The 57,671-nt window shown below is 70.4% G+C and carries 38 protein-coding genes and 1 pseudogene (2 of these 39 only partly in view); 15 read left to right on the top strand and 24 right to left on the bottom strand.

The genetic code is table 11. The annotated features are described in order from the left end of the window. The 5 genes from sbnA to OG978_RS05965 all read right to left on the bottom strand — a co-directional run. Positions 1–959, bottom strand: the 5' portion of a protein-coding gene (gene sbnA / locus OG978_RS05985) for a 2,3-diaminopropionate biosynthesis protein SbnA (protein ID WP_326769947.1). It extends 49 nt beyond the left edge of the window; only the first 959 of its 1,008 coding nucleotides appear in the window; it begins with the start codon at positions 957–959; the stop codon falls past the left edge of the window. A gap of 212 nt (positions 960–1,171) precedes the next feature. Beyond that, entirely contained in the window at positions 1,172–2,242 is a 1,071-nt protein-coding gene (gene sbnB, locus OG978_RS05980; protein ID WP_326764181.1) for a 2,3-diaminopropionate biosynthesis protein SbnB, read from the bottom strand. Further along, the gene (locus OG978_RS05975; RefSeq protein WP_326764180.1) at positions 2,239–3,243 is read right to left on the bottom strand and encodes a TauD/TfdA family dioxygenase; all 1,005 of its coding nucleotides are present in this window, start codon (positions 3,241–3,243) and stop codon (positions 2,239–2,241) included. The genes sbnB and OG978_RS05975 overlap by 4 nt, the downstream gene beginning before the upstream one ends. Before the next feature lie 23 nt (positions 3,244–3,266). Continuing rightward, positions 3,267–6,521 carry a non-ribosomal peptide synthetase gene (locus tag OG978_RS05970; RefSeq protein ID WP_326764179.1) on the bottom strand — a complete coding sequence of 1,085 codons (3,255 nt, stop codon included), beginning with the start codon at positions 6,519–6,521 and terminating at the stop codon, positions 3,267–3,269. A gap of 63 nt (positions 6,522–6,584) precedes the next feature. Then, the gene (locus OG978_RS05965) at positions 6,585–9,113 is read right to left on the bottom strand and encodes a Pls/PosA family non-ribosomal peptide synthetase (protein ID WP_326764178.1); all 2,529 of its coding nucleotides are present in this window, start codon (positions 9,111–9,113) and stop codon (positions 6,585–6,587) included. A 255-nt stretch (positions 9,114–9,368) separates the two neighbouring features. On the opposite strand from OG978_RS05965, the gene OG978_RS05960 reads away from it, so the two are divergent. Beyond that, positions 9,369–9,536, top strand: coding sequence for a hypothetical protein (locus tag OG978_RS05960; RefSeq protein ID WP_326764177.1), 168 nt, complete (start codon positions 9,369–9,371; stop codon positions 9,534–9,536). A 424-nt stretch (positions 9,537–9,960) separates the two neighbouring features. Here the strand turns inward: OG978_RS05960 and OG978_RS05955 are convergent. The 8 genes and pseudogenes from OG978_RS05955 to OG978_RS05920 form a co-directional block, all read right to left on the bottom strand. After that, a pseudogene (locus OG978_RS05955) lies at positions 9,961–10,176 on the bottom strand (IS701 family transposase); the annotation flags it as partial. A gap of 171 nt (positions 10,177–10,347) precedes the next feature. Further along, entirely contained in the window at positions 10,348–11,214 is an 867-nt protein-coding gene (locus OG978_RS05950) for an NAD-dependent epimerase/dehydratase family protein (RefSeq protein ID WP_326764176.1), read from the bottom strand. Positions 11,215–11,240: 26 nt separating this feature from the next. Beyond that, positions 11,241–13,463: an FAD-dependent oxidoreductase gene (locus OG978_RS05945; RefSeq protein WP_326764175.1), complete on the bottom strand. Its 2,223-nt coding sequence runs from the start codon at positions 13,461–13,463 to the stop codon at positions 11,241–11,243. A gap of 12 nt (positions 13,464–13,475) precedes the next feature. Beyond that, entirely contained in the window at positions 13,476–15,767 is a 2,292-nt protein-coding gene (locus tag OG978_RS05940) for a hypothetical protein (protein ID WP_326764174.1), read from the bottom strand. 104 nt (positions 15,768–15,871) lie between these two features. Beyond that, positions 15,872–16,750, bottom strand: coding sequence for a carbohydrate ABC transporter permease (locus tag OG978_RS05935; RefSeq protein ID WP_326764173.1), 879 nt, complete (start codon positions 16,748–16,750; stop codon positions 15,872–15,874). Next, a complete protein-coding gene (locus tag OG978_RS05930) occupies positions 16,747–17,697 on the bottom strand; it encodes a carbohydrate ABC transporter permease (protein ID WP_326764172.1) in 951 nt (316 codons plus the stop codon). Before OG978_RS05930 ends, OG978_RS05935 begins: the two co-directional genes overlap by 4 nt. 7 nt (positions 17,698–17,704) lie before the next feature. After that, complete coding sequence (locus OG978_RS05925; RefSeq protein ID WP_326764171.1) at positions 17,705–19,045, bottom strand: ABC transporter substrate-binding protein; 1,341 nt, start codon at positions 19,043–19,045, stop codon at positions 17,705–17,707. 119 nt (positions 19,046–19,164) lie between these two features. Further along, a complete protein-coding gene (locus OG978_RS05920; protein WP_326764170.1) occupies positions 19,165–20,166 on the bottom strand; it encodes a LacI family DNA-binding transcriptional regulator in 1,002 nt (333 codons plus the stop codon). A 235-nt stretch (positions 20,167–20,401) separates the two neighbouring features. Between OG978_RS05920 and OG978_RS05915 the strand changes: the two genes are divergently transcribed. The 3 genes from OG978_RS05915 (at position 20,402) to OG978_RS05905 (ending at position 26,837) form a co-directional block, all read left to right on the top strand. Then, the gene (locus OG978_RS05915; protein WP_326764169.1) at positions 20,402–21,544 is read left to right on the top strand and encodes a mandelate racemase/muconate lactonizing enzyme family protein; all 1,143 of its coding nucleotides are present in this window, start codon (positions 20,402–20,404) and stop codon (positions 21,542–21,544) included. A 298-nt stretch (positions 21,545–21,842) separates the two neighbouring features. Continuing rightward, positions 21,843–23,936 carry a DUF6351 family protein gene (locus OG978_RS05910; protein ID WP_326764168.1) on the top strand — a complete coding sequence of 698 codons (2,094 nt, stop codon included), beginning with the start codon at positions 21,843–21,845 and terminating at the stop codon, positions 23,934–23,936. A gap of 657 nt (positions 23,937–24,593) precedes the next feature. Then, positions 24,594–26,837, top strand: a complete 2,244-nt coding sequence (locus OG978_RS05905; protein WP_326764167.1) for a serine/threonine-protein kinase — start codon at positions 24,594–24,596, stop codon at positions 26,835–26,837. A gap of 247 nt (positions 26,838–27,084) precedes the next feature. On the opposite strand, the gene OG978_RS05900 is transcribed toward OG978_RS05905, so the two are convergent. From OG978_RS05900 to OG978_RS05890, 3 genes are all read right to left on the bottom strand, one after another. Continuing rightward, a complete protein-coding gene (locus OG978_RS05900; RefSeq protein ID WP_326764166.1) occupies positions 27,085–28,251 on the bottom strand; it encodes a serine hydrolase domain-containing protein in 1,167 nt (388 codons plus the stop codon). Between the two features lie 236 nt (positions 28,252–28,487). Beyond that, positions 28,488–28,982, bottom strand: a complete 495-nt coding sequence (locus OG978_RS05895) for a hypothetical protein (RefSeq protein WP_326764165.1) — start codon at positions 28,980–28,982, stop codon at positions 28,488–28,490. Continuing rightward, the gene (locus OG978_RS05890) at positions 28,979–29,509 is read right to left on the bottom strand and encodes a hypothetical protein (RefSeq protein WP_326764164.1); all 531 of its coding nucleotides are present in this window, start codon (positions 29,507–29,509) and stop codon (positions 28,979–28,981) included. The genes OG978_RS05895 and OG978_RS05890 overlap by 4 nt, the downstream gene beginning before the upstream one ends. Positions 29,510–29,720: 211 nt before the next feature. On the opposite strand from OG978_RS05890, the gene OG978_RS05885 reads away from it, so the two are divergent. Then, complete coding sequence (locus OG978_RS05885; protein ID WP_326764163.1) at positions 29,721–30,980, top strand: hypothetical protein; 1,260 nt, start codon at positions 29,721–29,723, stop codon at positions 30,978–30,980. Beyond that, positions 30,971–32,077, top strand: a complete 1,107-nt coding sequence (locus OG978_RS05880) for a hypothetical protein (protein ID WP_326764162.1) — start codon at positions 30,971–30,973, stop codon at positions 32,075–32,077. The genes OG978_RS05885 and OG978_RS05880 overlap by 10 nt, the downstream gene beginning before the upstream one ends. A 1-nt stretch (position 32,078) precedes the next feature. On the opposite strand, the gene OG978_RS05875 is transcribed toward OG978_RS05880, so the two are convergent. The 6 genes from OG978_RS05875 to OG978_RS05850 form a co-directional block, all read right to left on the bottom strand. After that, positions 32,079–33,641, bottom strand: a complete 1,563-nt coding sequence (locus tag OG978_RS05875; protein WP_326764161.1) for a DUF4139 domain-containing protein — start codon at positions 33,639–33,641, stop codon at positions 32,079–32,081. An 8-nt stretch (positions 33,642–33,649) separates the two neighbouring features. Then, positions 33,650–35,659 carry a DUF4139 domain-containing protein gene (locus OG978_RS05870; protein ID WP_326764160.1) on the bottom strand — a complete coding sequence of 670 codons (2,010 nt, stop codon included), beginning with the start codon at positions 35,657–35,659 and terminating at the stop codon, positions 33,650–33,652. A gap of 37 nt (positions 35,660–35,696) precedes the next feature. After that, complete coding sequence (locus OG978_RS05865; protein WP_326764159.1) at positions 35,697–36,350, bottom strand: isochorismatase family protein; 654 nt, start codon at positions 36,348–36,350, stop codon at positions 35,697–35,699. Positions 36,351–36,411: 61 nt separating this feature from the next. Then, on the bottom strand, positions 36,412–38,052 hold the full coding sequence (locus OG978_RS05860; RefSeq protein WP_326764158.1) for a (2,3-dihydroxybenzoyl)adenylate synthase: 1,641 nt from the start codon (positions 38,050–38,052) through the stop codon (positions 36,412–36,414). Further along, positions 38,049–39,254, bottom strand: coding sequence for an isochorismate synthase DhbC (gene dhbC / locus OG978_RS05855; RefSeq protein ID WP_326764157.1), 1,206 nt, complete (start codon positions 39,252–39,254; stop codon positions 38,049–38,051). The genes OG978_RS05860 and dhbC overlap by 4 nt, the downstream gene beginning before the upstream one ends. Positions 39,255–39,321: 67 nt before the next feature. After that, positions 39,322–40,152 (bottom strand): 2,3-dihydro-2,3-dihydroxybenzoate dehydrogenase, encoded by an 831-nt coding sequence (locus OG978_RS05850; RefSeq protein WP_326764156.1) that lies wholly within the window; start codon positions 40,150–40,152, stop codon positions 39,322–39,324. A 339-nt stretch (positions 40,153–40,491) separates the two neighbouring features. Here OG978_RS05850 and OG978_RS05845 point away from each other — a divergent pair, with 339 nt between their 5' ends. The 8 genes from OG978_RS05845 to OG978_RS05810 all read left to right on the top strand — a co-directional run bounded on the left by OG978_RS05845 (position 40,492) and on the right by OG978_RS05810 (position 56,835). Continuing rightward, on the top strand, positions 40,492–40,731 hold the full coding sequence (locus tag OG978_RS05845; RefSeq protein ID WP_326764155.1) for a phosphopantetheine-binding protein: 240 nt from the start codon (positions 40,492–40,494) through the stop codon (positions 40,729–40,731). Then, positions 40,728–41,579, top strand: a complete 852-nt coding sequence (locus OG978_RS05840) for a siderophore-interacting protein (protein WP_326764154.1) — start codon at positions 40,728–40,730, stop codon at positions 41,577–41,579. The genes OG978_RS05845 and OG978_RS05840 overlap by 4 nt, the downstream gene beginning before the upstream one ends. 100 nt (positions 41,580–41,679) lie before the next feature. Continuing rightward, on the top strand, positions 41,680–42,678 hold the full coding sequence (locus OG978_RS05835; RefSeq protein WP_326764153.1) for an ABC transporter substrate-binding protein: 999 nt from the start codon (positions 41,680–41,682) through the stop codon (positions 42,676–42,678). Continuing rightward, positions 42,675–43,697 (top strand): FecCD family ABC transporter permease, encoded by a 1,023-nt coding sequence (locus OG978_RS05830; protein WP_326764152.1) that lies wholly within the window; start codon positions 42,675–42,677, stop codon positions 43,695–43,697. The genes OG978_RS05835 and OG978_RS05830 overlap by 4 nt, the downstream gene beginning before the upstream one ends. Before the next feature lie 62 nt (positions 43,698–43,759). Further along, positions 43,760–44,689 (top strand): FecCD family ABC transporter permease, encoded by a 930-nt coding sequence (locus tag OG978_RS05825; protein WP_326769946.1) that lies wholly within the window; start codon positions 43,760–43,762, stop codon positions 44,687–44,689. Beyond that, entirely contained in the window at positions 44,686–45,471 is a 786-nt protein-coding gene (locus tag OG978_RS05820; protein ID WP_326764151.1) for an ABC transporter ATP-binding protein, read from the top strand. Before OG978_RS05825 ends, OG978_RS05820 begins: the two co-directional genes overlap by 4 nt. 1 nt (position 45,472) lies before the next feature. After that, positions 45,473–55,438, top strand: a complete 9,966-nt coding sequence (locus OG978_RS05815) for a non-ribosomal peptide synthetase (protein ID WP_326764150.1) — start codon at positions 45,473–45,475, stop codon at positions 55,436–55,438. After that, complete coding sequence (locus OG978_RS05810) at positions 55,435–56,835, top strand: MDR family MFS transporter (RefSeq protein ID WP_326764149.1); 1,401 nt, start codon at positions 55,435–55,437, stop codon at positions 56,833–56,835. Before OG978_RS05815 ends, OG978_RS05810 begins: the two co-directional genes overlap by 4 nt. 20 nt (positions 56,836–56,855) lie before the next feature. Here OG978_RS05810 and OG978_RS05805 read toward each other — a convergent pair whose 3' ends face one another. Beyond that, complete coding sequence (locus OG978_RS05805) at positions 56,856–57,008, bottom strand: hypothetical protein (protein ID WP_326770315.1); 153 nt, start codon at positions 57,006–57,008, stop codon at positions 56,856–56,858. Between OG978_RS05805 and OG978_RS05800 the strand changes: the two genes are divergently transcribed. Next, positions 56,941–57,639 carry a molybdopterin-binding protein gene (locus OG978_RS05800; RefSeq protein WP_326764148.1) on the top strand — a complete coding sequence of 233 codons (699 nt, stop codon included), beginning with the start codon at positions 56,941–56,943 and terminating at the stop codon, positions 57,637–57,639. The genes OG978_RS05805 and OG978_RS05800 overlap by 68 nt on opposite strands. On the opposite strand, the gene OG978_RS05795 is transcribed toward OG978_RS05800, so the two are convergent. Continuing rightward, a protein-coding gene (locus tag OG978_RS05795; protein ID WP_326764147.1) for an FdhF/YdeP family oxidoreductase crosses the window boundary here: on the bottom strand, positions 57,617–57,671 show its end. The gene runs 2,279 nt beyond the window's last position; only the last 55 of its 2,334 coding nucleotides appear in the window; the start codon falls outside the window, past its right edge; the stop codon is at positions 57,617–57,619. The genes OG978_RS05800 and OG978_RS05795 overlap by 23 nt on opposite strands.

Genomic DNA, 57,671 nt, shown 5'->3' with positions numbered 1-57,671 from the left:
TTGTCGGAGTCGAGCACGTCCTCGCCGTAGAGATCCTGCAGCCAGTTGGTCTGGTAGATGGTGTCGAGGTAGCGCTCGCCGAGGTCCGGGCCGACGGCCACTGCGGTGAGTTCGCGCGCGTCATGCCGGGCCAACCAGTCCGTTGCGCCGCTGATTACCGTGCCGGTGGAGCCGCCGAACAGGAATCCGCGCCTGGCCAGACGATGGCAGGCGCGTATGGTGTCCGCCTCCTCGACACGAATCACCTCGTCGACATAGGACTCGTCGAGCAGCGGCGGGCGCATGCTCATGCCCAGACCGGGAATCATCCGGCGGCCCGGCGAACCGCCGAAGGACACCGAGCCGACGCTGTCCACCGCGATGATCCGCACCGGCCGGTGCCATCCCCGGAAGTAGCGCGCACAGCCCATCAGGGTCCCGGTGGTGCCGGCTCCGACGAACAGCACGTCCAGCTGCGGGAACTGTCGGGCGACCTCTGGCGCGGTCGTGCGGTAGTGCGCCTTCCAGTTGCTCGGATTGGTGTACTGACTGAGCCACACATACCGGTCGTCGGAGGCGCACAGCGCGCGGAGGTAATCGAGCCGCGCGCCGAGAAAGCCGGAGTTGGCCTCCTGTTCGGCGATCACATGCACCTGGCTGCCCAACGCCTCCATCATCATTCTGTTCGACAGATTGCCGCGGGAGTCCGTCACACACAGGAACCGGTATCCCTTGCTCGCCGCGATCACGCTCAGCGCCACGCCGAGGTTTCCGGACGAGGACTCGACCAGGATCGATTCCGGCGTCAGGATTCCATCCCGCTCAGCGGCCTCCACCATCTCGGTCGCGGCCTTCAACTTGATCGAGCCGGCGAAGTTGAAGCCCTCACACTTCAGGAAGAGCGAGTGCCCGAAGATCGACTGGAGGTCGACATAGAGATCCTCTTCGTTGAAGGCGTAGGGAGTGGAAATGACGGGCACCATGGTCTCCTCTGTCTGGAGCAGAGCGCTCTCGGAACCATCCGGCTGTGGGCGGGCTCCTCGCTTGTGCGGGCGAGACCCCGTCTCCAACCGGCGGGACGGGGTCCTGTGTCAGCGGCCGCTGTCTCGTGTGTCAGGACCTGCTGCGACGTGACTGATGGTCTCTCCTGGGATCAGTCTCGAAGAAGGAGCCTCCTGCGCTCCCGGCCGGCTCATCCGTACCGGCTCAGTTCGTGGAAGAAGTCGTCGACGACGTGCAACTCTCCGCAGCGGGCCACTTCGGTGTACACGTACTTGCCCACCGCGAGGTCGAGCACCCCGAGGCCGAAGGGCGAGAACACCACCGGCCGGTCCGTCGGCACCGTCACCCGTCCGGCCATCACGTCGTCCAACGTGCCGTGTAGGAAGTCCCGGTTGCCCGTGAGTTGCTCGGCCAGATGCGGCGACGTGTCGGCCTTGAGGCAGTGCTCGACGTCATCGACGATGTTGGTCGAGGCGAGCAGGATCTCCGGCGCGAGGTCGCGCAGCGACACATGCAGCACCAGCGGATTGTGTGCGAACCATGACAGGTCACTGACGTGCGGTTGACCGGCGACCGTGGCGAAGATGACCATGTCGCTGTTTCGGATCAACTGCTCGGCGCTGTCGTGCACGGTGATCCGGCCGACGGTGTCCGACTGCTCCAGATAGCACCGGAAGCCTGCCGCGCTGTCGGGGGACAGGTCATGTACGCCGATCTCGTCGAACGACCAGCCGGTGCTGACCAGGAAGGTGTGGATGTAGCGGGCGATCAAGCCCACCCCGAAGAACCCGACGCGCGTCGGTCGCGTCCGGTCACGGCTGAGCCAGTCGGCCGCCGACGCCGCCGACGCGGCCGTCCGGGTGGCGCTGATGATCGAACTCTCCAGACAGGCGAACGGGTAGCCGGTGTCGTGGTCGTTGAGGATCAGCACCGCCGATGCCCTTGGGATGCCGGCCGTCACGTTCTCCGGGAAGCTGGAGATCCACTTCAGGCCGTCCACCCGTGTCTTCCCGCCGATCGAGGCGGGCAGCGCGATGATCCGGGAGGACGGGCGGTCGGGGAAACGCAGGAAGTACGACGGCGGGTTCACCGAATCACCGGCGCCGTGCACCCGGTAGGTGGCCTCGACCAGCTCCGTGATCCGCTTCTCGCATCCGTGCAGCGTGCGCTGGACCTGGGCACCGGAGATCACCGCGAACGGTGGCACGGTGATCGGTGCGACCCTTGCGGGCTCTCTCGCGGTGGAATCGACAGTGGTCATCGCGTAGCCACCTCTACGGTCGGCGAGCAGTCGTCCAGACGCACCGGTTCGGCCATGGCGACGAGCACCTCGCGCGGTCCCTCGAAGGGCTCTCTGCTGTGCGCTGTGCGGACGTTGTCGACGAGCATCAGGTCGCCGGCCTGCCACGGTTCGCGTGCGGTGTTCGCCTCGTAGACGCTGTTGAGTAGCTGCACGACGTCCTCGCCGATCGGGTCGCCGTTGCCGAAGCGGGTGTTGAACGGCAGCCCGTCGGCGCCGTAGACGTCCACCAGGTACTCGTGCACCTCGGGGGCCATCGTCCACTCGTTGAGGAACGCGATCTGGTTGAACCAGCAGCGTCGGCCGGTGACCGGGTGGCGCACCACGGCGCTGCGGCGCTGTCTGGTGCGCAGTCCACCGTCGGGCTGCCACTCGAACGTGATCGCGTTGGCGCGGCAGTAGCGCTCGACGGCGCCCCGGTCCTCGGTTCCGAAGGCCTCGGCGACGGACGCGCCGATCTCGTCGTTGTAGCTGCGGGTCAGCAGCCAGCCCTCGCGCTCGAACCGCTCGGTCAACTCGGTGGGCAGCGCGGCGAGCACGGTCGGTGAGTCGGCCACCGCAGTCGCCCCGCCGTCGGTGGGAGCGCTGAGACAGGCGAACATCATCAGGCCGGGGAACTCAAGCGTGTAGCTCAGTTCGTGGTGCATGCACATTGGCTGGTTCGGCGGCCACTTCGATGAGGAGTACACCCCGTCGGAGTAGGCCTGCCGGGGTGCGAAGGCCTCCCGCTCGGTCATCAGACCGGAGGCCAGCTTCGAGAAGACGGCTCCGGTCTCGGCCGCGTCACGCAGCCCGAGGCCGCGGACCAGGACCGAACCGTGCTCGGCGACGACTGCGCGCAGGGCGTCCCGGTGCTCGGCCGCCCACGCCGACGTGTCGCCGGTGACCTCGGCCCGCAGCCGTGGGGGTTTGCCGGATTCCAGTTCCACGTCGACCAGCGACGTCGTGGATGTGGATGACATCTCGATCTCCTTTCAACTGACACTCAGGAAGAAGCGAACAATTCGGTGGCCTGCAGCACGGCCTTTGCTGCCTCGGCCGGACGGGTACGCAGGAAGTAGTGGCCGCCGTCGGCGAGCTCGTGCAGGTCTACCTGTCCGGCCAGAAGCTGCCAGTCGCGGTACCGGCGCGGGTACTCCGCCGTGCTCGGGTCGTCCGCGGCAACGACCACGGTGACCGGCGCGGACAGCTTCTGCGCGGGCGGGTGCTCCAGGGCGTCGGTGAAGTAGTGGTGAGCGGACACGCAGTCGTGCCGGTAGGCGGCGCCGACGTGCTCGGCGTGCTGCGCACCCAGCTCACCGAGTGCGGTGCAGCCGCCGTCCGTGCTCAGGTGCGCGGCGATCTCGGCGTTGCTCCGCCCGGTCAGCTCGGCGATGGTGGCGCGCCGGTCGTCGGCGTCACCGAGCAGTTGCGCGCCGAGGAACACCCGTTGGACGTCCACCCCGCGCTCCCGCAGCATTCTGGCCGTCTCCAAGGCCAACGCGGTGCCCGAGGAGTGGCCCCACAGCAGGACCCTGGTCAGGCCACGCCCGGTGATCTCGTCGACGACCTGCTCGACCACCTGTGTCATCGGAGCGAGCGGCTCGCTCTCGGCGGCCATGTCGTGACCGGGCAGCTCGACGGCGTAGACCGCCGGTCCACCGTCCGGCAGCGCCTTGGCCATCGGCTGGAAGTTCACCGCGTTGCCGCCGGCGTAGGGGAAGCACACCAGGGCTGCGGTCTGCGCACCGTCCGATTCCGACAGCGGCTGAAGCAGCCCGGCACGCCGCTCGGACCTGCCGTCGACCAGCCGGGCCAGATCGGCGAGGATCGGGTGACGGGTGACGTCCTTGAGGGACACCGCACGGTCCAGGACGATGGCCAGCTTTACTGCCGACAGCGACGTGCCGCCCCGGTCGAAGAAGTGGTCCCGCCGTCCGATCTGGTTCTGCGGGATGCCGAGCACCTTCGCCCATGCGGCCGCCAACTGGTGTTCGGTCGGCGTATCCGGCGCGCGGTAGTCGTCCCGGACGACATCGAGTTCTCCGGCGAGTGCCTGCAGAGTCCTTCTGTCGATTTTGCTGTTGGCCGTCAGCGGCAGAGTCTCCCGCCAGTGAAAGGCCGACGGGACCATGTACGCGGGCAGTGACCCACCCAGCCGGTCCAGCATGACGTCGACCTCGAGCGGCCGCCGACCGGAGTAGAACGCCACCAGGTGCTTGCTCTGGTCGGCCCGCTCGGCGACCACGACCGCACCGTCGCGAACGCCGGGCACCTGCAACAGGGTGTTCTCGATCTCGCCGATCTCGATCCGGAAGCCACGGATCTTCACCTGGGTGTCGCGGCGGCCGAGGAACTCCAGCTTTCCCTCGGGCGTCCAGCGGCCGTAGTCGCCGCCCCGGTAGAGCCGGGCGCCCTCACGGTATGGATCGGCCAGGTAGGCCTGCCGGGTGCGCTCGGGGTCGTTGACGTATCCGCGGCCGACGCAGACGCCGGAGAAGACGATCAGACCGGGGGCTCCGAGCGGCACCGGGACCAGGTGCTCGTCGACGACGTAGACGTGCACGTTGTTGACCGCGGGACCCAGCAGCACCCGGTCTCCGTCGGGCACGCGGTCCATGACCTCGTGGTTGGTGTCGTCCGAGGTCTCGGTCAGCCCGTAGGCGTTGACCAGCTTGATCCCGGGCTGGGCGGCGAACCAGCGCTGCACGAGCTCCTTCTTCAACGCCTCGCCCGTGACCGACACGCACCGCAGGTCCGGCAGCTCGCGGGGGTGCTGCTTCAGCCAGGACACGACCACGTCCAGGTAGGAGGGTACGACCTGGAGGACGGCGACCCGGCCGTCGACGATCTTGTCGACGAACCGCTGGACGTTCAGGATCACCTCCTGCTCCACCAGCAGGGTCCGCCCCCCGACCAGGAGCCCGGACACCAGCTGCCACAGCGAGATGTCGAAGCATTGGGGTGCGGTCTGGGCGACCACCTGTCCCTCGCCGATCTCCAGGTCGTCGATCTTGGCGTACAGGTGGTTCAGCATGCCCGCGTGCTCGCACATCGCGCCCTTGGGCTCACCTGTGGAGCCGGAGGTGAAGTAGATGTAGGCGAGCTGGTCCGGTGCGACGTGGAGGTCCAGATCACCGTCGGCATGGTCTTCCTCGTAGGCTGCGCCGACGAAGAGCTTCCGGACCCCGGGCAGTGAGTCGAGGGCCTGGTCGAGCGTGGAGGTGCTGCCCGGTTCGGTCAGCACGAGCCCGCATGCGGCACGGGAGAGCATGGTCGCGAGACGGTCGGCCGGGAAATGTGGCTCGATGGGCAGGTACACGCCGCCGGCCTTGAAGACCGCGAGGACGGCGACCATCCAGTCCAGGTTGCGCTCGGTCACCACCGCGACGACACCCTCGGGGCGCAGCCCCCGCGCCAGCAGTGCTCGTCCCACCCGGTTGGCGCGCGCGTTGAGTTCCCGGTACGTCAGTTGCAGCTCCCCATGCACCGCGGCGACGGCGTCCGGGTGTGACGCCACCCGCTGCTCGAACAGTTCGTGGAATCGGCGGTCCGGCAGTTCCCGGTGTGGACCGGCGAGTTCTTCGAGCTGGAAGTGGAGTTCCTCGGCGGAGAGCAGGCTCTGTCGCCCGTGCTCGGCGTCCGGATCGGTGGCGATCAGCGCGAGTGCGGTGAGGTGGTATCCGGCGATCCTGACGGCGCAGTCCTCGTCGAGCGCGTCGGTCCGATACCGCAGCCGCAACACAAGGTGGTCGCCGCGTTGCGAAAACCCCACCCACAGCATGGTGTTACCGGCGACTTCGCCGCCTATTCCATGCGGATCGAACACGGCCTCGATCGACGGCTCGGCCAGGCGCAGTTCGCGCCTGAGCTCATCGACCGGGAAGTCCGCGTGCGACAGCAAATCCGACGCGGCTCGATGGGCATCCAGCAGCAGCGTCCGCCACGAGTCGGGCTCGGTCGTCAGCCGGCAGAGCAGCGGCCGGCCGCCCTCCGCACTGACATATCCGGTCGTGACCTCGTGCTCGCCGGACAGCGCGGCGATCACCTTGGCGTGCGCTGCCAGCAGCACCGAGTCGAGCGGCACCGCCAGGCCCTTGGCCAGCCGGCCCAACGCCGCCACGACGTCGTCCGGGACCGGCGCCTCGTGTTCCCCGACGCCGTTCACCGGATCGAGCGTCCACCGCGGGGTTTCGGTGAATCCACCGGCGACGAGCACATCGCGCCAGAATTCCCGGTCGGCCTGCGCTTGCATTCCCATCTGGCCGTCTCTCTCCATTAGCCTTCGATACCGTGCTGTTCCGCGCTGACAGGGGCGGAGCTGCTATCCCTTCCGCGTCAGCGCCTCGGGCTGATTGGGGGCGTCTCGCATCTCCGCGGCGGGGTTTCCTCCCCAGCGTGCGTGCTGGGGGACTTCTTCGCCTTTCATGAGGAAGGAGTCGGGGGCGAGTACCGCGCCGTCGCCCATCGTCACGCCGTAGTGGACGTGGGCTCCCACACCGAGGGTGCAGCCGGGGGCGATGGTGCTGCGATCGGACTTGAAGGTGCCGTCCTCCTGCGAGTGGCACTGGATCTTGCTTCCGGCATTGAGCGTGCAGTCGCTCCCGATGGTGGTGAGCGTCCGCTCCGTCAAATAGCAGCCGTCATCGAAGACCCTGCTGCCGATCCGAACCCCCAGCATCCGCCAGATCACGTTCTTGAAAGGGGTGCCGTTGAAGATGTTGAGGTAGGTATCGGGCACCTTCCAGAGGCGCTCGTGCCACCAGAAGTAGGGGTCGTAGATTGAGCACACCTTCGGTTGCAGCGCGCGGAATGCCGCGATGCCGCGCTCCACCAGTACGAAGTAGACAGCGGTGAACCCGAGGCTGAACACCAGGAACGCGGCGATCAGTACGTTCCCGTAGCTGTCGTACAGCTCGGCATTCGCCAGGCCGAACATCGTGAGCACGAAGAAGTGCAGCCACCGCACGAGCAGGAAGAAGGCCATCGAGCGGATGTTGTAGCGGTTCTTCGCAGCGAGGCTGCGGCGCAACTCGTCGCCGGTGCGAAGATGGTCGAACCGGGAATCGCGCTCGACCGACCGGGGAATCTCGAAGCACGGCGAGCCGAGCAGGCCCACCCCCTCGCGCACCTCGCCTTCGAGCGGAACCATCACCTTCGTCGCGAGGAGACAGTTCTCGCCTGTCCTGGCCCCCGAGGGATAGGCGATGTTGTTCCCGAGGAAGTTGTATGACCCGATCGAGGCCCGGGACACCCGGAAGGACGTGCTCGAATAGTCGGCGTTGATGATGGAGAGCCCGTCGGCGACCATTGTCCCGCTCCCGACTGAGCACAGAAACGGGGTCTCGTGTTGCACTTCCGTGCCGAAGTTCGACCCGGTCTGCTCGACTCGGGACAAGTCGTATCCGATGCCGCGCAGGTAGTGGACGATGTAGGAGCTGTCACCGAACAGCCATGTGAAGAACTTGATGTTGGTCATGCGCCCGATCGCCCGGTGCGTCGAGTAATGAAACCCGTACAGCGGATAGACCTTGTCCGGCTTGACGACCAGGTTCAGCAGGCGCGGAACGGTGAACATCACGACCAGGCCCACGACTACGAAGCCGAAGAACAGCAGCAGGGAAAGGACCAGCGCGTCGATGTAGAGATACGGCGATGCGAGCTCCACCGTGCCCGGACCCAGCCGGTTGTGCAGCGCCGGGACCAAGGTCACCAGCATGTACACGCCCCCGACAGCCAGTGGCACGTAGAGGAAGAGCAACTGAAGCACGGTGATGAGGCCGAAGCCGGCCCGGCGCAGGGTGCCGCATGTGGCCGGCCCGATCCGCAGGTAGTCGTGCTGCGTGAGCTGTGCCGGGGACCCGTGCCAGCGCTGACCGCCCGGGACCGCCTGGCCGCTGTACAGCGTGGACGTGTGGCCGAGTTGAGCCCCGTCGCCCATCGACGTGCCGATGTCGAGCACGGTCTTCTCGCCGATGAACACGTCCCGGCCGAGGGTGACCCGGCCGGTCTGGATACGGCCGGCGTGCGCCCGGTAGCAGAGGAAGAACGAGTCTTTGCGGATCACCGTGCCGGCGCCGACCGTGAGCAGGTCGGGGCAGACCGGAACGTTGCGGGAGAGGATCGTGACCCCTTTGCCGATCCGTGCGCCCAGCGCCCGCAGGTACAGCACGTACAAGGGATTGCCGACGAAGAAGATCATCGGGTTGGCGTGGATCAGCACCTTGACGGTCCAGAAGCGCAGATAGGTCAGACCCCAGACCGGAAACTCGCGTGATTTCCAACGGCCGATGAGGAGCCATTTGGCCGCGATGGGGAAGGTGCACAGACCGACGAAGCCGACGCCTCCGAAGACGAACGACCGCAGGTAGACATCGATCACACCCGACCCGGCGGAGACCCATGCATATCCTCGGTCGGCAACAAGTCCGGCGAGGAAGGAGTATCCCAGGAAAAGCAGGAACTGCAGGGTTCCGCAGAGGACGTACCGCACCGTGCGGACCGGGGTCACCACCTCGGTCGGCGCCGGGACCGACGGCTCGACGGGCGCGGCATTCGCGAGGCCCGTCGCCAGGCTGCGGATCGTCGGGTGCCGGTAGATGTCCTTCATCGACGCCGAGGGAAGGTCCGCCCGCTTTCTGACTCGTGCGCAGAAATGGGCCATTACCAATGAGTTGGCGCCGAGGTCATCAAAGAAATGGCCGTCGATCGACACCCGTTCGACACACATGACGTCAGCCAGCACCTCGGCGAGGTTCTTCTCGATGCCGGTCTCCGGGCTGGTGTTCTTGCGTATGCCGATTGCGGATTCATTCGGCCCGGGCGTCAAGACGTCGAAGGATTTCTCCTCCATGCGAGCTCCTTGAGGAACTTTCGAGTGTCGCCGCCATTACGGCCGGCGCCCCGTACCCGCGCTTTTCGATGGCCGGAGCGAGTGGTCCGGAAATCGCGAGGACGGGATCTGTTGTCCGGATCCCGAACCGCTGCCTCAGTCTTAGCTGCCCACCGTCGTGCTGCCACTCGAACTCGGTCGCATTGGTGCGGCAGTGGCTCCCCCGGTTCACCCCTTGTCCACGATTTTGCCCGGTGGGACGGCGATGAGCTGCACATGCGTCTCGACGTACTGCATGCGAGTGGTGCGTGCCTGATCCGGGAGGAGCCGCGCCGGGTCGCGGGCGGTGACGACATCCGGGGGATCGCAGCTGTGAGGCGGCGGAGCGACATCCGCGCGCTTCTCAGCGGTGGCGCGGTGGGACGCGCGGCCGCAACCATCTGACGTCACTCGATCAAGCGAGGTACACCCGCGCCCGCAGCGTGATCCTGGTCATGCTCCGAGATCATTCACCCGCTGGTGTGAGAGTGCGGCTGACGTATCACGCAGCGAGCGTGCAGGGCGGACTCGGTACACGTCGCACACGCCGCTGACTTCGTGCTCAGCGGCCCCGGAGCGGGCGGACACTGCAGACGCCTGGTCATCACGGCCCCCGGACAGTGGGCGAAGCACCCACTGTCCGGCCTGCTACCGGCCCGGACCGCCGGGCAGAGCATCCAGGTCCCGTTCCCCTACTACGCCACGTTCCTGTCCGGAGCACAGGACCACACCAATCGTCTGATCGGGGATGCCATGCGGCAGCGGGGGAGACCTTCAGGGGCCACCGATGAGGGCTCGGTGCTCCAGCTGTAGATCGTGATCTCCAGGTCTGGGACGCGGCTTGTCGGCGGTAATGGCCGACTCGTGATCGAGCCTGGTGGCGGCGTCGCCAGGCGGACCGTGCGAGCCGGTGGGCCAGGCCGTGAACGGGTCGGACAGCGACGCCGATGAACAGACGCTGGATCTCGTTGCAGGACAGCGGGATGAGGTTGTCCGGCCCAGGGCGGCGGGCGTGTTCGTCGGCGCGGACGACGTCGACGCTCGCCACCATGGTGTCCGGGGTTCCGTACGTCATCGGCGCGGAATTCGCGCACCCCGACCGTCCCGGCTTACGACGACTGGTGGAGTCGTCGCGTATGCCACTCGGTACCTCACTCGGCCTCGGGGAACGTCCTGTTCTCTCCCGTTCTGCGGCGGCTCGACGGCCGTCGTGATCTCAACTCGGGGCAGCCGCTCCGCGACCGAGGAGATTCCGAGCCGTGAATCCGAGCAGCCTGCGCGCGGCCGAGGTGTCGACCGGCGCCGCGCGACCCGGCAGCGGGTGCCGCAGCACGGTGGTGGGGTGGTAGCGGCGCAGCAGTTCCTCCGTCAGGTACGGCACGATGATCTCGGGGGCGCAGAGGTGTACCGCGTGCGCCGCACGGCCGGGTACGTCCAAGGCCAGCAGCGCTGCCCTCGCCGCGTCGTGGACCTCGAGGTACGTCCACAGGTCCCTTGCCCCCGCGGCCGGGTCGGCCGTGAGCCGGGCGGCGTGCGCGTGCAGCCGTTCCTCGAATCCGCCCACGTACGGATAGCGCAGGCACACCACGCTCATCCCGTGCCGCCGCGCCATCATCTGCGCTGTCAGCTCGTCGACCTGTTTGGAGAGGCCATAAGGGTCGGCCACCTGGGAGGCCATCGCCTCATCGACCGGTGCGTACGGCGGATGCGGATCCTCAACGTCCGTCCAGGGCAGGCCCGTGACACCCCAGGAGCTCGCCACCGCCGCATGCCGGATCCCGGCCCGGCCGGCCTCCTCCAGGACGGTGAAGGTGGAGAGGCTGTTGCCCGCGAAGACCTCAAGCGCGGTGTTGCGCGCGGGAGTCGGGATCGCCGCCAGATGGATGACCGCGTCGGCGCCCTCCAGAGCCGCCTGCACGGTCTTCGCATCGGCGGCGTCACCGGTCACGACCAGGCGCGCCGCGAGATCGCCGGGATCATCGAGGACCAGGGCGTTCGCCTCGATCCCGCGCTCGGCGAGCAGCGCGAGGACCGCTCGCCCGATCCGCCCGGCGGCCCCGGTGACCATCGCTCTGACGACCATCCAGTCACTCCCCTGCGTCGGTTCTTCTACTCGTAGGCGCGCACGGCGACGACGTGCGCCGACGCCGCCCCGTTGGTGGCTTCGACGACGACCCGGATCGCCGATGTGGTGAGCGGCTCCGCCGGCGTGTGTGCCGCGCGTCGCCGCCGATTCTGCGCCACACGGGCGATAACGCGCCAGTTGCCGTCAGCCTCCAGTGCCTCGACGCGGTAGTCGCGAAGGAGGGTGGGGAGGGTGTCGAAGGGCGTGCGGTGGTGGTGCAGGTTGATCAGGTCCTCGTTGACGTCGTCGTCGGCTATGACCTCGATCCGGCTCAGGGCGACCGGTTCGGGCCAGGTCAACTCGAGCCAGGGGGAGGGGGCGTCCGCCAGTGGTGCGGAGACCCACATGTGCGGTCCCGCGTACGGGCGGGCATAGCCGTCGGTGACCTTGGCGGGGGAGTAGGCCGCGGTCTCTCCCGCGCGGAAGCAGAATGTGCGGCGCAGCAGACCCGTGTCCGTCCACTCGCGCAGCAACTGCGGTGATTCGTCCGACGGACGCGGCGGGACGTGAGTGAAGCACAGAACGCCGGGAGTCGGTCGGTCGGAGCGGTGCAGGGCGAGGGCATCGTTGGCGCGGACGACCAGGAAGGCGTTGCGCGGGGTTTCGGGAGACCAGTCCAGGCCCGTCTTGAGCCACTGACGGGCACCGGCGGTGACGGGAAGGGTGGTGGAGCTGACGAGGCGGCGCGGGACGTAGTTCTGGCCGAGTTCGGTGTCGTACAGATCGATCACGATCTCGGTGTCGCGGTCGGCGTCGACGAGCAGTTCCACCCCGGAGAGGTCCGGGTCCGCGGGGAGGACGAGTCCGGCGTCCGCCGTGAGCGGCCATCGCTCGTCGGGCTCCTCGACTGCCAAGCCCTTCAAGGTGGATGAGGCCGTGGCCGTCGCCCGCAGGGCCAGGTCGTCCGGGTCCGTCGAGGCGAGGCCGATGAGCGAGGCATCCTGGCGCAGCAGCGCCCTGTGCAGCTCGGGTACGGGGAGTTCGCGCGGGGTGACATCCCCGGTGGCGCAGAGTGCCGCCGCCGTGCCGGCCGCCTGGCCGATCGTGGCACAGGTCGCCATGACCCGGGTCGAGCCGAAGGCGACATGGCTGGCGGAGATGTTGCGCCCGGCGAAGAGCAGGTTCTCGGTGTTCACCGAGTAGAGGCTGCGGTACGGGATGTGGTAAATGCCGTCCGCGTAGAGCTGTCTGGCGCCTGCCTCGGTGGCGAACATGCCCTGCGGCGGATGCAGGTCGATCGACCAGCCGCCGAAGGCGACCCGGTCGGCGAACTCGGTCTGGCCGAGGATGTCGCCCTGGTGCAGGACGTAGTCGCCGAGGAAGCGCCGGTACTCCCGTTTGCCGGGGACCGAGCCCACCCACTCCAGGGTCATGTTCGCCGCGTCGAACTCGCCGGAGTTCTTGATGTGGTCCCAGATGCCGTGGATCACCGACCACAGCTCGTCGCGGATGCGTTCGTTGTCGTGGACGGTGTCGAGCTCGCCGCCGAACTCGATCCACCAGTACGCGCAGCCGTTGTCGCCCGCCTTGATGATGCGGCGCTGCGGGATGGAGGTCTGGGTGATGTCCTTGGCGAAGTTCGGCGGCACGAACTTGACGGGGTGACCGGCATCCTTCGTATAGAAGAGCAGGGTCGAGCCCAGGGTGATGTCGTCGGCCGTCTCCGGAGCCCATGCCTCGTCGTACTCGGCGCGGGATTCCCGGCCGATGCGGTGGTGGGCGCCCGCCAGGTGGCCGATCAGGCCGTCTCCTGTGCAGTCGAGGAAGAGGGAGCTCTCGAAACGTATCCGCCGCTCCGAGCCCATCATCCAGCCGGTGACCGAGGTGATCCGCCGGGCCTCGTCCGGACCTTCGGCGTCGACCTCGCGCACGTCGGTGTTGAGGTAGAGCGTGATGCCGGGCTCGGCGCGCACGGCGTCCAGGACCACGGCATCCCAGTAGTAGGGGTTCCCGTCCGGGTTGCGGAACTGGTTCTCCACGAGCAACTCGCCCATGATGCCGCCCTCACGGGCATGGTGATTCTTGCCGTGGCCGGTCGCGCCGCACACCCATACCCGGACCTCGCTGCTCGCGTTGCCACCGAGCACCGGCCTGTTGTTGATCAGCGCGACGCTCCGGCCGAGCCGGGCCGCGGCGATCGCCGCGCAGACCCCGGCCAGGCCGCCGCCGACGACGGTGATGTCGTGCCGTGCGGTTTCATTCCTCATGTCGTACGTCACTTACTTCCAGTCGGGATTGGCGGCGAGACCGTAGTAGATGCGCGGGGCACCGTCGAGGGTGAGGGTGACCTTGCCGCCGGAGGCTTTCAGGGTGCGCTCCTGGCCGATGCAGTTCAGCTCCCGCACCGTGCCCTTGACCGTCCCCGAGTGGGCGACGACCGCGGTCTTGGTCGTCCAGGTGTCGATCCAGGGCTCCGGCGACGCGTACCAAGGATCCTCGCCGTGATCGGAGTTGAGTGTGTAGCCGTCCTTGCGGCTCCAGATGATCGACACCGGTCCGCCGGGAGTGGTGAAGAGGAGCCCCTTGATGTCCTGGTCCGCGAAGGCGAGATGCCGGACGAACTCGGCCTCGTCCAGGACCCGGGCGGCGGTCGCGAAGGCGAGGAGCGAGGGCTTGGCGCTGGTGTCGCGGTTCATCAGGCCGTAGTGGTACTCGGGGTTGGCCGGGTCGGCCTCCTGGGGGTGGTGGATCGTCGAGTCGTGCAGCTGGTACCAGTTGACGGCGCGTACCTTCTCGGACTTGGCGAGAGCGAGCGTGAGCAGCGTGTTCTCGGCGGCGTGCCGGTAGGTGTCGCTCCACCACGCGTTGGGCCGGGTCGGTGCGTACGCCTCGGTGAGCCACAGCTCCTTGTCGCCGCCGTACTCCTCCAGTACCTGGTTCGCCTTGCGCAGCGCGCCGAGGAAGTTCCAGTACGAGCCGGACGACCCCAGCGTCCACTCCTCGGGCGGCGGGGCGAAGTCGGGCGTGAAGTTGCCGCGACCGGGGTGGAAGGCGAAGGCGTCGATGAGGTCCCAGCCGCCCGCGTCATGGAAGTTCTTGGTCCATACGTAGTCCATGCCGCCGAGGCCGGCGTTCATGACCTTCATCCGCGAGCCCGCCGCGTCGAGGCGCGTGGTGACCTGGCGCAGACCGTCCCGGACGTAGGCGTCGGCGCCGCGGCCCGACATCCAGGGCTGGTTGACCTCGTTGCTCACCTCGAAGTACGTGGCCTCGGCGTCCAGGGCCTTGGCGACATTCGTGTCGGCCCAGGCCGCGATCTGCTCCGGACTACCGCCCACGGGGATGCCGCTCAGCTCCACGTTGTGCCCGATGCCGTTCGCGTCCAGGGTCGCGGTGTCGATGCCCGGGGCGCCCGCGTAGGCGATGCGGATCCACTTGATGCCGAGCGTCTTGACCAGCCCGAGCACGGCGTCCTTGCCGGGCTTGAGCAACCAGGGGTAGTTGGCGAGGCCGAACATCGACTCCTTGCCCGCCCTGTACGTGAACTCCGGGAGCACGCTCAGATTCGTGCGGGCCAGCGCCTTGTCACTGCCGCTGACCGCCTCCACCTCGGTGAACACGATGTTCTGCGAGGGCGAGGTGAGCGGAAAGGAGGCGTTCCAGGCGGCGCCCGCCGCGAGGCTCCTGCAGAGAGTTCCACCGGCTATCTTCTTGCCGCCGAAGTCCCGCGCCCACCAGGTGAGGGTCACCGTCCTGGCCGCGGCGGAGCCGTTGACGACCTGTGCCTTGAGCGTCATCGTCTGCCCGGCCGCCTTGTAGAGGTTGAACGGCTGGTCGGTCCACACCTCCACGCCGAGGGGCTTCTTGGCGGCGATCGCTCCCGCACCGCGCGGCCGCAGATCACCGAGGACCAGATCGGCCTCGGTGACCGCGGTGCCCGCGCCGGTCGAGGTGCCGGGGGCGTGGACCCATGTGGCGTTCGTGTTCGCGGGGTTGGTGGACGGGAGGCAGATGAAGCCCTTCGATCCCGCCCACGTCTCCACGTACGCGCCGCCCGCGTTCACCTCGTACGGAATGCCGCCCCGGGCGTCCCGCTCCCAGACGGTCAGCGCTTCGTACGACTCCGCCGCGCTCGCCCCGTACACCGTGCGGGAGAACATGAAGCCGGCCGGTGTGAGCGTGCTGGAGCCGCCGACCTCCCACTTCATGTGTGCCTTGTGAGAGGTGACGTCGAAGGTGCCGCGCACCGTGACTCCGGACACGCCGCTCGCCATCGTGTACGTGACCTGAATCGCGGGCCGCCCGTCGGGGAGCGTGATCCGGGCAGGCGTACCGCCGAAGGTGCGCTGCTGGCCGAGCGCGGTGTCCTTGATCATGAAGTGGTTGAGCAGGATGCGGTCGGCGCCCGCACCGTCCTGCACGAGGACGCTGCCGTCGCTACGGCCGACCAGGGTGATGCCGTCGGCCTCGATGGTGACCGGGTCCGCGGCGTATGCGGGAACGGTCGGCAGCAGCGCGGCGCCGGTGGCGACGGCCGTGCCCTGGATGAATCTGCGGCGGGCGACTGACATGGAGGTGCCCTTCTCTTGGTCGGGGTGTTCCGGATGCTTCGAAGATTCCGAAGCAGAGGGTGTGGTGGGGCAGTTGATGGCTCGGCCGTCGGCTCCGGTGGAAGTCAGCCCTTGACTCCGGTGAAGCCGAGCCCGGCGACGATGTACTTCTGGCAGACGACGAAGACGAGCACCGGCGGGGCGACGGCGAGCACCATCGCGGCGATCAGCTGGTCCTGCGGAGCCTGCGTGGCGAGCTGGGCGAGAGCGACGCTGATCGGCTGCTTCTCGGGGTCGGTGATGGCCACCAGTGGCCAGATGAAGTCCTTCCAGGAGTGCATCACCGCGAGCAGACTGATCACGGCGAGCACCGGCTTGCTCATGGGCAGGACGATTTTGGTGAGCAGCTGCCAGGTACTCGCCCCGTCGACCCGCGCCGCGTCGAACAGCTCCTTCGGCAGGGCGTCGAAGAACTGCTTGGCGAGCAGCACCGTGAAGGCGTTCGTGCCGGCCGGCAGCCAGATAGCCCAGTAGGTGTCGCCCAGGTTGAGGTGGAGGAACGGCACATCGATCACGGTCATGAAGAGGCTGACCATGTTCACCGTGTACGGCACGAACATCGTGGCGAGGATCGCCCCGTAGACGACCTTGCCGAACCTCGGCCTGAGCACCGAAAGGGCGAAGCCCGCCGTGGCCGAGACGAAGAGCTGCACGAACCACGATCCGCCGACCACCAGGACGGTGTTCATCAGATAGCGGCCGACACTCAGATCGGTGTACGCCGTCGAGAAGTTGCCCAGGGCCGGCCGGTCCGGCCAGAGGGCCAGGGGCTGAGTCGTGAGCTCGGTGGGCGGCGAGACCGCGCCCTTGACCATCCAGTACAGCGGTCCGATGCCGATGAGCAGCAGCAGGATCAGGGTGAACACCTGGACGGAGCGCACTGCGGCGCGTACGCCGGGGCGTTGGCGGTCGTTGGTGGAGACGAAGGTGGTGAGCGTGGTCATGACGTGCTCCAGCTGCGGGTGGCCCGCAGATAGACCGCGGAGAGCAGGGCGAGGGCGAGCACCATCAGGAAGGAGAGCGCGGCGGCCTGGCCGTACTCGCCGTCCTGGAAGGCGTACCGGAAGATCAACAGCAGGACCGTGAGGGTGGAGTTCTCGGGTCCGCCGCCGGTGAAGACGTACGGCTCGGTGAAGACCTGCACCGTGTTGATCAGCTGAACAAGTAGCAACAAGCCGATGACAGACCGGAGTTGGGGCAGCATCACATGCCAGATCCGTCGCCAGATACCGGCGCCGTCCACCTCGGCGGCCTCATAGAGTTCGCCGGGGATGCCGACCATTGCCGCGAGGTAGATCAGGACGGCGCCGCCCATGCCCGCCCAGGTGGCCTCCAGGACCAGCGAGAGCATGGCGCTGTCGGAGGACTCCAGCCACGAGTACGGGCCGAGCCCGACTTTGCCGAGGACGTTGTTGAAGAGCCCGCTCCCGGGATCGTAGAACCACTTCCAGAGCAGGATCGCCACGACGGGCGGGATGACCACCGGCAGATACACCAGGAAGCGGTAGACGCCTGCGCCGCGCCGCACCGTCGACATGATCGCGGCCAGGATCAGTGGCGCCGGGAAGCCGATCAGCAGGCCGAGGACCACGAAGAACAGAGTGTTCCCGACGGCGGTGCCGAGCAGCGGATCGTCGAAGAGCGTACGGAAGTTGTCCAGGCCGACCCAGACCGCGGGCTCGACGAGGTTGGTCTTCTGGAAGCTGAGCAGCAGGCTGCGCACGATCGGCCACCAGGCGAAGAGCCCGAAGACCAGCAGCGCGGGGACGAGGAACAGCCAGGCCGTGAACTGTTTGCGGGCGCCGGTGCCACGCCGCCGCTGCGGCAGGGTTCGCGGCACGGGCTCCTTGGACACAGCGGCCGGGCGCCGGGACGGAGTGAGCAGGGCCATGGGCCGGCTACTTCTGGTCCGCGGCGAGCTTGGCATTGACGTCCTTCTCGGCCGAGGCCAGCAGGGCGTCGATGTCTGCGTCGCGCTTGGTGAGCACAGCCTGGACCACCGGGTCGAGCGCGGTGTACAGCTTCTGCGCCTGGTACGGCGGCTCCGGCTTCAGCTTCAGCGTGGAGAGGCCGTCGATGTACGGCTTGAAGTTCTGCAGCTTCACATTGACGTACGGCTTGATCGCGGCGTCGATCTCGGTCTGCCGCTTCTTGTCGAAGACCGGCAGCGTCGGAACGCCCACCGCGGACTTCGGGTCGGCAGAGAGCGCCTTGGCCTGCTCGGCGGCCATGTCGGTGCTGTACTGCGGCTTGGCGTAGGCGAAGGTCAGCCACTCGACGGCGGCTGCCGCATGCTTCTTGTCGGCGGACTTCGGGACCATGTAGATGTCGCCGCCGGTGAGTGTCGCGTCGCCGCCGGACTGCGGCATCGGGGCCGCTCCGAAGGCGTCGGTGTTCTCCATGCCGAACTGCATCTTCGCCAGTCGGTACGTCCCCGGGCTGCCCATGAACATGCCGACCTGCCCGGCCGCGAACTGCTTGATCACGTCGTTCTGATTGTTGAGCAGGGTCTTGCCGAGCGAATCGTCCTTCCAGCGCATGTCCTTGAGCAGCCGCAACCCCTTCTTCGTCGGCTCCCCGGTGAGCGTGGCGGTGTACTTGCCGCCCTGCTCCTTCTCCAGTTCGCCACCGAAGGCGTACGACAGCATCGTCAGCTGCCAGCCGCCCTGGTTGTCCTTGGACTCGTGGACGAAGCCCGCCTTGCCGGTACTGTCGCTGATCTTCTTGGCGGCGGTACGGACTTCCGCCCAGGTGGTCGGCGGCCTGTCGGGGTCGAGGCCGGCCTTCTCGAAGAGCTCGCGGTTGTAGACCAGGCCCTGGGCGTAAGGATTCTGCGGTACGCCGTACACGTCGCCGGCGCTGTCGGTCAGCGGCTGGAGGACCTGAGGGTTGAACTCCTTGAAGTGCTCCCACTCCTTGAGCTGCCCGGTGATCGGCTGCACCTGCTTCTGCTGGATGAGCCGCTGCGGCTCGGTCAGCGGCACCTTGATGACGTCCTCGACATTGCCGCCGGACAGCTTCGCGGAGAACGTCAGCGGGTCGAAGACCGTGGTCGAACCCTTGACCTTGATGCCCGGGTTGGCCTTCTCGAAGTCGGCCACCTGCTTCTTGAACAGGGCGAGCCCCGGCTTGTCGGTGGCCGGCGGCATGCCCTGCACCCGCAGTACGAGATCGCCGTCCCCGCCGGCGCTGCTCGGGGTGAGGGAGGAACAGCCCGCGAGGGTCGCGGTCAGCGCCATGCAGCCAAGTATGGCCGCAAAGCGGGAGTTTCTGGGCATAACGGCTCCAAGAAGGGCAGGAGTGGTCTCGGTGCGGTGTAGTGCGGTGCTTTGCTCGTTGTGGTGGTGTGCGCCGTGGATCAGTGGGCGGGTGCGGGGCCCGTCGAGGCGCGGGGGATCAGGCGGGAGCCGATCTCCACGAACGGGGAAGTGACTTCAAGTCCTTTTCCAGTGCGGCCTGTTGTGCTCGCGATCGTCTCGATCAAGAGGTCCCCCGCGCGCGTGGCGATCTCTTCGGGGTCGATCCTGATCGTGGTGAGGCTGGGGGTGGAGACGGAGGCGAGCAGCGTGTCGTCGATGCCGATGACGCTGACGTCGCGCGGCACGCTCATGCCGAGGTTGGCCATCTGGTGCAGCACGCCGAGGGCGACCAGGTCGTTGTGGGCGATCACGGCCGTCGCTTCGTGGGCGGCGACGAGGGTGGCGGCGTGCACACCCGTCTCGAACCGCGGCTCGTACGGGCCGAGCTCGGACAGGGAGAGGTCGAGCGCTTCGAAGGACTCCTGGATGGACTTGCCGCGGCTCAGCTCGGCGCGGGACGCGTTGATGAAGACGCAGCGCCGATGGCCGTACGCCTTCAACTGCTCGGCGGCCTGCGCGATGCCGGCGGACAGTGAGATCCGGACCTCGGGGATGCCCGGCACATGACGGTTCACCACCACCAGCGGCATCCGGCCCGCGAGTTCATGGAGCCGGTCCTCGGTGAGGGTGGAGGCCCACAGGATCAGGCCGTCGACCCGCTTCGATACGGCCGCGATGGCGGCCAGCTCGTCCGCCTCGCGCTCGTCGCTGTCGGCGACCAGGACCGTGTAGCCCAGGTGCCGGGCGCGGGCCTGCATCGCCTTGATGATCGGCGGGAAAAACGGGTTGGCGATGTCCGGGACGATCAGGCCGAGCGTTCCGGTGCCGCCGCCGCGCAGTGAACGGGCCGCCGGGTTGGGGGAGTAGCCGAGCTTGGCCGCGGCGTCGAGGATGCGCTGCCGCGTCGTCGGCTGCACCTGGTCGGGTGCGGTGAACGCACGGGACACCGTCGACACCGAGACGCCCGCGGCGCTCGCCACCTCCCGGATCGTTACTGCCACGAACGGCCTCCTCGTCGTCTTGAGCCGGGGGACCCCGGTCGCCTCGCATCTGGACCCTGCGAATGCGGTTGATGCTTGCGAACGTTCCCAGGGCGTGTCAAGACGTGTGTCAGGAGTATTTCATCGAGGGAAACCTTCTGCATGCACGGGTCTTGCGCTTCGGCTCGACTGCTGCCGATGATGTGTTCTCAAGAACGGCACTGAAATTGCGGGAACGTTTTCATAGAGGAGTGGAATGAAGATCACCGGCCTGGAAGTGCTGACTCTCCCCGACCACGGCGACAGCATGATGCTGGTCGTGGTCGACACCGACGAGGGCATCCACGGCCTGGGCGAGGTCGGCATCAGGTCGCGCCAACGGGCGGTCGCGGGCGGTCTCGAGCACCTCGCTGAGCTGATCGTCGGCGAGGACCCGCGACGGATCGAGCACCTCTGGCAGGTCATGTTCCGTCGCGGGTTCTTCCCCGCCGACCGCATACTCGGCGCCGCCATCGCAGCGGTGGACGTGGCCCTTTGGGACATCCGCGGCAAGGCGCTCGGCGTACCGGTGCATGAGCTCCTCGGCGGCCGGGTGCGTGATCATGTACCCGCCTATGTGCATGTCGGCGACGGCTACCACGACCGCGCGTGGTTCCTGGACCGCTGCCGCGACCTGGTCACCGAGGGCTGGCGCCATCTGCGGTTCGCCTCGCCGCACGACGCCGACGGCACGCTCGACGCCCGCCGCTGCCTGCGCGACTCGGTCGACCTCTTCCACCAGGTGCGGGATGCGGTCGGCGACGAGGTGGAGCTGATCCTCGACGTCCATACGCGCCTGGATCCGCCGGAGGCGCTGACCCTGTGCCGGGAGATCGAGGCGGCCCGCCCGTACTTCGTCGAGGACCCACTGCGCTGTGAGAACCCGGACAGCTACCGCATGCTGCGGGCCCGCACCGGCGTACCACTGGCCGCAGGTGAGCAGTACGGCTCCAAATGGGAGTTCAGGACACTCATCGAGGACGACCTCATCGATTACGCGCGCGTGGATGTCGGCGTGGCCGCGGGCCTGACCGAGGCGAAGAAGATCGCGGCGATGGCGGAGACTCACCACATCAAACTCGCCACCCACAACCCGCTCGGCCCGGTCACTGCCGCCTCCTCGCTCCAACTCAACCTGGCCTGCCCCAATGTGGCGATCCAGGAGCACCAGACCGACCCCGATCCGGCCATCGCCGCCCTCTTCACCGCGCGGCCGACGATCCTGCCGGGTCGGGTGGAGCTGAGCGAACTCCCCGGCATCGGCGTCGACATCGACCGGGAGGCGGCGCGCCGGTACCAGGCCGCGGCGGCCGAGCGCCCGCACTTGCGCACGGCGGACGGGGCGTTCACCAACTGGTAGCCGCGCAGGGCCGGTCGGCGATCGGTCCCGCCCCCGCGGAATCGAGGGCCGCGTACAACCCTTGTGTCCCATCCGGTACCGAACAGGACGCCGGACAAGGAGCGGGCCCCTTCCGGTTTTTGGCTGGGAAGCCGCACACCATGACAACGGGACATGCGCATCACCGTCCCGGCGGGCCCACGGCCCGCGTCCGCACACTGAGCACGAATTTCCGACTCCAGGAAGTGAGGCGAGTTCCGTCGTGTCGTTCAGAGGAGCCGCGAGACCAGTCGAACTGGGCCTTGTCGGCGTAGCGTTCATGGGCGTGCTGGTAGGCGCGTCAGCGACGCCGGCCGGCAGCCAGGAACGCGAGAAGCTGCAGGTGACGGCCGTGTCGTCGCGGCCCGGCGTGGTGTCGGGAGACGACGCCCTGATACGTGTCGAGGTGCCCGCCCCCATAGCGGCCGACACGGTCCGGGTCGAGGTGGACGGCCGGGACGTGACCTCGAGCTTCCGGCCCTCCGGTGAAAACGCGCTGATGGGCGTGGTGAAGGAGCTGTCCAAGGGCGACAACAGGCTCACGGCCAGGGCTCAGGGCGCGGACTCCGGACAGCTGACCCTGAAGAACCACCCCATCACGGGGCCGGTGTTCGCCGGGCCGCACGAGCAGCCGTTCGTCTGTGACACCGCCGAGTTCAAGACGGTCACCGGCGGCACCCTCGGGCAGCCGATCGACAAGGACTGCTCGGTCAAGACCCGCGTCGATTACATGTATCGCACCACGGCCGGCAAGTTCGTTCCGTTGCCCGACACGAACGACCGTCCCGCCGACCTGGCGACCGCCACGACGAGCGCGGGCACGAAGGTGCCGTACATCGTCCGCGTCGAGACCGGCACCATCAACCGCGGCATCTACGAGACGGCCATCCTGCACGACCCGATGTCCGGCACCCCCGACCCGCTGCAGCGTGGGCCGGGCTGGAACGGGCGCCTCGTGTACGGCTTCGGCGGGGGCTGTAACGGCGGCTGGTACGTCCAGGGCCGCAACACCGTCGGCATCATGAACGACACGTATCTGAGCAAGGGCTACGGCGTCGCATCGTCCACGCTGAACGTCTTCGGCAACAACTGCAACGACCTGCTGGCCGCCGAGACCATGAGCATGGTCAAGGAACGCTTCGTGGAGACGTACGGCGACCCGGCCTTCACCATCGGAAACGGCTGCTCCGGCGGCTCGTACCAGACCCACCAGATCGCCGACAACTACCCGGGCCTGCTGGACGGCATCCTCTCCGGCTGCAGCTTCCCCGACGTCGGCTTCGGGACGATTCAGACGCTCAGCGACGCCCAGCTCCTGAACCACTACTTCAAGGATGTCGCGCCGGACGCGTTCACCAAGGAGCAGCAGAGGGCGGTCTCCGGGTTCGGCAAGTGGGAGAGCATCGGCAGCCTGGCCCGCGCAGGCGGCCGTATCGACCCCACGGTGTTCTGCCCGCCCCAGCTGCCCGAGGGACAGCGCTACGACCCCGACACCAACCCGGACGGTGCCCGCTGTGACGTCTACAGCCACACCGTGAACGTCTACGGCGAGGTACCGGAGACCGGAAAGGCGCGCAGGCCGCTCGACAACACCGGTATCCAGTACGGACTTGAGGCCCTGAACAAGGGGACCATCGACATGGACCAGTTCATCGACCTGAACCGGCGCATCGGTGGCCTCGACGACGACGCCAAGCCCGCCGCGGAGCGCACCGTCGCCGATCTCAAGGCGGTACGGACGGCCTACCGCACGGGCCGCATGCTGAACGGCGGTGGCGGCCTCGCCGACGTTCCGATCATCGACTACCGCGACTACACGGACGACGCGTCGGCCGGCGACATGCACATGCGGTTCCACTCCTTCTCCACCCGGGCGCGCTTGGACAAGGCCAACGGGACCCACGCCAACCAGGTCATGCTCACCCGCGCCAACGGGCACGGATTCACTCTCGCCGGGATGCTGTCCGACATGGACCGGTGGCTCACCGGCATCAAGGGAGACTCCGGCAACGACGCCCCTATCGAGAAGATCGTCCGCCACCGGCCGCAGGGTCTCACGGACGCCTGCTGGACCCGTGGCATCGGTGCGAAGAAGATCGCGGAGCCCCAGGTCGAGGGCATCGACAACACCGAGTGCAACACCCTCTACCCGGTGTGGACATCGCCGCGGATGGTCGCCGGAGCCGATGTGGCCAACGACATCGTCAAGTGCCGCAAGCGGCCCGTGATCCGCTCCGACTACCGAGTGCCGGTGACCGACGGTCAGTTCCAGGATCTGAAGGCGATCTTCCCGTACGGTGTCTGCGACTGGTCCAGGCCTGGGGCGGGTCAGCAGGACCTCGCCGGTACATGGCTCTCCTTCGACCGGGAATGACAGGATCGCGGCAGGTGAGCCGGGACTGGGGGCAGTGCGACCTCCCGCTTTGGTGCGAGTGGTGGTGAGTTCTCGCGTTCGCCCAGGTCGGCACCTGTTTCCGGGCCGCTGAAGCGTCGTCCCCCTCTCGTCCCCTCCTTGCCGTCAGGGGGAGGGACTCCGGCCGCACCAAGTGAGCAGCGTGCGTAGCTGCGGCAGGGTGGGCGAAGGCGGCCAGCAGGTTCTTCGTCTGCTGGTGGTACACGGCGCATTGCCCTGATGGCCAGCCAGAACGGCGGCTTCTGAGCCATGCTGTGCGGCGATGGTCCGGGAATGGCCCGGATCTTGATCCGCTGGCGAAGAGGCCGCCGGCCCTTCTGCTGGGGTGCTGTCCGTGGTGCCTGCACAGTGTGGGCGGCTGGTGATAAGCGTGTGAGAGGTCACGAACCCCCGTCGGCTTGTGCCGACGGGGTTCTGCATGCGGTGTTCCACGACACGACGAAGCCCCGCCATGCTCCTCTTGGCGGGGCTTCGTCGTGTGCGGCACGGGAGCAGCCCTGGGCTCCTTGTTCGTCACCCGCTTTGCTCTGCCGTACTGCCCTGCGGCTAGTTTGTGTGCAGGACAGGTACGCAGGCCCGTGGTGGCAGAGGTGCACGGGGGACGGGAGGTCGGGAAGAGTGTCGCTGCGCGGAGGTGATCCAGCAGAGATCGGCGGTTATCCGCTTGAGGCGCGGCTCGGCTCGGGTGGTATGGGCACGGTCTTTCTGGCCCGTACGAGTTCGGGGCGACCTGTCGCGATCAAACTGATCCACCAGCAGTTCGCGGGGGACGACGAGTTCCGCATCCGTTTCCGGCAGGAGGTGGCAGCGGCGAGGAGGGTGAGCGGCGCGTTCACCGCCGCCGTGGTCGACGCTGCTCCTGAGGCCGAGCAGCCGTGGATGGCGACGACCTATATCGAGGGGCACACGCTCGCCCAGCACATCGCGACGAAGGGCCCGCTGAACGGAGCGGAGCTGAGGAGGCTCGCCATCGGGCTGGCGGAGGCGCTGCGCGACATCCACCGGGTGGGGGTCGTCCACCGTGACCTGAAGCCCTCGAATGTCGTGCTCTCGCCCGAGGGCCCACGCGTCATCGACTTCGGCATTTCGCGCGCCGTGGACCAGCAGACGCTGACGATGACAGGACGGGTCATCGGTACGCCGCCCTTCATGTCGCCGGAGCAGTTGCAGGCGCCGCGTGGTGTGGGGCCGCGGTCCGATGTCTTCTCCCTGGGAACGCTGCTGGTGTACGCAGCGACGGGCCACGGGCCCTTCGACGCGGACAGCCCATACATGACGGCGTATCAGGTGGTGCACGAGGAGCCGTCGCTGGGTGCCGTGCCGGTGGCTTTGCGCGCGGTCGTCGAGTCGTGCCTGGACAAGGAGCCCAAGGGGCGCCCCTCGGCGGACGAACTCCTCGTGCTGCTGCGGGACCTGCCTGCCGACCTCGGCGGGACCGACGCGAACGGGGCTGGCGCGGGCCGAACCCGCGACATGATCACCCAGCATCACTTCGCGATGCGGGCCACCCCGGCGCCGACTGCCCCGACCACCGCCCCGGCCGGTCCCGATACAGGAAGCACTGGCACCCCCATCGGCCGCCGTCTGCGTGGCCGATGGCGTCCCGTGCTCGCGGCCGCGGTCGCGGTGGCAGCGATCGGCGGGGGAGTCACCGCGCTGAAGACGGGCGGCTTTGGGGGAAACAGCGGCGGCGACCAGGGCACCAGCGTTGCGGCGCCGGGTGCCGCACTTCCGGACGGCTTCGGACCGTGGCGCAAGACTGTGCTGGGCGGTAGCGAGGACATCCCCGACGAGCTGCGTTGCGTCGCGCGCGGCGACGCGCTGTTCTGCGGGGGCGGCGGTGTTGTAGCGACCCGTATCAGGGCCTTGGACGGCTCGCGGGTGTGGACGGCGAAGAGTCCGGGCGTCCCCGTCCAGGGCATGCACCTGGTGGGCGCCACCGACGACACGGTGCTCGGTTACCGCTTCGCAGCCCAGGACGCCCCGCAGGACCCTCCCAGTGAGGTGGTGGCCATCGACGCGAACAATGGCCGGGAGCTGTGGTCCGTGCCGTCCGGCGCCCAGTCGAAGGCCGTCACGGGTCGGACTCAGGACGCCATTGTGGTCGGCTCCGCCGTTGTGACGGTCGACGCTTCCAACTCCCGCTTCGAGGCCCGGGACGCGCACAGCGGTAGGGTTGCGTGGAAGACGCCGTTCCCCCCGGGCACCCAGTGCGGTCCCGTCCCGGTGGGCCCGCAGCTCTTCGCGATGTGTGCGACGGATGTGGAGGTGGATGCCTCAGAGGTGCGCCACCCCACCCTGTACACGGTCGACCGCGCCTCGGGGACACTGGGCAGGCCCATCGCGGTCAACGGCCCCGCCGTGCCGATGGGCGTCGCAAACGGCAGGCTCGTACTCCTTCAGGGACACATGGAGGGAACGGCGCTGGCCGGCTACGACGGGGTGGCGCGGGTCGACCCGGCCTCGCGGAAGGTCACGTACTCCCGACTGGCCAAGACATACGCGGGGACGCCCGGCATGGCGGACGGCACCCTCTACGTGAGCAGGCAGACCGGTCTCGTCACGGCGCTCGACCCCACGACCGGCCGGAAGAAGTGGTCCCGGCAGATGGGCGTGGAGGGCGCGTCGGGTCCCGTGGCAGGAGCCGGCGCGCTGTATTTCAGCTCGGCCACCGGCCGGGTGGTCGCGCTGTCGTCGTACGATGGCAAACCCCTGTGGACAACAGACCCGCAGGCCGATGGTTTGACGGGCGAGCAGGGCGCAAGCCCGCGCGTGACCGTCGCGGGGCGCGCAGTGATCGTGGCCGCGGCCAAGAACACTCTCTTCGCCTTCGACGCGCAGAAGCCGCCGAAGTCGGGCTGACCCGGGCGGCACCGGACGCCGGCCGCTTTCCACCGCTTCGCCGAGGTGTTCGCGCGCACCCCTGACACGGAATTCCGGGACTGGATGGCCCAACGGTTCGAAGAAGCGCACGATCCCAGGGTGGACCGGGTCACCGTCGCGGTGATGTCGGCGCTGCTCCACCCAGGACAGACGATCACCGCCTGAACGACAAGACCGGCCAACCCGTCGAGCGACCCCTGATCGCCTACGGTCACTGACCGTGACGTCACCTCTTGGACTCATTCATCCAGGAGTGGGTCCGGCACAGTTCCTGGTCCACGAGTGTGCTCATGGCCTGCCGGGTGTCCTGGCCGCCGTCACTGGTGACGTACACCAAGGCGGTCCGGGTACCGTCTCGGGTGACGCCGCCCCAGGTGCGATAGCCGAGCAGTTCGCCCGGGTGGCCGAAGTAGCTGCCGCCACAGGACAACGGGATCTCGCCCAGACCGAGTCCATACCTCACGCCCAGCTCGGGCGCGGGCTTGGTGGTCGTCATCTCGTCGAGCTGCGCCGGAGCCAGCAGACGGCCGCCGAGTAGTGCGGTGTAGAACCGGCTCAGGTCGTGCGTGGTGCTGATGATCGAGCCGGAGCCGACGGCCATACTCGAATTGAGCTCCGTGACGTCGATGCTGGTGTCGGTGCCGAACACGGCGTAGGCCTGGGCGTGCGGGCCCAGGATGGACGGGAAGGCGCCGGGCGTACTGGTGTGCCTCAGGCCCAGCGGGCGGATGATCCGGTCCTTCACCTCCTGTGCCCAACTCCGGCCGGTGACCTCGTGGATGATCATCGCGGCGAGAATGTAGTTGGTGTTGGAGTACGACCAGCCGGCGCCCGGGGAGAAGTGGGGAGGGTGCTGCATCGCCAGCCCCACCAACTCCGCGGGGCTGTAGGTGCGGAACCGCTCGGCCCGATAGCCGTCCGCGCTGTTCAACGCGGGTATCTCCGGCAGGACGTCACGGATGCCGCTGGTGTGCTGCAGCAGCTGCCGCACGGTGATCCGACTGCCGTCGTTGTCGTTGCCCTGGACCACTCCCGGCAGCCACTGCTCGACGGTGTCCTCCAGGGACATTCGCCCCTCGCTGACGAGTTGCAGCACGACCGTGGCGGTGAAGGTCTTGGTGGCGCTGCCGATCCGGAACCTGCCGTTCCGTGGTATCGGCTTCCTGGTGCCCATCTCGGCCGTCCCGGCGCGCGCACTGTCACGTGTGTCCGGTGACGTCACCTCGGCGAACACACCGACGGCCCCGGTGTCGTGGATCGCGTCCACCTGCTGCTGGAGCGGATCGGCCTGCTGCGGCTTCGCTGCCGCCGGCCCGGCCGATGCGGTGAGGAGGACCGCGGCCAGGCTGGTCAGGACGAGCAGGCCCCGCCGGCGCCTTCCTAAGACATGCATGGTGAAATCCCTTTCCTGTTCGGGTTGCCTGCGCGCTCAGGGACCGCTCAGGCTGTGGCCCGCGGCTGCTTCGCCCCCGGAGCCGGTGGTCGGCGACCATCCCACCAGCGGAGGGGGGATCGGCCCATCCGGCTTTCCCCCTGACGTGCCGATGCGCTCTCCTCAGGGCGGTGCCGGGGGTTACCCCCCGGCCGCGTTCCATGCGTCAGGGACTCTCAAGGGCCCACCGCCCGGGATCATGGTTCAATTCCGTACGTGAACTCACCATTGGTTCTTGGCGGATTCGAGTAGGGCCTGGTGGAGCCTCTCGGCCCATCGGATCCCCCGCCCACGTCCGACAGCGGCACGGGCGGCGTGTCCCGGCGCGCACTCCTCATCGGCGGCCTTGCCGCCGCGACCGCCGCTACGGCCGTCGGGGCCGCGTTCGTCCTGCGCGAGAAGGACGACGGGTCCGTCTCGTCGTCGCAGTTCGCGCTGGCCTCACCGGAGACCGCCTCGCCCTCGTGGACGAGGACGACCTGGGCGCGCACGCCCTGCCGGGTCAGCTCCCGCGAGTACCGCTCGATGGTTGGTAGTTCGTCGTGGAATTCGACATTCCGGATCATGGCGGCGTTGATGGCGCTGGGGGTGTCCTTGGTGACCAGGCCGATGAAACCGATCCGCTGCCCGTTCGGCAGGGTCTTGACGGTGTACGGCTTCAACAGCGGGGTCGTACTGCCGCGTTCGGTCACGTCGGCGGCGAGATAGGCGAAGTCCGCGCCGTCGTACGGCGCGTCGGGGAAACGCAGCCGTCCTCCGGATGGCAGCCGCCGTCGACCATCCGCCGGAGTTCGGCGGGGCCCTCGTCGAACTCGTGGTTGCCGACGGAGGTGATGCCGAGGCCGAGCTCTTCGAGTGCGTCGACCGTCGGCTCGTCGTGAAAGAGCGCGGAGAGCAGCGGGCTGCCGCCGATCATGTCGCCGGCGCCGACGGTGAGGGTGTTGGGACGGCCTGCGCGGGCCTCGTCGAGGAGCGTGGCCATCTGGGCGAGCCCGCCGGCCTGGATCGCCGGGCCGCGGTGGGTGATGCGTCCGGCCGCGCCGTCCACGGGGAGGAGGTTGCCGTGCAGGTCGTTGAGAGCGAGCAGTTGGACAGGGGTGCGGGCGCGTGGCGCGGAGTCCGCCGCCGCGTGGTCGGGTCGGACGACTGCGGGCCCGGCCAGGAGCAGGGGGACGAGGGCGAGCGCGGGTACCCCGCGCCGCACGAAGCGGTTGATCACGACGGTGGTTGTACGGGCGGGGAGCGGCACCGGGGCCCTGCCACACCGGCGCCGCGTGGAACATCACCACAGAAACGATCGTTCGGCTCGCCCGGATGGCGGTCGGTGCAGCCTGCGCCAGGAGGCCCGCCCGTACGGCTCTGATAGGTTCCAGGCCTTGATCCGCCGGTGATGAATTGATTCTGCCGGCAGTGCTGGGGAGGGGGGCTCCGTGGGGTGGGTGCCGTCATGGTTGCGCAAGCCGCTGTTCATAGGGCTGCCGCTCGTGTTGTTGGTCACCGGGGCGGTGCTCTACTTCGGCGTCGACCGTTCGGACAGCAGCGGTCATTCGGTGGCGAACCGGGCGCAGTTGAAGCGTGCCTGTGCCGGGCTCCTGCCGTACGAGGAGCTGCGGGGCCTCGTGCCCGACGACGTTGCGGGCGAGGTGAGCCAGTACGGCACTATGCTCCAGCCCGATCAGGAAAGCCGCTCCCTGGTGAATTGCTCCCTCACCTGGCCGGGGCATGGGTCGGTGCGGGTGCGGGCCGTCGCGCTCATCTCCCGGTTGCCGTCGACGGTGCGGGCCGAGGACATCCTGCCCGGCGGTGACGACGAGGGGTACGAGGCGCCCGGAGTCACCGGCAGGGTGGGCGAGGACGGGCGGACGTGGGTCGTCGCCGAGTGCCCCGGCGGGCTCGAGGGCCGGGTCCGCGAGGTGTCCGGGATGTATGTCACAGCCGTTGTCGATCTGCCCGTTCCCGACAAGGGGAAGCCGGCCGGGTATCTCGCGGACTTCCGTACCGCCGTCCAGGTCGCCAACGGAATCGCCGCGGCCCAGAATTGCGGTGGCTCCCCGCTGAAGATGCCTACGAGGGTCATCGACACGTATGTGGCCCATGTCACCAAGGACGCGGACGGGGGCAACATGAGGGTCACAGGGATCGACGTGCCGGGCCTGGGCGTGAAGAAGTGCCGTGGGCTCGGCAAGCGCGCGGGCTTCCCCGGTACGTGGACCGCCAGCGGCGATCTGCAGGACTCACGGCTGCTGAGCGTCTGCGAAGCCACCATCCTGGACCGCGAGGATCCGATAGGCACCGATCCGACTCCACCCGACGGTGCGGTCGTCAATGTCTCGGCGGCGAGTTGGGCCGGGCCGCTCAGCGAGTCCGCCGACGGCGCGTACCACCGTACCGGTGACAGCTTCGCCTTCCGAGAAGGGGCGCGGACAAAGGTCATCCCCCAATCGGAGTCGCACGAACTCGCCCTGTGGGCAGGGTCGGAGTGCGCCGCGGGCACCACGTACCACCGTGTCACCGTCCGCACGGAGCCCTCCGACCTCAGCGAGTACACGCTCAGCGAGGCAGAGCGGACCAAGTTCTCCAAGGACGCCCGCAAGCTGATGGACAGCTATCTCGCCGACCCCGACGGCTGGCCCGGGCAGCAGCGCTGCCATGACACCAAGATCCTTGGAGAGGTGGAGGGATGGCGGTGAGGCGGATCGTCCTGCGGTCGGTCGTCGCTCTGGTCGCAGCGGCCGTTGTCGTCGCCGGGTATCTCCAGGTGCACGGCGACTTCCAGCGCTGGAGCGACGAGTCGGCGCTCGACGGAGCCTGTGACGGCCTGCTCGACCGGAACGCGGTGCGTGGCGTCCTCGGGCCGGGAGCCGTCGAGGTCGAGAACGAAAGAAGCGGTGCGGGCCTGGTGGGCTGCGAGGTGCACGTCTACGGCGGCGGCATCGCCGAAATCCGTGTCCTCGACACCGCACACGTCGGACCGTCCCTGCTGCCCTCCCTCTACGCGGGATCGCCGACCGCGCCCGCCGTGCCGGTGGGTCACGGATGGACGGGGCTCTTCGGGGCCGCCCCCGACCGCTTCGGAGCGGCGGACCCCTTCAGGGCCGACGAGTACAAGAAGGCGACCACGAGCCTGGTCCTCGAGTGCACCGGGGAAAGCAGCGCCAAGGGTCTGTCCGTCACCGTCGAGACAACCCTCGACAAGACACTGGACAACCCGGCCGAACGACCGCAGTTCACCAGGATCGCCACCTCCACGGCGGCCGAGGCCTCGAAGGCCCGGCACTGCGGAGCCAAGCTCGGAAAGCCCATCGGCAGCCTCGGCCTGCCGGTGAACCAGGACGAGTACGAGCCGCTCCGCACGGCCGACGGAACCTGCTCCGGCATCCCCGCCGCACGCGGCGTGGCGATCGCCACCGAGACCGCCCGCGCGGGCGCCCCGCACGAAACATGCCGGCTCGCCGACGCCGACAACAGCACACGCTACGAACTCGAAGCGGACTACGGCCCCTATGCGCAGGAGCGGTTTCTCGGCTACGAGGAGGAGTCCTATGACGACGTACCGAACACCGAGACACCCGCGCACCACCGCGACCCTGACGGCCGGGTGAGCTGGACGACGGCCAAGTGCCGCAGCGGACAGGCCCTGTTCATCCTGCACCCCTCGTTCGAGAGGGCGGAGGAGCGCAAGTACCCGAGAGGCAAGGCGGACCTCGCCTACGAACGTGCCGTACTCAAGGCTTTCGCCGAGCGCTCGGCGAAAGCCCACGGATGCTCCGCCCCGGTCACGCCTTGACTCAGAGCCCGGTGACCTTGGCGCTCGCCGACAGCTCGTAGACCAGGGTGACCGTACGGCGGCTGCCGGGCGGGAGGGCGACGTCCCAGCGGGCGATGCCCTCGGCGTCGACCGCGTCGGGCGCCGGGGAGCAGGAATCCTTGCGCAGGCGTATCTCCACCGCCGAGACCTCGGAGACCGGGATCCGCTCCCGAAGGGCGACGACCCGCTCGCCGTGCTCCCCAGGGGCGGAGAACCGGGACAGGTGCAGCCGGACCGTGCGGGTGACCACGGTCCGCTGGGTGATGGCGGTGGAGTCGCGGGACTCCTCGGCGCGCCGGACCACCCTGTAGTCGTCGCAGCTGCCGAAGGCCAGCTCGACGGGGGCGCCGGGGGCAGTGAAGTCCAGCGTTCCGCGGCCGCTGAATCCGCTGCCGCGGACCAGGTCCACGGGCCCGGCGAGCAGCGCGTGGCCGGACAGGTTGTCGAACCGCACCACCTGGGTGACCAGGGGGGACAACTCCGGTGAGCAGGCGTACTCACTGGGCGCGGCCGTGGTGAACGCCGAGAGCGGCACGCGGTGGGCGCGGCCGTCACCGGGCACCGAGACCGGCGCGGGGGACCTCAGCACCCGCGCCTCGCCGCCGTCGTCCACCCCCGGCAGGCCGAGCACCGGGGCCGGGCCGAGGGCCCCGATCTCCTCCTCGCGCAGCTCGACGTCGACCGTGCGGCGCTCCGCCGCGGAGCGGTCCTTGAGCGTCAGCCGGTCCTCGCCCAGCCGTGGCGGATCGGTGGCCGACGCCGAGCGGGCCGTCGACAGTGTCAGCCGTACGTCCGACCAGTCCTCACCGGTGCGCTGCCAGACCATCGCGTCGGTCTCCAGCGTCAGGGAGTCCCCGTTGAGCACGGCCCGGTAGGCGGGCCGCCACAGCGCACACGGGGTGAGGTGGCTCAGGCGCAGCCCGACCGGCCCGGCGGCCGCGGCCTCCACGGTCAGCTCGACATGGCCGACCAGCTCGGCCGGCTCCTCCTCGGAGAGATGCATGGCCCGCTGGGCTTCCCCGAGTTCTGCGGCGAGGGCTGTCAACCGTGCCTGAACGGTGCGGAGTTGCTCGCCGTGCACGTCGCGCTCGTCGTCCACCCGGTCCAGTTCGCGGGCCCAGCGGGGCCCTTCGGTCTCCCCGGAACCGGCGCCTTCGCCGATCTCCCGCAGCAGATCGGCGGCGAGTCGGCCGAGCAGGTCGAGGCGGGAATGCAGCCGGTCGCGCCGCTGCTCCAGAGCCAACTGCTCCTCTTCGAGGGTGTGCACGTGGTGGCGCAGCGCGGAGTCGTCGTCGGTGGGCGGCAGCGGCCCGCGCGGCGTCCAGCTGCGGACGATCCGTACGTCGAGCACGGTCGCGGGATGATCGGCGGTCAACTCGGCATGGAGGGTCCGGTCGACGGCCAGCGCACTGACCGGCCCGAGACGCAGCCGCTGGACCCCGGCCTCCAGGTCGAGCACGACGGTGCGCTCGACGTGGGCGCGGTCCTCGAGGCACGTGACGGCGGTGACGGGGAGGGCGATCGGCTTCGGGGCCTTGGACATGGCGGGTGTCAGCTCCTGCGGTTGCCGCCGACCAGGGTCTTGCCGGTCGGGATGCGGATCTCGTAGCCGCCGTCGAGAGCGGCGGTGGCGCCTGCGGACAGATCCAGTCGCCAGACGCGGGTGCCCGGCGCATGGCGTTCGGGACCCGTGCCTTCCTCGGGTGCCGTCCAGTCGGCGCGTTCCTCGATCCGGACGTCCGGTTCGGAGGTGACCGGCACCCGCTCGCGGACTTCCACGGTGACGGGCCTCGCGAGCCGGTTGGCCAGCTCCACGTGGACGCGGTGGTCGAGCACGGTGGTGTTGTTGCGCAGGCCCGAGGTCGACTCGTGCAGGTTGGTACGGCGGGTGACCCGGATGCCCTCGGCCGGCCCGAGCCCCACCCGGCGGACACCGCCGGGGGCAAGCGTGGGCAGTGCGGCGGTCAGCAGGTAGTCGTCGTCGACGGTGACCTCCACCGGGCCGGCCAGCAGTGCCTGGTCGGTGGCGTTGGAGAGCACCAACGTCGCGTACACGGTCTGCTCCACGGATGGCACGCAGAGGTACTCGGTACGCAGACCGACCGGGATCTCGCCGACGGTGACGGTGTGCCAGGTGCCGTCCGACGGAATGTCGGCGCGGGCGGTGGCATCGAAGCGGTGGTCGAAGGAACCCGCCGACTCGCGGGGCCGCACGGCCCGTCCGGGCAACGGCAGTGCGGCCACCGCTTTGGCGCGGCGGCGGTACTCGGCTGCCACCGGGTCGGCGGGCGAGCCGGGAAACAGCCGGCCTCTGCGGCCGCCCTGCTCGTCGGGGCCGCACAGGACAAGGGCGGCGTAGTCGAGCTCGGCGCCGCTCGGCTGCGGCGGACCGGCTGCCGGTGCCGGAGGGGGCGGCGGCGCGGCCCGGCCGGGAGCCGCGGGCGCCATGGGGGCGGGGGCACCCGCGAACGACCTGCCGCCGAAGGCTTCCGGGGGAGCGCCGTACACGCCGCCGGGTACCGGGACCGCAGCCGGCGGACCGCCGTAGCCCCGCGGTGCCGGGGGAGGCGGCGGTGGCGGAACGGGACCGGACGCGGAGCCGGCACCGACAGCCGCGGGTGCGGCGGTCGGGGCCGGGCCGGGGCCTGCCGCGTCGTACCCGGAGAACAGGTCGACCAGCCCGGCCGGGGGCTCGCGCCAGCCGGAAGGCGCGGGGGCGGGCTGACTGCGTCCGATCCGGATCGAGCGGAGCCTCGGCAGGTCGGTGCGGCGCCGAAGATCGGCGGTGGCCAGGGCGATGCGCACGCCGGTCCAGTCCTCGCCGGTCCGCTGGGCGACCGAGGCGCGCAGCACCAGACGGCCGCTGCCGTCGCCCTGACGGTGAGTGAGGCGGTAGGCCGGTACCCAGACGGCGCCCGGCACCCCGTATTCCAGTTCCAGCTCCACCTCCGCATCACCGGTGCCGTCAAGGGTCAGGACCGCGCAGACCGTGGTCTGCACGTGCGCCGACGGCGCGTCGGTGGAGGCGCGGGCGAGCCTGTCGGCGGCGACGTCGAGCTCGTGCTCGGCGTCGCGCAGTGCCTCCTCCAGCTCGACGAGGCGGTTGTGCAGCCCCGTCAGCCGCTCGTCGACGAAGCCGGCGAGTTCCAGCCACGCGTCGACCGGGGTGCGGCGGTGCGGGTCATCGCGCCTGCGGGCAGGCGGGACCGGGTGGAGAGCCCTGACCTCCTCGATCAGGCTCAGCTGTCGGTCCCGGCGTCCCTGCGCCGCCGCGTGCGCGTCGCTCAGCCGCTCGACCTCGTGCCGCAACCCGTCGGGTGTGCCCGCGCCGAGCGGCTCGGCCTCGACCTCCACCCGGGCCCCGGTGACGCGCACCCCGGGGGCGCCCACGACCCGGGCCCGCAGCGAGCCCGGGTCCAGCGAGCGGGGAAGTCCCGTCACCCGCACCCGGCCGTCGGTCGGCACGCTGCCCCGGGCCAGGCGTCGGCAGACCGCACCCTGTGCGTACACCACGACCGAATCGAGGGTCGACCCCCACCTCTGTACCGGCTCAGCCGTCATGTGCTCCGCCCCCCGCCGTGTCCATGCTGAGCGAAGCCTACGCCCTCGGCAGCGGTCGGCTCCCGTCACGGAAGACGTCTTGGGTGCTGGTGACGGCGGCGCACTTGCCGGCCGCCCAGCGCAGTGCCATCGCATGGTCCTCGGCGGAGAAGTCGGCCACCGCATCGGCCACCACGAAGGCCTGGATGTCCTGCATCCAGGCGTCGCAGGCGGTCATGAGGACCCCGATGTGGGCGTAGACACCGGTGATGACGATCTGGTCGCGGCCTTGTTCACGCAGCCTTTCCAGGAGATCGGTGCGGACGAAGCCGCTGTACTTCCACTTGGTGAGCACCGTGTCACCCTCGCCGGGCGCGACGGCGTCCGCGATGGCGGCGGCGTACGGGTCGTCCGGCAGGCCCGGACCCCAGAAGTCCTGCTGCAGTCCGCGCTCGTCCGGGCTCTGTCCGCCGGGCTGCGCGGTATAGAGCACCGGTACGCCGATTCGCGTCGCTTCCTTCTTCAACTCCGCTACGTGCGAAAGCAGTTCGGGAATCGGTGAGGACTGGGAGTCGTAGGCCGACAGGAAGTAGTTCTGCAGATCGTGGACGAGGAGCACCGCGCGCGCGGGGTCGACGGTCCACTCGACCCGGTTGGCGGGCAGCTCGTCGGCGACCGGCATGGGGTACGGGGCAATGGCGGGCAGAGCCATGGTGCGGAGATTCCGTTCAGGAGTGCGGGGAAGCCGGGCCAGGTGGCAGGCCCGGGAGGTTTCAGGCGTTCGGGGAGGCGGCGGTTGCGTTGCGGGCCGCGGCGGTCCGCAGGTCCTTCTTGGAGACCTTTCCGACGCCGGTCTGCGGGAACGCGTCCACGAACTCGACCCGGTCCGGCACCTTGTACGCGGCCAGACCCCGTTCTCGTACGAACCGCTTGATGTCCACCGGCTTCAGCGGACCCGCGCCCGGGCGCAGGATCACGTACGCGCAGGTGCGTTCACCCAGATACGGGTCGGGCTCGGCCACCACGTTGGCGTCGTGCACGGACGGGTGGGCGAGGATGTGGTTCTCCACCTCCTCGGCGGCGATCTTCTCGCCACCCCGGTTGATCTGGTCCTTGGCGCGTCCCTCGACGACGATGTGCCCGCTCCGGGTGACCCGGACGACGTCGCCCGTGCGGTAGAAGCCGTCCTCGGTGAACGAGCGGGCGTTGTGCTCCGGTGCCCGCCAGTAGCCGCGGATCGTGTACGGCCCCCGCGTCAGCAGGTGGCCCGTTTCGCCCGGCGCGACCTCGCGGTCCTCGTCGTCGACGACCAGGATCTCGTCGTCCGGCGAGATGGGCCGCCCCTGGGTGGTGACGATCACCTCGACCGGGTCGTCCAGCCGGGTGTAGTTGACCAGCCCCTCGGCCATCCCGAAGACCTGCTGCAGGGTGCAGCCGAGCGCCGGCCGGACCCGCCGCGCCGCCTCCTCGCTGAACTTGGCGCCACCCACCAGCAGGACGTCCAGGCTGCTGAGGTCGTGCGCGGTGGCGGTGGCCGCCTGGGTCCACAGCAGGGCCAGCGGCGGGACCAGCCCGGTGATGGTGACCCCCTCCCGCTCGATCAGCGGGAAGGCCACCTCGGGGGAGGGCTGCGGGCACAGCACCACGCGCCCGCCGGCGTAGAGCGTGCCGAGCGAACCGGGGGAGGAGAGCGGGAAGTTGTGGGCCGCGGGCAGCGCACAGAGGTAGACGCTGTCCTCGTCGACCCCGCAGATCTCGTTGGAACCGCGGAGCGAGTAGATGTAGTCGTCGTGGGTGCGCGGAATCAGCTTCGGTACGCCGGTGCTGCCGCCGGAGAGCTGGAGGAATGCCAGGTCGTCCGGGCGCGGAGCGCCGTATCCGACCGGATCCTCCGCCACGTCGGACAGTGCCTCGAACTCGCCCGGGTCCCCGGCGGCGACGAACACGTGCCGCAGCGCGGCCGCACCGGCGCGGGTGCTCGCCGCCAGCTCGCGGTAGTCGTAGCCGCCGTGTTCCGCCGCGATGACGTATGCGACCGCCTCGGTGAACTCGCAGAAGTACGAGATCTCCGTCTCGCGGTGGGCCGGCAGCGCGAAGACGGGCAGCGCACCGATCCGGAAGAGTGCGAAGACGACCTCGAAGAACTCCGCGACATTGGGCAGTTGCACCACCACGCGGTCGCCCTTGGTGATGTTCCGGGCGAGGAAGCCCGCGGCCAGCCGGTCGGCGCGCCGGTCCAGTTCCGCATAGCTCCATCGGGTTTCCGCGACGGGATCGACCACGGCGATCCGGTCGGGGTGGGCCGCGGCACGTTCCCGGAGCATGGCGCCGAAGGTCTCGCCGCGCCACCAGCCCGCGGCCCGGTACCGTTCGGCGAATTCGGCCGGCCAGGTGGGTGCGTCGTCCAGGTTCACAGCTCGGCCCCCACAGCGCTGAGGAAGGTGCGGAACTTGGCCGCCGTCTCGGCGGTCTCGGCCTCGGGCACGGACGCTGCCACGATGCCGGCGCCCGCGTAGAGGCGCAGCGTGCGTTCCTCGGCCTCGGCGCAGCGGATCGTGACGACCCACTCGCCGTCGCCCCGGGCGTCGCCCCAGCCCACCACTCCGGTGAAGAAGCCGCGGTCGAACGGCTCGGTCTCCGCGATGACCTGACGTGCCGTCGTGGTGGGGGTGCCGCACACGGCGGGGGTCGGATGCAGGGCGCAGGCCAGAGCCAGGGCCGAGGTGTCGGGGTCGGCGAGTGTACCGGTGACCGTGGTGGACAGGTGCCACATGGTGGCGGTGCGGATCAGTGTCGGCCGGGCGGGGACGGTCAGCTCCGTGCAGTGCGGGGCCAGGGCCTGGTGGACGGCGTCCACGACGACGGCGTGCTCGTGCAGGTCCTTCGCGGACTCCAGCAGCGTGGCGGCACGGCGAACGTCCTCGGCGAGGTCGGTGCTGCGCGGGGTGGATCCGGCGAGCGGATTGGCCACCACCTGCTGCCCCTGCCGGGAGACCAGCAGTTCCGGACTGGCGCCGATGAGGGTGCGGCCGGCCCCGGTCGGCAGCGCGAAGGTATAGCCGACGGGGTCGCGGCGGGCCAGGCGCTGGAGCATCGCGGGCAGGTCGAGAGGGGAGCGGGAGGTGAGTTCGAGGGTGCGGGCGAGCACCACCTTGCTGAACTCCCCGCGCCACATGCGCTCCACGGCCGAGGCGACGCCCGCTCCGAAGACCTCGGGTTCGGGCACCGGGCGTATCCGCCAGTCCGCCGAGCCGGAGATGCCGGCGGGCAGGGCGATCAGTGGATCGGAGGCGAGCGGCGGCGCGATGCGCAACGCTGTCGGCACGCTCAGGGCGGCCGGTGCCTCGTGGTCGAACGGGATGGCGCCGATGACCACAGGCGATTCCTGCCCGGCCGCGCCGGCCTCGGCCAGGGTGGCGTTCACCCGCTCTTCCAAGGGCCTCGCGTCGTGCGGTACGGGGCGTGCCGCACCGTGTGCCAGCAGGGTGCGGCCGGGGGTGGCGAGGAAGCGGTCGCCCGGTGCGTAGGCGTCCAGGAGCGAGGTGGCCGCGCCTACGGCGGGGTGGGCCGGATCGGCCGGGGGTACGTGCGTGGCGACCTGGGAAGCCGTCGACACGGTGACTCCATTCTCGATGGTTCCGTCAGCGGGTGGGGGATGAGGTGGGGGAAGGGCTGAGGACGGTTCAGCGCAGGGTCGCGCCGCCGTCGACGCACAGCTCCTGCATGGTGATGTGGCGGGCGCGGTCCGAGGCGAGGAACGCGACGGCGTCGGCGATGTCCTCGGGGGCGGCGATCCGGCCCAGTGGTATGCCGGTGCGGTAGGTCGCCGGGTCCCCGTCGATGACACGCTGCTCGGCGCCGGAATCGGTCCACAGGGCGCGTTGCATCGCCGTGTCGGTGGACCCGGGTGCGACGACGTTGCAACGTACGCCGCTGCGGGCGAGTTCGAGGCCCAGGCATTTGGTGAACATGACGGCCGCCGCCTTCGACGCGGCGTAGGCGGCCATGCCGGTGCGAGGTATCCCGGCGGCGTTGGAACCGACGGTGATGATGCAGCCGTTGCCCCGTTCGGCCATCCGCGGTGCGACGGTCTGCGAGACGTGGAGGACACCGCCGGTGTTCACCGCGAAGGTGTCCGACCAGTCCTCGGCGGAGAGTTCGGTGGCGGGGCCGGTACGCAGGATGCCCGCGACGTTCACCAGGACGTCGACGGGGCCGAGTTCGCGCTCGGCGCGCGCCACGGTTCGCTCGACCGAGGGCCGGTCGGTGACGTCCATGACGTACGGCTCCAGGCGACCCGTCGAGCGCTCGCCCTCCGGTTTCTTCGCCCGTCGCCGATTCCACTGAGCGGCCAGGGCGTCGATGCCGTCCTGTGCGCGGTCGGTGGCGGCGACCCGGGCGCCGAGGGTGGCGAGCAGCTCGGCGACAGCCGCCCCGATGCCTTGTGCGGCACCGGTCACCAGGACAGTGCGGCCGTCGAACTCGCCGCTTCTGTCCGGTATGTGCTCAGGCATGAGCAACCTCCTGGGGGAAAGTTAGGTAAGGGTAACCTAACCTATGTCGACCAGGGGGCGTATCGGTGGGGCTGCGCGGCGATGTGACGGGCGGTCATGTGGAGTCGGTGTCGCATGTCGCTGGATCCGCCCTCACGTGAGCGGCGTCAATGAGTTAGGTTAGCCTTGCCTGAGTTTATGGCGAGCCGCAGGTGTCCCGGCGGGGCCGTCGACTTCTCCCGTGAACGCCAACGACCGGGCGTGCGCGTGCGTCGCCCCGTGTCGTGGCGTCGTGTCCACCATCACCACCGCCGAGGCGCTGACCACGCTGTCGGCGCCCATCCCCGCAGGAGCAACCCGATGCAACAGACCTTGTCGCCCGATCGTGTCCGTGCCGACGTCGCGGAGCTGCTCGGCTGCGACCCCGCCGAGATCGCGCCCGAGGAGAATCTGGTCGACCTCGGCCTGGACTCGGTACGGATCATGGTCCTGGTGGACCGCTGGCGCACCGCGGGGGCGGCCACGCTGGACTTCGCCGACCTGGCCGAGCAGCCCGAACTGGGGCACTGGACCGCGCTGCTGACGGGTGGTGCCGCATGAGCCGGGTCGACCACCGGCACCGGCACCTGGACCGGATCGCGGAGGTCCGGGCGGGCCTCCAGGCCGAGAAGGTGGGCTACCCGATCGGCATCCGGGCGACCGAGGTCGTACGCACCGCCATGGTCGGCGCCGGCCTGCTGCGGGTGACCCTGGGCGGGGCGGGCGCCGAGGGGTTCGAGGCCCACTCGCCGGACGAGCACGTGAAACTGCTCTTCCCGGATCCGGACGGCTCGCTGCGGCTGCCCGAGCCGAACGGGCTGATGCTGAACTGGCCGCGACCGGCGTCCATCTCGCGGGAGTACACCGTGCGCCGTTACGACCCGGTCGCGGGCGAGATCGACATCGACATCGCCCTGCACGACGGTGGCCTCGCGTCGGAGTGGGCGTGTGAGGCCCGGCCCGGCGACATCATGCACATCGCGGGGCCGCCCGGCGGGATGATCGTCCCGCACACCTACGACCGCTATCTGCTCGCGGGTGACATCACGGCCCTGCCCGCGATCGCGCGCTGGCTGGAGGAACTGCCCAGGAGCGCGAAGGGCTGGGCGTTCGTCGAAGTCGTCGACGCCGCGCAGGAGATCGAGCTGTCAGCGCCCGAGGGGGTCGAGGTGCGCTGGCTGCACCGCGGCGATCTGCCGGCGGGAACCGGCGACGCACTGGCGCGGGCCGCGACCGCGGTGACCGTGCCCGAGGGGGAGCGGGTCTACGTGTGGGCCGCGGGGGAGGCGGGGCAGATCAAGCCGCTGCGCCGCTGGGTCCGTGACGAGTTGCGGCTGGGGAAGGCCGACAGCGACATCACCGGCTACTGGAAGCGCGGCGTCGCCGACTTCGACGAGGACGACCACTGATCGACCGGCTGGACAGGGGTGGCGTGATGCCGCTCCCTGGTTGTCCTGCCCAAAGGCCATCAACTAAGGTGAGCCTTACCTAAGTGCCAAGGAGCATTGCATGTCCATACGCAGATCGTTCGGCCTGGTCGGCGCCGTGTCGCTGACCCTCGTCCTGGCCGGGTGCGGGTCGTCGTCGGATGGCGGGTCGGACGCCTCGGACAAGGGCGGGACCCGGGTGTTCGCCGCGGACAACGGCAAGATCACCATCCCGGCCGAACCGAAGCGTGTGGTGGCCACCGGCTATGCCGTGCCCGCCCTCATCGAGGCCGATACGCCGCTGGTCGGGATCTCGTCGTGGAAGCGCGGCGAGCCGATGATGTCCAAGGAGGACCTGGCCGAGTACAAGAAGCTCCCCAAGGTGGCGGGCGAGCTGGCGACCGAGACCAACTACGAGGCCATCGCCGAGGCCGAACCCGATCTGATCGTCATCGGTGTCCCCGCCCCTGTACTCGGCGACATCGACGTCAAGCGGCTGGAGGGCATCGCCCCGGTCGTGGCGATCGGTCCGACCGTGCCGTCCGCGTGGCGCGAACTGTCCCGCAAGCAGTCCGACGCCGCGGGCTCGCTCAAGCAGTTCGACGCCGCGAAGGACACATACGAGGCCAAGGCCGCGGAGCTGGCCAAGAAGTACAAGGACGTGCTGCCCCAGCTCAAGCTGGGCCACGTCGGTTCGTACGGTGACGCCGCCAAGGGCACCTTCCAGCGTGAGTTCAACGGTTCGTGGGGCACCAACATCGCCGAGGACATGGGCGCGGAGTACTACGGCAAGGTCAAGAAGCCCGGCCCCGGTTCGCAAGCGGTCAGCGAGTACCCGTCCATCGAGGAGCTCCCGGCGGCCTTCCGTGAGGCCGACGTCATGACCTACTCGGTCAACGCCGACGGCAGCGTCCCCAAGTCCGTCCAGTACGTCCTGGACTCGAAGCTCTGGAAGAACCTGCCCGCAGTCAAGGCGGGGAAGGCCTTCCCGTTCCGCTACACCGAGGCCGCGACCTACGGTGAGGCCATCGTGACCCTGGACGCGATCGACAAGTCGCTCGCTCCGCTGCTGAACCGGTGACCGTCGCGGGCCGCGCGTCCCGGGCGGCGGGAACAGGGCGGGCCGGACCACAGATCGGCCTGCTCGTCGGCGGACTGCTGCTGCTGACAGTGATCGCCGTGCTCAGCATGGGCGTCGGGGCCCGCCACGTTCCGCCCGCCGAGGTCGTGCGGGCATTGCTCAACTACCAGGGCACCGACGACCACGTGATCGTGCGTGACGTCCGGGTGCCGCGCGCGCTGCTGGCCATCGCGGTGGGCGCCGCGCTCGCGGTGGCCGGCGCGCTGATCCAGACACTGGCCCGCAACCCGCTGGCCGAGCCCGGCATCCTCGGGGTCACCGCAGGCGCAGGGTTCGCCGTCACCATCGGTTCGGCGCTCGGCCTGGCCACTGGGCAGGCGGGCGAACTGGGCTTCGCGATCGCCGGATCCGTACTCGCGGCGCTGCTGGTCGCCGCGGTCGGGCAGCGCTCACCGCTGCGCCTGGTACTCACCGGCGTGGCCCTGACCGCGGTGCTGGGCGGCGTCGCGCTGGGCATGCGGCTGATGCTCCCGGACGTCTTCGACGCCTACCGGTTCTGGTCGGTCGGGTCGCTGGCGGGCCGTGAACAGGCGCCGCTGGCCTTGCCGTTGACCGCGATCGCCGTGGCCCTGCTCGGCGCGCTGCTGCTGAGCCGGGCACTCAACGCCCTGACGCTGGGGGAGAACGTGGCACACACGCTCGGTGCGGGCGTGGGCCGGATACGGGCCACCGCCCTGGTGCTGATCACCGTGCTCAGCGGGGCGGCGACGGCGGTGGCCGGGCCGATCCTGTTCGTCGGACTGATCGTGCCGCACCTGGTCCGCAAGCCGGCGGGGGGCTCGGTGCCCTGGCTGATTCTCTACACGATGGTGCTGGGTCCGATCCTGCTGCTGGTCGCCGACATCGGATCGCGGGTCCTGCTGCCCACCGGTGAGGTGCCGGTGGCCATCGTGACCGCGTTCCTGGGCGGCCCCATGCTGATCTGGGCCGTTCGCCGCTACGGGGCGGGATCACTGTGACCTCACTCGGACTGAGGGCCGAACGCCGCACCGTCGTGCTCTCCGCGGTACTGGTGACCCTGATGCTGGGCCTGGGCCTGCTCGGGCTGTGTTACGGGGCGTCATGGTCCAGCCCCGGCAAGGTGTTCGCCGCGCTGACCGGTACGGACCACTCCGTGGTGATCCGGGACTGGCGGCTGCCGCGCGTGTTGGCCGGCCTGGTCTTCGGCGCCGCGCTCGGTGTGGCGGGGGCGATTTTCCAGAACCTCACCCGCAACCCGATGGGCAGCCCGGACGTCATCGGCCTCGACGCAGGCGCCTACACCGGTGCCCTGGTCGCCCTCACCGTGCTGTCGGGCACGTCCGCCCAACTGGCCGTCGGCTCGGTGGTCGGCGGGCTGGCCGTCGCGGCCGCGATCTACCTGCTGTCGTTCGAACGGGGCTTCTCCGGGCTGCGGTTGGTGGTGATCGGCATCGCGTTCAACGCGATGGTGACCGCGATCAACTCCTGGATCGTGCTGCGCGCCGAGCTGGAGGTGGCGATCGCCGCCGTCGGCTGGAGCGCGGGCTCGCTCAACGGCGTGGGCTGGGCCGACCTGGGAATTCCGTTCACCGTGATCGCCGTGCTGCTGATCCTGATGGCCTCGCGGGCCCACGCCATGCACCAGGCATCGCTCGGCGACGCGATCGCGGTGACCACCGGGGTCGGACTCGACCGGCTGCGGCTGCTCATGGTGCTGGTCGGCGTCGGCTGTACGGCCACGGTGACCGCGGTGGCCGGCCCGATCGCGTTCATCGCCCTGGCCGCCCCGCAGATCGGCCGCAGACTCGCGGGCGCCGCCGGAGTGCCGCTGCTCCCGGCCGCGCTGACCGGGGCCGTACTGCTCCTGGGTGCCGACCTGATCGCCCAGATGCTGCTGGCGCCCGTCGCGCTGCCCGTCGGCGTGGTGAGTACCGCGATCGGCGGCTGCTATCTGATCTGGCTGCTGACCAAGGAGGTGAGGCGCGCGTGACCGCACGCCTGAAGGCGCGGGACATCACCCTGCGCTATGGAGACCGGGTCGTGTCCACACGGCTGAGCCTCGACGTCCCCGACGGCGCGTTCACCGCCATCGTGGGCCCCAACGCCTGTGGGAAGTCGACCCTGTTGAGTGCGCTGGTCCGGCTGCTGCGCCCCGACTCCGGCCACGTGGAACTCGACGGCCGCGCGGTCGGCGGCTACGCGACCAAGGCACTGGCCAAGCAACTCGGCTTCCTGCCGCAGGATCCGCTGGCACCCGACGACATCAAGGTCCGGCAACTGGTGGGCCGGGGACGGTTCCCGCACCAGTCGATGCTGGCGCTGTGGTCGACGGACGACGACGAGGCCGTCGACGGGGCGATGGCCGCCGCCGGTGTCGGCGACCTGGGGGACCGGCCGGTGCAGGAGCTGTCCGGCGGACAGCGGCAGCGGGTGTGGATGGCCATGGTGCTCGCCCAGCAGACGCCCTACCTGCTGCTCGACGAGCCCACGTCGTTCCTGGACATCACCCACCAGTACCAGCTGCTCGGCCTGCTCGCCAGGCTGCGCAACGAAGGCCGCACGGTGGTCGCGGTCCTGCACGACATCAACCAGGCGTGCCGCTTCGCCGACCACCTGGTGGCCATGAAGGACGGCCGAGTGGTCGCCGAGGGCGACCCCGCGGACATCGTGGACGCCGCGCTGATCAAGGACGTGTTCGACCTGCCGAGCGTCATCGTCCCCGACCCGGTGACCGGCACACCGATGGTCGTTCCCACACTTCTAGGAGAGTAAGTTGAGCACCGCAAGCGTGTCGTCGGACGGCCTCCTCGCCCTGACCAGCGCCCAGTTGGGCATCTGGAACGCGCAGCGCCTCGAACCCGACTCGCCGTACTACCTGGTCGGCGACGTGGTGGAGATATCCGGCAGCGAGCCGGTCGACGTGGACGCGCTGGCGGAGGCGGTCCGGGCGACCACCGAGGAGGCCGAGACCCTGCGACTGCGGGTGTACGACACGCCGGACGGGCCACGCCAGGCGGTGAGCGAGGAGCCGGTCGCGCTGCCCGAGGTGGTCGACGTCAGCGGCGCGGCCGATCCGGTGGCCGCGGCCCAGGCGCTCGTCGACGCCGAGCGAGGGCGGGCGGCCGAGGCCTGCCGGGGGATGGTGGACCGGGCGCTGTACGCACGCACCGTCATCAGGCTGTCCGACCGCGAGGTCTGGTACACCCAGCTCGGCCACCACCTGGTCTTCGACGGTTACACCGCCGCGATGCTCGCCCGCCGCACCGCCGCCCGCTACACCGCGCTGGTGCGCGGGACCGAGCCGCCGCGCTCGACTTTCGGCGGGTTCGCCGGCCTCGTCGCCGCCGACCGGGCCTACCGGGACAGCGACCGGTTCGCCGAGGACCGCGCGTACTGGGTCGAGCGGTTCACCCCGCTGCCCGACCTCGGTGACCACGACACCGCCGCCGGTTTGCCCGGCCGCACCCTGACCGCCCGCGCCGTCGTCGCGCCCGACGAGACCGCCCGGCTGCGCGCGTTCGCAGACCGGGAGGGCGTCACCTGGGGCGAGGCGCTGATCGCCGGCTACGCCGCCTTCCTGCACCGCATGCTGGGCCGCACCGACGTGGTGTTCGCGCTGCCGCTGATGTGCCGGGCGGGCTCGACCGAACTGCGCACCCCCGCCATGGCGGTCAATGTGCTGCCGCTGCGGGTGACCGTGCGCGGCGGGGACGGACTCGGGGAACTGAGCCGACGGGTCGCCTCCGCCATGCGCGAGATGCGTGAACACCAGCGGTACCGGGGCGAGGACCTGCCGCGGGACCTCGGAGTGCCCGGCGCGGGCGCGCTGCTGCACGGGCGCGGGATCAACCTCAAGGCGTTCGACCTGGCGATCGACTTCGCCGGGGCCGGCGGTGTGATGCGCAACGTCGCGGGCGGTCCGCCGGAGGACATGGGCCTGAGCGTCCTGCCGACCCGTGACGGCGGGCTGCTGCTCGGCTTCGAGGTCGACGACCGCTCCAAGGACCAGGCCGCGGTCGACAGCCTGCTGTCCGGGCTCCGGGCACTGCTGTCCGGGCTGACCGACGGCCTGCCCGTCGGACGGATCGCCCTGGCCGACGACGTGGACCGGCTGCTCACCGACTGGTGCCCGCCCGCGCTGCCCGGTACGCCGGTGGACGTGCCGACCGCGTTCGACACGATGGTCGCCGCCGGCCCTGGGCGCGCGGCCCTGGTGTGCGGTGACGACCGGCTGTCCGCGGCGGACCTGGCGGGCCGGGTGCACCGGCTGGCCCGTGTCCTGCGGGCCCGCGGGATCGGGGCCGACGACGTGGTGGCGCTCGCACTGCCGCGCTCGGCCGACTCCGTGGTCGCCCTGCTGGCGGTACTGGACGCGGGCGCCGCGTTCCTGCCCCTGGACGCCGCACACCCGCCCGAGCGGCTGCGCGAACTGATCGACGACACCCGCCCCGTGCTGGTACTGACCACCGGCGCGGTCGACGGGCTGCCCTGGAACACCCTGCTCGGCGAGGCCGCCGGACTGTCCGACGCCCCCCTGACGGCCGATGAGCTGGCCGAGCCCCGGCACCCCGAGCACCTCGCGTACGTCATCCACACCTCCGGGTCGACCGGACGCCCCAAGGGCGTACTCGGCCGGGTCGGCGGCCTGGCCGCGCTGCTCCACCACCAGCGGTCGACGGTCGTCGCGGAGGCCGAGCGGGCCGCGGGCAGGCGGCTGCGCGCCGCCCACACCTACTCGTTCGCCTTCGACTCCGCCTTCGACCACCTGGTGTGGCTGCTGTGCGGGCACGAACTGCACGTCTACGACACCGAGACCGCCCGCGACGCCGACGCCCTGCTCGCCGCGTACGCCCGCGACGGCATCGACATCGTGGACACCACCCCGTCGATGGCCTCGCCCCTGGTCGACGCCGGCCTGCTGGACCGGCGGCCGACGCTGCTGGTCCTCGGCGGAGAAGCCACACCACCCGCGCTGTGGCGGCGGGTCGCCGAGTCGGGGATCACCGCGCGCAACATGTACGGGCCGACCGAGGCGACCGTGGACAGCACCACCGCCCGGATCGACGGCGACGAACCGACGATCGGCCACCCCCTCGCGGGCACCCGGATCTACGTGCTGGACAGCGCGCTGCAGCCGGTGCCGCACGGCACGGCGGGCGAGCTCTACCTGGCCGGGCCGCACCTGGCCCGCGGCTACCTCGGCAGGCCCGGGGCGACCGCCGAACGCTTCGTCGCCGACCCGTTCGGAGCGCCGGGCGAGCGGATGTACCGCACCGGCGACCTGGCCCGGTGGGTGCCCGGCCGGGGCCTGGAGTACCGGGGCCGGGGCGACGGACAGGTCAAGATCCGCGGTCACCGGGTGGAGACCGGCGAGGTCGAGGCGGCGCTCGCGGCGGTGCCCGGGGTCACCGCGGCGGCCGCCGCGGTGCGGTCGTCCCGGCTGGTCGGCTACGTCGTGTCCACCTCGGTCACCGGGGACGAGGCGCGTGCCCACCTGGCCGAGCGGCTGCCCGAGCACATGGTGCCCGGCGCGGTGGTGGTGCTGCACCGACTGCCGGTCACGCCCAACGGCAAGCTCGATCGCGCCGCCCTGCCCGCACCCGCGCTGCCCGGCGGCGGCCGGGAGCCGAGCACCGAGCGGGAGCGGCTGCTGTGCTCGGTCCTCGCCGAGGCGCTCGACATCGAACGGGTCGGCGTGGACGACGACTTCTACGCGCTGGGCGGGGACAGCATCACCGCGATCACCGTCAGCAGCAGACTGCGGGCGGCGGGCCTCGGACTGCGGCCCCGGGACCTGCTGGCGCGCCGCAGCTTCGCCGCTCTGGCAGCCTCCGCCGAGCTGTTGGAGGATGCTGACGAGCCGGTGGACGACCCGGTCGGGTCGGTGCCCGCCCCGCCGATCGTGCGCGGCCTGCTCGACCCGCATCCCGACGTGGACGTCGTCGCCGGATACGCGCAGTGGACCGCCCTGCGGGTCGACGGACTCGACCACGACGACCTGGTCACGGGCGTGCAAGCCGTGCTCGACCACCACGACGCACTGCGGCTGCGGGCAGCCGACGGCCTGGAGACACTGCCCCGCGGCATGGTGCGGGCCGCGGTCGGCGAGTTCCACGGAGAGGACGTGACCGCCCTGGCCGGTCGGCTGGCGGGCGAACTCGATCCGCGGTCGGGCGACCTGCTGCGAGCGGCCCTGCTCCGTACCGGCGACGACACCTTGGACCGGCTGGTCATCGTCGTCCACCACCTCGCCATGGACGGCGTGTCCTGGCGCATCCTGCTGCCCGACCTCCACACCGCCTGCACGGGCGGCACCCTCGATCCGGTCGGCGCCTCCTGGCGGCGGCACGCCCTGCTCCTCGCCGATCAGGGGGAATCCGGCGCGCGGCGCGGCGAACTCGACCACTGGCGGACCGCGCTCGGCTCCGCTTCCCGGCTGGGTGCCCGGCCGCTGGACCGGACGCTGGACACGGTGTCGACCGCCCACCGGTCGGTCACCGTGGCCTCGGCCGAGGCCACCGAGGCGCTGCTGACCACCCTGCCCGCGGCGTACCGCGCCGGTGTCGACGAGGTGCTGCTGGCCGCGCTGGTGCTCGCACTGCGGGGCTGGGGCCTGCGCGGCGACGCGGTGACCGTCTCGATGGAGGGCCACGGCCGCGAACACCTCGACCTGTCCCGCACCGTCGGCTGGTTCACCAGCGAGTACCCGGTGCGCGTGCCCGCCTCCGACGACGTGGGGCAGGCACTGCGCGCCGCCAAGGAGGCCCGGCGCGGCGTCCCCGACGGCGGTGTCGGATACGGCGTCCTGCGCCACCTCGACCCGGAGGCCGGCAGCGAGCTCGCGGCCACCCCGCCACCGGACGTGCTGCTCAACTACCTGGGCCGGTTCGCCCCGTTGTCCGGAACCGGATGGAGCCTGCCGGAGCACGACGCCTTCTCGGTGATCGAGCCCGGCGCCAAGGCCCTGGAACAGGTGCTGGCCCTCAACTGCTTCGTCCACGAGGAGGGTGAGCCACGGCTCGCCGTCGAGTGGACCGCCGCGACCGGGGTGCTCGGCACCGACGCCGTGGACGCCCTCCAGCAGGCCTGGGCCGCGGCGCTGGACGCGTTGGCCGCGCACGCGCTCCACACCCCCGGCGGGCTCACCCCGTCGGACCTGCCCCTGGTCGACCTCGACCAGGCCGCCATCGACGCCCTCGAACGCACCGGCCGCATCACTGACGTACTGCCCGCCACACCCCTCCAGGTCGGGCTGTCCTTCCACACCCTGGTCCGCGACGACCACGACACCGACGTCTACGTCGTCCAGGCCGTGACCACCCTGGCCGGCGAGCTGGAGCCGGAGCGGATGGCCGAGGCCGCACGCGAACTGCTCCGCCGCCACCCCGCCCTGCGCGTGTACCTGGGCACGGCCGGCGACGACGTGGTGCAGGTGATCCCCGCCGATGTCGCCCTGGACTGGCGGGAGGACGACCGGTTCCCCGAAGCGGCCCGCGCCGATCTGGAGCGCCCCTTCGACCCGGCCCGGCCGCCGCTGATCCGCTTCCTGCTCTCCCGTGTCGGGCCCGCCGAACACAAGCTGGTGATCACGAACCACCACGCCCTGCTCGACGGCTGGTCGATGCCGCTGGTCGGCCGCACCCTGCTCGCCATCTACGCCGAGCTGAGCGGCGGCCCCGCCGCCCCCGCCGCCCCGCCGCTGCCGGAGTACTTCCGGTGGCTGGCGGGCCGGGACCGGGAGGCATCGCTCGCCGCGTGGCGGGACGCGCTGGCCGGCGTCGACGACGCGACGCGGCTGGCACCCGCGAGCACCGGGACCGGCGTCGAGCGGCCCGGCCGCGAGACCGTCGGGCTGGGCCGCGAGTTCAGTGACCGGTTGCGCGCGTTCGCCCGCGAACAGGGCGTAACGCTGACGACGGTGCTCCAGACGGCGTGGGGCCTGCTGCTGGGCAGACTCACCGGGCGCCGCGACGTCGTGTTCGGCTGCCCGGTGTCCGGGCGGCCCGCCGAGGTCGACGGAGTGGAGTCGATGATCGGCCAACTCGGCACCACGATCCCGGTACGCGTCCGGCACACCCAGGACCGGACCGCGCGGGAGCTCATGGCACAGGTGCAGGCCGAGAGCGTCGCACTGGCCGAGCACCACCACGTCGGACTGCCCGAGATCCAGCGGGCCACGGGCATCGGCGAGCTGTTCGACACGATGCTCGTCATGGAGAACTTCCCGCTCTCCAGCCGGAATCGCACTCCGCTCGCCCCCGGGCTCGACCTGGCCGGGGTGGACATCACCGACGCCACGCACTACGCGCTGACCGTCATCGTGATCCCGGACGAGGAGATCACCATCGGCCTCGGCTACCAGCCGCGCGCCTTCGCCGCGGCGACCGTGCGCGACTACGGCCGCTGGCTGCACAACCTCCTGCGGGAGATCGTCGACGACCCGGCCCGGCCCGCGCTCCGGCTGCCCGCGCTCGACCCCGACGAGCGGGCGCGGATTCTGCGCACCGGCACCGCCGCCGTCCCCGCCAGGGCACGCGGCCACTGGCTGGACGAGTTCGCCGCCCAGGTGCGCCGCAGGCCCGACGCCGAGGCACTGGTCTGCCGCGACCGCAGCCTGAGCTACACAGAGTTGGACCGGCAGGCCAACCGGGTCGCCCACGCGCTGATCGAGCGCGGGGTAAGGCCCCAGGACACGGTCGCGGTCCTGCTCGGACGCGACATCGAGATGACCGTGGCACTGTTCGGCGTGGCCAAGGCGGGCGCCGTGTACGTACCGATGGACGCGAGCTACCCGCGGGAGCGGCTGGCCTACATGTTCGACGACATCGCCCCGGCAGCCGCCGTGACGACCGGCGCCGAACTGCCCGTGGACCGCGGGATCCCGGTACTGCGGCTGGACGACCCGGCCACCCTCGCCTCCGTGCCGGACACCGACCCGGCCGAGGCACGCGCCAGGCTCACCGAGGACGCGCTCGCCTACGTCATCTACACCTCCGGCACCACCGGGCGGCCCAAGGGCGTCGGTGTGACCCACCGGGGCGTGCCCGACCTGATCGCGCTGCAGGAGGAGGTCGTCGGGGTCACCGAGCACGACCGGTACCTGCACTTCGCGTCGACCGGCTTCGACGTCGCGTTCTGGCAGACCATGGTGCCACTGCTCTCCGGCGGCACGTCCGTGATCGCGCCCGAGGAGGTGCGCGTACCCGGCGACGAACTGCTCGACTACATCGTCGAGCACCGGGTGACCGGAGTGAACCTGCTCCCGTCGTTCCTGGCCGCGATGCCCGACGACCGCACCGTCGACCCCGACGTGTTCTTCGTCGTCGGCGCCGAGCGCCTCGACCCCGAGCTGGCGCGACGCTGGGGCGCGGGCCGCAGGGCGCTGTTCAACGCCTACGGGCCGACCGAGGTCACGATCAACTCCACGACCTGGCACTACGATCCGGACGACGCCGGGCCGCTGCCGATCGGCCGCCCCGACCCCAACGCCCGTGCCTACGTCCTCGACGGCGGGCTCCAGCCGGTCGGCGTCGGCGTGACGGGCGAGCTGTACCTCGGCGGGCCGAGCCTGGCCCGCGGCTACCTCGGCCGCCCCGGTCTGACCGCCGCCGCGTTCGTGGCCGACCCGTTCGGCCCGCCGGGCGAGCGGATGTACCGCACGGGCGACCTGGTGCGGTGGCGGCCCGACGGACAGCTGGTCTTCCTCGGCCGCGCCGACCACCAGGTCAAGGTCCGCGGCTTCCGGGTCGAGCTGGGCGAGATCGAGTCCGCGCTGACCGGCCACCCCGACGTGCGCGCCTGCGCCGTGATCATGCGGGAGGGCAGGCTCGTCGGCTACGTCATCCCGACCGACGACGCCGACCTGGACACCGCGCGGGTGCGCGAGTACCTGGCCGGGGAGCTGCCGGACCACATGGTGCCGACGGCGCTCGTGCCGATCGACCGGCTGCCGCTGAGCCCCAGCGGCAAGCTCGACTCCGCCGCGCTGCCGGCTCCCGAGACCGCGGCCGCCGCGCGGCGCGAACCCGCCACCGAGGCCGAGGCATTGCTGCTCGGCGTGTTCCGGGACGTCCTGGGCACCGAAGAAATCGGCCCCGACGACGACTTCTTCGCCATCGGCGGGGACAGCATCGTGTCGCTGCAAGTGGTGTCGCGGGCCCGGCGCCGAGGGCTCGGACTGAGCGCGCGGGACGTGTTCGAGGGAGCGACGGTCGCCGGGATCGCGGCGCGAGCGCGCGCCCTCGACGGAGGTGAGGCACCCGCGGTCGGGGACGCGCCGCTGACCCCGGTCATGCGGAACCTGCTGCGCCGCGCGGGGGCCGCCGCGGACGGATTCTGCCAGTGGGTGGAGATCTGCGTCCCGCCGGGCGGCGACGAGACGACCTGGCGGGCCGTGCTCGACGCGCTCCTGGCCCGTCACGACGTACTGCGGGCCCACCTGGCCGGCGACGTGCTGCGCATCCCGCCGGTCGGCGCGGTGACCGGTGCCGAGGTGCTGACCCGGGTACGGGCGGCGGGCGACCTGCGGGCCACGGTCGACGCCGGGATCGCCGCGGCCCGGGAGTCGATGGACCCGCGCACCGGTCCTCTGCTGCGCGTGGTGTGGGTGGACGCCGGACCGGACCGGCCGGGCCGCCTCGTCCTGATCGCCCATCACCTGGTCGTCGACGGTGTGTCCTGGCGCGTCCTGCTGGACGACCTGGAGCACGCATACTCCGGTGGACCGCTGACCCGGCACGGCCAGTCGTTCCTCGGCTGGGCGCGTTCGCTGCGCGACGCCGACCGGCGGGCCGAACTGCCGCACTGGCAGCGGGTGAACGCCACCCGGGCGCTCACCCGCCCGCTCGACCCGGCGCGGGACACCGTGGCCACCGCGACGCACCACGAGATCCGGCTCGACGCCGACTCGACCCGCGCCCTGATCACGACCCTGCCGGCCGCCTACCGCACCACGCCGGACACCGTGCTGCTGACGGCGCTCGCCCAGGCGGCACGGGCCTGGCGCGGGACCCCGGAGGTGCTGGTCGCGCTGGAGAGCCACGGCCGCCCGCGGCAGGTCGACCTGTCCCAGACCGTCGGCTGGTTCACCGCCGTCCACCCCGTGCAGCTCGACGCGGGCGACGACGTGAAGGCGGTCAGGGAGCGGCTGCGCGCGCAGGGCGACGGCCTCGGCCACGGCATTCTCACCGCGGCGGGCCTGCTGGACCCGGTGGAACCGGAGATCGCCTGGAACTACCTCGGCCAGTACCCCGGCGCCCCGGACCGGGAGACGCCGTGGCAGGCACCCCCGGACGCCGACCCGCTCGGCTCGAACGGCTCCGACGCGATGCCCCTGCCGTACAGCCTGATGGTCAACGCCCTGGTACGCGACGACACTCTCGGGGTCCGGATCACCTGGCCGTCCGCGCTGTTCACCGCCGCCGAGATCGAGGACCTGGCCGAGCACCTGCGGACCGCGCTCCTGCGTGTAGCCGCCGCCCCGGAGATCGGCGCGCTCGACCGCGACCGCCCGGTCGCCGACATGCAGCCGCTCACCCCGTTGCAGGAGGTGATGCTGCGGCACTCGCGCACCGAGCGCCCCGACCCCTACACCGTGCAGTCGGCGTTCTCCCTCGCCGGCCCGCTCGACACCGACGCCCTGCGCGCCGCAGGCGCCGACCTGCTGGACCGTCACCCGAACCTGGGCGCCGTGTTCCCCGCCGACCTGGCGGTGATCCCCACGTCGCCCCGGCCGGAGTTCCGCGTGGCCGACGGGCCGACCGAGGAGGTGCTGGCGGCCGACCTGGCCGAGCCGTTCGATCTCGCTCGGGGCCCGCTCTTCCGCCTGACCTTGATCCGGCGCGGCCCCGACCGCGCCGACCTGGTCCTGACCAGCCATCACGTGCTCTCCGACGGCTGGTCGGCCCCGCGCATCCTCACCGAGCTGTTCGCCCTCTACACGGCGAGGGTCAGCGGCGGGGCTCACGGCCTGCCCGCCCCCGTGCCGTTCGCCGACTACCTGCGCTGGTGCGCCGACCACGAGCCCGACCTCGGCGCCTGGGCGGCCGAACTGGACGGTCTGCCCGAGGGCGACTACCTGGGCCGTGCCGAACCCGGTCCGGCATGGCAGGAACCCGAAGTCATCGAGTTCGACGCGGCACTGGTGGCCGACCTCACCGGCCTCGCCGCCCGGCGCGGTCTGACCGTGAACACGCTGGTGCAGGGCGCGTGGGCGGTGCTGCTCGCACGGCGGTCCGGCCACACGGACGTCTGCTTCGGCGCCATGGTCTCCTGCCGTCCCCCGGAGCTGGAGGGCGTGGAGGAGATCATCGGGCTGCTGGCCAACACCGTTCCCGTACGGGCACGGCTCGGCGGCACACTCGCCGACACGCTCGCCGGCCTGCAGGCCCGGCAACGGGCACTGGTCGAGCACCACCACGTCGCCCTGTCCGACCTGGAACGGCTGACCGGGCGGCGCAGGCTGTTCGACAGCATGGTGGTGTTCGAGAACTACCCGGTCGACCCGGATCGCCTCCGTGAACCCGCCCCAGGGCTCACGGTCGTCGGCACCCGCTTCCGTGAGGCCACGCACCACCCGGCGACCCTGACGGTCATGCCGGACGGGGACGGCTGGACCGGAGTGCTCGCCCACCGGGCCGGAATCGACGTCGACGGGCTGGCCGAGGAGCTGCTCGACCTGCTCCGCACCCTGGACAAGCACCTCGACGCCGACGTGCTCGATCTCCTGGAGGGACGATGAGCGCGAAAGCCGCGCCGCCCGGCGAGCGGGTGGACGGACAGCTGCTGCGGATCGCGTTCATCCTGGTGCTCGGCACCTTCATGGCCACGCTGGACGCCACGATCGTCAGCGTCGGCATCGACAGCCTGACCGAAGAGTTCGGCGCCACCGTCGCCGAGATCCAGTGGGTCACCACCGCCTATCTGCTGGCCGTCGTCGCCGCCGTGCCCGCGTCCGGCTGGCTGGCCGACCGGTTCGGCGGCCGGCGGACCTGGCTCGCCGCCGTGGGCGTGTTCCTGCTCGGCTCGGTTCTGTGCGCGTCGGCCTGGTCGGTGACCAGCCTGATCGTGTTCCGGGTGATCCAGGGCCTCGGCGGCGGGCTGCTGCCCGCGACCGGGCAGGCGCTGCTGGCCCGCATCGCGGGCCCCGCCCGCACCGGGCGGGTGATCAGCGTCGTCGCGGTCGTCCCGCTGCTGTCACCGGTGTTCGGGCCGCTGGTCGGCGGCTCCGTCCTCGGCGTGGCGTCGTGGCCGTGGCTGTTCCTGATCAACCTGCCGATCGGTGTGGCCGCGGCCCTGCTCGCCCGCCGCCACGTGCCGGCGGTGCCGCCCTCGACACGGCGGACGGCGTTCGATCTGCGGGGCGCCCTGCTGCTCTCGCCCGGCCTGGCCGTGCTGGTGTTCGGGCTGACCGAGGTCGCCCACGACCGCACCCTCCCGGCCACGGTCGGCGTGACCGCGGGACTGGCGATGCTGGCCGGCTTCACCGTGCACGGGATGCGGACCCGCCGCACGCCGCTGATCGACCCCCGGCTGTTCGCCCGGCCACCCTTCGGCGCCGCCGCCGTCGCCCTGCTCGTACTGGGCGCGTCGGTGTTCGGCACGATGTTCCTGCTGCCGCTGTACTTCCAGACCGGCCGCGGAATGTCGGCGTGGGAGGCCGGACTGCTGCTCGCCCCCCAGGGGCTGGGCGCGGCGGCCGGGTCGGTGCTGGTCAACCGCACCATCAGCAAGGTCGCGCCGCGGACCCTGGTGGTCACCGGCATCGTGCTGATCCTCGCGGGTACGGTTCCGTTCACCCAGCTCGGCCACGGGGTCCCGGACGCCGTGATCGCCTCGGCGCTGGTGGTACGCGGCTTCGGGATGGCCATGGTCGGCGCGCCCGTGATGAACATCGTCTACAGCCGCATCGAGCCCGAGCACCTCCCGCGTGCGTCCGGAGCGCTCAACCTGCTCAACACGGTGGGCGGTTCGGTCGGCACCGCCGCCCTCGCCGTGGTCCTGCAGAACCGGCTGTCCGCCCGCGGCCCGGACATCTCCGCGGCGTTCGGCGACACCTTCTGGTGGGTGCTCGGTTTCTGCCTGTTCGCCGCCGTCGGGGCCACGAGACTGCCCCGGACCCAGGCCAGCAAGCCGTAGCCGTGGCCGTAAGCCGTCGTCTACTGCGGTCCGGGGTCCGGGGGGAGGCGCTCCGGAGCGGCGGCCACATCGGTGCGGCGGGCGACCTCCATGAGGGCGCGGGCCATGACCGAACCCGGCTCCCGGGCGGTGGTCACCAGCCCGACCGGGACCGTCCGGGCGGGCTCGGTCATCGGCACCGCCCGCATGTGCGGCGCGCCCCGCCGCCTGGTCGTGGAACTGCTGGTCCTCGGCGACGAGTTGCTGGAGTCCGGCCTCCCCGGGGACGGCCGGGTCCGCGACGCGCTCTGCCCGCTCCTGCAGCCGTGGCTGCGAGGCTGCGGCGCGGAAGTGACCGGCCGCCGCCTGGTGTCGGACGACCTCGGACCTCTGCGCGAGGCCGTACGCGACTCCCGTGCCGATGTCGTGCGCTGGGCAGCGTCATCGGGATCGTCATCGCGCTGGGCTGTGCGCTGCTGGTGGTCCATGACCATGCGGCGGTCCGGGCGGAACGCGCGCTGGCCGCGTGCACGGAGGCGTCCGAACACGCGGAGCGCGCACTGGACGACCGCCTGGAGCCGTCGTTCCCGGTTTCCAGATCTACCTGGCGGCAGCCGTGGTGGAGTTGCGCGAGGCCGACGACGCCGCGACGGACGAGCTCTGGCCGGCGGAGATCGATCCCACCGAACTCGCCGCCGCGGAACAGCGGGCCCACGTCCTCCTGGAGCGGTTCGTCCGGTGGCGGCGAAGCGGTGCCCGGCGCCGCCCGCGCGCCCCTCGCTGCCGCCCGTGCGCTGCCCGCTCAGGCCGCGGGGCCGATGGTGACCTTGACGTGTTTCATGATCGGCTGGTCGCTC

This window comes from Streptomyces sp. NBC_01591, from assembly GCF_035918155.1.
Taxonomy (GTDB): Bacteria; Actinomycetota; Actinomycetes; order Streptomycetales; family Streptomycetaceae; genus Streptomyces.
The sequence above is the reverse complement of the archived record's forward strand: the minus strand, read 5'-3'. Positions and strand labels throughout refer to the sequence as shown.

What these genes read in the sequence shown, in the direction of transcription:
- OG978_RS05970 (WP_326764179.1), bottom strand. Translation starts at nt 6,521, where the DNA reads ATGGGAATGCAAGCGCAGGCCGACCGGGAATTCTGGCGCGATGTGCTC.
- sbnB (WP_326764181.1), bottom strand. Translation starts at nt 2,242, where the DNA reads ATGACCACTGTCGATTCCACCGCGAGAGAGCCCGCAAGGGTCGCACCG.
- OG978_RS05915 (WP_326764169.1), top strand. Translation starts at nt 20,402, where the DNA reads ATGAAGATCACCGGCCTGGAAGTGCTGACTCTCCCCGACCACGGCGAC.
- OG978_RS05910 (WP_326764168.1), top strand. Translation starts at nt 21,843, where the DNA reads ATGGGCGTGCTGGTAGGCGCGTCAGCGACGCCGGCCGGCAGCCAGGAA.
- OG978_RS05850 (WP_326764156.1), bottom strand. Translation starts at nt 40,152, where the DNA reads ATGCCTGAGCACATACCGGACAGAAGCGGCGAGTTCGACGGCCGCACT.
- OG978_RS05825 (WP_326769946.1), top strand. Translation starts at nt 43,760, where the DNA reads ATGCTGGGCCTGGGCCTGCTCGGGCTGTGTTACGGGGCGTCATGGTCC.
- OG978_RS05950 (WP_326764176.1), bottom strand. Translation starts at nt 11,214, where the DNA reads ATGGTCGTCAGAGCGATGGTCACCGGGGCCGCCGGGCGGATCGGGCGA.
- OG978_RS05865 (WP_326764159.1), bottom strand. Translation starts at nt 36,350, where the DNA reads ATGGCTCTGCCCGCCATTGCCCCGTACCCCATGCCGGTCGCCGACGAG.
- OG978_RS05845 (WP_326764155.1), top strand. Translation starts at nt 40,492, where the DNA reads ATGCAACAGACCTTGTCGCCCGATCGTGTCCGTGCCGACGTCGCGGAG.
- OG978_RS05965 (WP_326764178.1), bottom strand. Translation starts at nt 9,113, where the DNA reads ATGGAGGAGAAATCCTTCGACGTCTTGACGCCCGGGCCGAATGAATCC.
- OG978_RS05945 (WP_326764175.1), bottom strand. Translation starts at nt 13,463, where the DNA reads ATGAGGAATGAAACCGCACGGCACGACATCACCGTCGTCGGCGGCGGC.
- OG978_RS05810 (WP_326764149.1), top strand. Translation starts at nt 55,435, where the DNA reads ATGAGCGCGAAAGCCGCGCCGCCCGGCGAGCGGGTGGACGGACAGCTG.
- OG978_RS05960 (WP_326764177.1), top strand. Translation starts at nt 9,369, where the DNA reads ATGCGTCTCGACGTACTGCATGCGAGTGGTGCGTGCCTGATCCGGGAG.
- OG978_RS05870 (WP_326764160.1), bottom strand. Translation starts at nt 35,659, where the DNA reads ATGACGGCTGAGCCGGTACAGAGGTGGGGGTCGACCCTCGATTCGGTC.
- OG978_RS05975 (WP_326764180.1), bottom strand. Translation starts at nt 3,243, where the DNA reads ATGTCATCCACATCCACGACGTCGCTGGTCGACGTGGAACTGGAATCC.
- OG978_RS05800 (WP_326764148.1), top strand. Translation starts at nt 56,941, where the DNA reads ATGACCGAACCCGGCTCCCGGGCGGTGGTCACCAGCCCGACCGGGACC.
- OG978_RS05880 (WP_326764162.1), top strand. Translation starts at nt 30,971, where the DNA reads ATGGCGGTGAGGCGGATCGTCCTGCGGTCGGTCGTCGCTCTGGTCGCA.
- OG978_RS05840 (WP_326764154.1), top strand. Translation starts at nt 40,728, where the DNA reads ATGAGCCGGGTCGACCACCGGCACCGGCACCTGGACCGGATCGCGGAG.
- OG978_RS05875 (WP_326764161.1), bottom strand. Translation starts at nt 33,641, where the DNA reads ATGTCCAAGGCCCCGAAGCCGATCGCCCTCCCCGTCACCGCCGTCACG.
- OG978_RS05900 (WP_326764166.1), bottom strand. Translation starts at nt 28,251, where the DNA reads ATGCATGTCTTAGGAAGGCGCCGGCGGGGCCTGCTCGTCCTGACCAGC.
- OG978_RS05805 (WP_326770315.1), bottom strand. Translation starts at nt 57,008, where the DNA reads ATGACCGAGCCCGCCCGGACGGTCCCGGTCGGGCTGGTGACCACCGCC.
- OG978_RS05925 (WP_326764171.1), bottom strand. Translation starts at nt 19,045, where the DNA reads ATGGCGCTGACCGCGACCCTCGCGGGCTGTTCCTCCCTCACCCCGAGC.
- OG978_RS05930 (WP_326764172.1), bottom strand. Translation starts at nt 17,697, where the DNA reads ATGGCCCTGCTCACTCCGTCCCGGCGCCCGGCCGCTGTGTCCAAGGAG.
- OG978_RS05835 (WP_326764153.1), top strand. Translation starts at nt 41,680, where the DNA reads ATGTCCATACGCAGATCGTTCGGCCTGGTCGGCGCCGTGTCGCTGACC.
- OG978_RS05940 (WP_326764174.1), bottom strand. Translation starts at nt 15,767, where the DNA reads ATGTCAGTCGCCCGCCGCAGATTCATCCAGGGCACGGCCGTCGCCACC.
- OG978_RS05935 (WP_326764173.1), bottom strand. Translation starts at nt 16,750, where the DNA reads ATGACCACGCTCACCACCTTCGTCTCCACCAACGACCGCCAACGCCCC.